The organism is Arthrobacter sulfonylureivorans (assembly GCF_047607445.1).
Taxonomy (GTDB): Bacteria; Actinomycetota; Actinomycetes; order Actinomycetales; family Micrococcaceae; genus Crystallibacter; species Crystallibacter sulfonylureivorans_A.
This window is the reverse complement of the sequence record NZ_JBLKRT010000025.1, coordinates 1-57,671: the sequence shown is the minus strand read 5'-3', so window position 1 is coordinate 57,671 and position 57,671 is coordinate 1. Positions and strand designations below refer to the sequence as shown.

General features: G+C 65.0%; 49 protein-coding genes and 1 tRNA gene (1 of these 50 running past the window's edge). 18 read left to right on the top strand and 32 right to left on the bottom strand.

Annotated features, from left to right (window positions below):
• From typA to ACMX2H_RS12850, 4 genes are all read right to left on the bottom strand, one after another.
• A protein-coding gene (gene typA / locus ACMX2H_RS12865; RefSeq protein ID WP_414960879.1) for a translational GTPase TypA crosses the window boundary here: on the bottom strand, positions 1-1,106 show its 5' portion. Its footprint begins 817 nt before the window's first position; only the first 1,106 of its 1,923 coding nucleotides appear in the window; it begins with the start codon at positions 1,104-1,106; its stop codon lies off the left edge, out of view.
• Positions 1,107-1,247: 141 nt separating this feature from the next.
• Positions 1,248-2,594 carry a dipeptidase gene (locus ACMX2H_RS12860; RefSeq protein ID WP_414960878.1) on the bottom strand — a complete coding sequence of 449 codons (1,347 nt, stop codon included), beginning with the start codon at positions 2,592-2,594 and terminating at the stop codon, positions 1,248-1,250.
• Between the two features lie 2 nt (positions 2,595-2,596).
• On the bottom strand, positions 2,597-3,046 hold the full coding sequence (locus ACMX2H_RS12855) for a hypothetical protein (protein WP_414960877.1): 450 nt from the start codon (positions 3,044-3,046) through the stop codon (positions 2,597-2,599).
• Positions 3,043-4,515, bottom strand: coding sequence for an APC family permease (locus ACMX2H_RS12850; RefSeq protein ID WP_414960876.1), 1,473 nt, complete (start codon positions 4,513-4,515; stop codon positions 3,043-3,045). Before ACMX2H_RS12850 ends, ACMX2H_RS12855 begins: the two co-directional genes overlap by 4 nt.
• Before the next feature lie 539 nt (positions 4,516-5,054).
• On the opposite strand from ACMX2H_RS12850, the gene ACMX2H_RS12845 reads away from it, so the two are divergent.
• Positions 5,055-6,392, top strand: coding sequence for an APC family permease (locus tag ACMX2H_RS12845; RefSeq protein WP_414960875.1), 1,338 nt, complete (start codon positions 5,055-5,057; stop codon positions 6,390-6,392).
• 12 nt (positions 6,393-6,404) lie between these two features.
• Here the strand turns inward: ACMX2H_RS12845 and ACMX2H_RS12840 are convergent, their stop codons facing one another.
• Positions 6,405-6,941 carry a hypothetical protein gene (locus ACMX2H_RS12840; protein ID WP_414960874.1) on the bottom strand — a complete coding sequence of 179 codons (537 nt, stop codon included), beginning with the start codon at positions 6,939-6,941 and terminating at the stop codon, positions 6,405-6,407.
• Between the two features lie 133 nt (positions 6,942-7,074).
• Entirely contained in the window at positions 7,075-8,895 is a 1,821-nt protein-coding gene (locus tag ACMX2H_RS12835; protein WP_414960873.1) for an ABC transporter ATP-binding protein, read from the bottom strand.
• A gap of 80 nt (positions 8,896-8,975) precedes the next feature.
• On the opposite strand from ACMX2H_RS12835, the gene ACMX2H_RS12830 reads away from it, so the two are divergent.
• Positions 8,976-9,599, top strand: coding sequence for a PH domain-containing protein (locus tag ACMX2H_RS12830; RefSeq protein ID WP_414960872.1), 624 nt, complete (start codon positions 8,976-8,978; stop codon positions 9,597-9,599).
• Positions 9,600-9,639: 40 nt separating this feature from the next.
• Here the strand turns inward: ACMX2H_RS12830 and ACMX2H_RS12825 are convergent, their stop codons facing one another.
• The 6 genes from ACMX2H_RS12825 to ACMX2H_RS12800 form a co-directional block, all read right to left on the bottom strand.
• Entirely contained in the window at positions 9,640-10,668 is a 1,029-nt protein-coding gene (locus tag ACMX2H_RS12825) for an ABC transporter permease (protein WP_414960871.1), read from the bottom strand.
• Positions 10,665-12,206 (bottom strand): ABC transporter permease, encoded by a 1,542-nt coding sequence (locus ACMX2H_RS12820; protein ID WP_414960870.1) that lies wholly within the window; start codon positions 12,204-12,206, stop codon positions 10,665-10,667. The genes ACMX2H_RS12825 and ACMX2H_RS12820 overlap by 4 nt, the downstream gene beginning before the upstream one ends.
• Before the next feature lie 209 nt (positions 12,207-12,415).
• The gene (locus ACMX2H_RS12815) at positions 12,416-14,224 is read right to left on the bottom strand and encodes an ABC transporter family substrate-binding protein (protein WP_414960869.1); all 1,809 of its coding nucleotides are present in this window, start codon (positions 14,222-14,224) and stop codon (positions 12,416-12,418) included.
• A gap of 392 nt (positions 14,225-14,616) precedes the next feature.
• The gene (selB, locus tag ACMX2H_RS12810) at positions 14,617-16,416 is read right to left on the bottom strand and encodes a selenocysteine-specific translation elongation factor (RefSeq protein WP_414960868.1); all 1,800 of its coding nucleotides are present in this window, start codon (positions 16,414-16,416) and stop codon (positions 14,617-14,619) included.
• A 1-nt stretch (position 16,417) separates the two neighbouring features.
• Entirely contained in the window at positions 16,418-17,749 is a 1,332-nt protein-coding gene (gene selA / locus ACMX2H_RS12805; protein WP_414960867.1) for an L-seryl-tRNA(Sec) selenium transferase, read from the bottom strand.
• Between the two features lie 34 nt (positions 17,750-17,783).
• Positions 17,784-17,878: transfer RNA gene (locus ACMX2H_RS12800), tRNA-Sec, on the bottom strand.
• A 41-nt stretch (positions 17,879-17,919) separates the two neighbouring features.
• On the opposite strand from ACMX2H_RS12800, the gene selD reads away from it, so the two are divergent.
• Positions 17,920-18,933 carry a selenide, water dikinase SelD gene (gene selD, locus ACMX2H_RS12795; protein WP_414960866.1) on the top strand — a complete coding sequence of 338 codons (1,014 nt, stop codon included), beginning with the start codon at positions 17,920-17,922 and terminating at the stop codon, positions 18,931-18,933.
• Positions 18,934-18,966: 33 nt separating this feature from the next.
• Here selD and nrfD read toward each other — a convergent pair whose 3' ends face one another.
• The 4 genes from nrfD to ACMX2H_RS12775 all read right to left on the bottom strand — a co-directional run bounded on the left by nrfD (position 18,967) and on the right by ACMX2H_RS12775 (position 24,859).
• Complete coding sequence (gene nrfD / locus ACMX2H_RS12790) at positions 18,967-20,049, bottom strand: NrfD/PsrC family molybdoenzyme membrane anchor subunit (protein ID WP_414960865.1); 1,083 nt, start codon at positions 20,047-20,049, stop codon at positions 18,967-18,969.
• Positions 20,046-21,044 (bottom strand): 4Fe-4S dicluster domain-containing protein, encoded by a 999-nt coding sequence (locus ACMX2H_RS12785; RefSeq protein ID WP_414960864.1) that lies wholly within the window; start codon positions 21,042-21,044, stop codon positions 20,046-20,048. The genes nrfD and ACMX2H_RS12785 overlap by 4 nt, the downstream gene beginning before the upstream one ends.
• Positions 21,045-24,350 (bottom strand): formate dehydrogenase, encoded by a 3,306-nt coding sequence (gene fdh / locus ACMX2H_RS12780; protein WP_414960863.1) that lies wholly within the window; start codon positions 24,348-24,350, stop codon positions 21,045-21,047.
• Between the two features lie 140 nt (positions 24,351-24,490).
• Positions 24,491-24,859 (bottom strand): iron chaperone, encoded by a 369-nt coding sequence (locus ACMX2H_RS12775; protein WP_414960862.1) that lies wholly within the window; start codon positions 24,857-24,859, stop codon positions 24,491-24,493.
• 261 nt (positions 24,860-25,120) lie between these two features.
• On the opposite strand from ACMX2H_RS12775, the gene ACMX2H_RS12770 reads away from it, so the two are divergent.
• Together ACMX2H_RS12770 and ACMX2H_RS12765 are read left to right on the top strand one after the other, a co-directional pair.
• On the top strand, positions 25,121-26,563 hold the full coding sequence (locus ACMX2H_RS12770; RefSeq protein ID WP_414960861.1) for an amino acid permease: 1,443 nt from the start codon (positions 25,121-25,123) through the stop codon (positions 26,561-26,563).
• Positions 26,564-26,687: 124 nt separating this feature from the next.
• Positions 26,688-27,200: a cupin domain-containing protein gene (locus ACMX2H_RS12765; protein WP_414960860.1), complete on the top strand. Its 513-nt coding sequence runs from the start codon at positions 26,688-26,690 to the stop codon at positions 27,198-27,200.
• 86 nt (positions 27,201-27,286) lie between these two features.
• Here the strand turns inward: ACMX2H_RS12765 and ACMX2H_RS12760 are convergent, their stop codons facing one another.
• Positions 27,287-28,306: a HoxN/HupN/NixA family nickel/cobalt transporter gene (locus ACMX2H_RS12760; RefSeq protein ID WP_414960859.1), complete on the bottom strand. Its 1,020-nt coding sequence runs from the start codon at positions 28,304-28,306 to the stop codon at positions 27,287-27,289.
• Positions 28,307-28,637: 331 nt separating this feature from the next.
• Between ACMX2H_RS12760 and ACMX2H_RS12755 the strand changes: the two genes are divergently transcribed.
• A complete protein-coding gene (locus ACMX2H_RS12755; protein ID WP_414960858.1) occupies positions 28,638-29,282 on the top strand; it encodes a dihydrofolate reductase family protein in 645 nt (214 codons plus the stop codon).
• 536 nt (positions 29,283-29,818) lie between these two features.
• Here the strand turns inward: ACMX2H_RS12755 and ACMX2H_RS12750 are convergent.
• Positions 29,819-30,256, bottom strand: a complete 438-nt coding sequence (locus tag ACMX2H_RS12750) for a VOC family protein (protein ID WP_414960857.1) — start codon at positions 30,254-30,256, stop codon at positions 29,819-29,821.
• Between the two features lie 75 nt (positions 30,257-30,331).
• Here ACMX2H_RS12750 and arfB point away from each other — a divergent pair, with 75 nt between their 5' ends.
• The gene (arfB, locus tag ACMX2H_RS12745; RefSeq protein ID WP_414960856.1) at positions 30,332-30,772 is read left to right on the top strand and encodes an alternative ribosome rescue aminoacyl-tRNA hydrolase ArfB; all 441 of its coding nucleotides are present in this window, start codon (positions 30,332-30,334) and stop codon (positions 30,770-30,772) included.
• Between the two features lie 115 nt (positions 30,773-30,887).
• On the opposite strand, the gene ACMX2H_RS12740 is transcribed toward arfB, so the two are convergent.
• Both ACMX2H_RS12740 and ACMX2H_RS12735 read right to left on the bottom strand, forming a co-directional pair.
• The gene (locus ACMX2H_RS12740) at positions 30,888-31,931 is read right to left on the bottom strand and encodes a cytochrome d ubiquinol oxidase subunit II (protein WP_414960855.1); all 1,044 of its coding nucleotides are present in this window, start codon (positions 31,929-31,931) and stop codon (positions 30,888-30,890) included.
• 9 nt (positions 31,932-31,940) lie between these two features.
• A complete protein-coding gene (locus tag ACMX2H_RS12735) occupies positions 31,941-33,350 on the bottom strand; it encodes a cytochrome ubiquinol oxidase subunit I (protein WP_414960854.1) in 1,410 nt (469 codons plus the stop codon).
• A 289-nt stretch (positions 33,351-33,639) separates the two neighbouring features.
• Between ACMX2H_RS12735 and zwf the strand changes: the two genes are divergently transcribed.
• On the top strand, positions 33,640-35,073 hold the full coding sequence (gene zwf / locus ACMX2H_RS12730; RefSeq protein WP_414960853.1) for a glucose-6-phosphate dehydrogenase: 1,434 nt from the start codon (positions 33,640-33,642) through the stop codon (positions 35,071-35,073).
• A 21-nt stretch (positions 35,074-35,094) separates the two neighbouring features.
• Positions 35,095-36,144, top strand: coding sequence for a cytochrome bc1 complex Rieske iron-sulfur subunit (gene qcrA / locus ACMX2H_RS12725; RefSeq protein ID WP_414960852.1), 1,050 nt, complete (start codon positions 35,095-35,097; stop codon positions 36,142-36,144).
• 82 nt (positions 36,145-36,226) lie between these two features.
• Here the strand turns inward: qcrA and ACMX2H_RS12720 are convergent, their stop codons facing one another.
• Complete coding sequence (locus tag ACMX2H_RS12720) at positions 36,227-36,499, bottom strand: hypothetical protein (protein WP_414960851.1); 273 nt, start codon at positions 36,497-36,499, stop codon at positions 36,227-36,229.
• A 242-nt stretch (positions 36,500-36,741) separates the two neighbouring features.
• Here ACMX2H_RS12720 and ACMX2H_RS12715 point away from each other — a divergent pair, with 242 nt between their 5' ends.
• The 4 genes from ACMX2H_RS12715 to ACMX2H_RS12700 all read left to right on the top strand — a co-directional run bounded on the left by ACMX2H_RS12715 (position 36,742) and on the right by ACMX2H_RS12700 (position 39,554).
• Positions 36,742-37,374 carry a LysE family translocator gene (locus tag ACMX2H_RS12715; RefSeq protein ID WP_414960850.1) on the top strand — a complete coding sequence of 211 codons (633 nt, stop codon included), beginning with the start codon at positions 36,742-36,744 and terminating at the stop codon, positions 37,372-37,374.
• A 147-nt stretch (positions 37,375-37,521) separates the two neighbouring features.
• Entirely contained in the window at positions 37,522-38,214 is a 693-nt protein-coding gene (locus ACMX2H_RS12710; protein WP_414960849.1) for an MSMEG_4193 family putative phosphomutase, read from the top strand.
• Positions 38,215-38,238: 24 nt separating this feature from the next.
• Positions 38,239-38,787 (top strand): DUF3090 domain-containing protein, encoded by a 549-nt coding sequence (locus ACMX2H_RS12705; RefSeq protein WP_414960848.1) that lies wholly within the window; start codon positions 38,239-38,241, stop codon positions 38,785-38,787.
• Positions 38,787-39,554, top strand: a complete 768-nt coding sequence (locus tag ACMX2H_RS12700) for an SCO1664 family protein (protein ID WP_414960847.1) — start codon at positions 38,787-38,789, stop codon at positions 39,552-39,554. Before ACMX2H_RS12705 ends, ACMX2H_RS12700 begins: the two co-directional genes overlap by 1 nt.
• A gap of 106 nt (positions 39,555-39,660) precedes the next feature.
• Here ACMX2H_RS12700 and ACMX2H_RS12695 read toward each other — a convergent pair whose 3' ends face one another.
• From ACMX2H_RS12695 to ACMX2H_RS12655, 9 genes are all read right to left on the bottom strand, one after another.
• On the bottom strand, positions 39,661-41,535 hold the full coding sequence (locus ACMX2H_RS12695) for a Na+/H+ antiporter (RefSeq protein ID WP_414960846.1): 1,875 nt from the start codon (positions 41,533-41,535) through the stop codon (positions 39,661-39,663).
• Positions 41,536-41,716: 181 nt separating this feature from the next.
• Positions 41,717-41,839, bottom strand: coding sequence for a phosphotransferase-like protein (locus ACMX2H_RS12690; protein ID WP_414960845.1), 123 nt, complete (start codon positions 41,837-41,839; stop codon positions 41,717-41,719).
• A 333-nt stretch (positions 41,840-42,172) separates the two neighbouring features.
• Complete coding sequence (locus tag ACMX2H_RS12685; RefSeq protein WP_414960844.1) at positions 42,173-43,060, bottom strand: F510_1955 family glycosylhydrolase; 888 nt, start codon at positions 43,058-43,060, stop codon at positions 42,173-42,175.
• A 95-nt stretch (positions 43,061-43,155) separates the two neighbouring features.
• Positions 43,156-43,800: a DUF305 domain-containing protein gene (locus ACMX2H_RS12680; protein WP_414960843.1), complete on the bottom strand. Its 645-nt coding sequence runs from the start codon at positions 43,798-43,800 to the stop codon at positions 43,156-43,158.
• Between the two features lie 116 nt (positions 43,801-43,916).
• Positions 43,917-44,390 carry a DUF6153 family protein gene (locus ACMX2H_RS12675; protein WP_414960842.1) on the bottom strand — a complete coding sequence of 158 codons (474 nt, stop codon included), beginning with the start codon at positions 44,388-44,390 and terminating at the stop codon, positions 43,917-43,919.
• Between the two features lie 15 nt (positions 44,391-44,405).
• A complete protein-coding gene (locus ACMX2H_RS12670) occupies positions 44,406-46,568 on the bottom strand; it encodes a heavy metal translocating P-type ATPase (protein ID WP_414960841.1) in 2,163 nt (720 codons plus the stop codon).
• Positions 46,569-46,637: 69 nt separating this feature from the next.
• A complete protein-coding gene (locus ACMX2H_RS12665; RefSeq protein ID WP_414960840.1) occupies positions 46,638-46,994 on the bottom strand; it encodes a heavy-metal-associated domain-containing protein in 357 nt (118 codons plus the stop codon).
• Between the two features lie 438 nt (positions 46,995-47,432).
• Complete coding sequence (locus ACMX2H_RS12660; protein ID WP_414960839.1) at positions 47,433-47,846, bottom strand: VOC family protein; 414 nt, start codon at positions 47,844-47,846, stop codon at positions 47,433-47,435.
• 523 nt (positions 47,847-48,369) lie between these two features.
• Positions 48,370-48,846, bottom strand: coding sequence for an FCD domain-containing protein (locus ACMX2H_RS12655; protein WP_414960838.1), 477 nt, complete (start codon positions 48,844-48,846; stop codon positions 48,370-48,372).
• A gap of 435 nt (positions 48,847-49,281) precedes the next feature.
• On the opposite strand from ACMX2H_RS12655, the gene ACMX2H_RS12650 reads away from it, so the two are divergent.
• The 4 genes from ACMX2H_RS12650 to ACMX2H_RS12635 all read left to right on the top strand — a co-directional run bounded on the left by ACMX2H_RS12650 (position 49,282) and on the right by ACMX2H_RS12635 (position 54,362).
• On the top strand, positions 49,282-50,133 hold the full coding sequence (locus ACMX2H_RS12650; RefSeq protein WP_414960837.1) for an alpha/beta fold hydrolase: 852 nt from the start codon (positions 49,282-49,284) through the stop codon (positions 50,131-50,133).
• A gap of 31 nt (positions 50,134-50,164) precedes the next feature.
• The gene (locus ACMX2H_RS12645; protein WP_414960836.1) at positions 50,165-51,703 is read left to right on the top strand and encodes a flavin-containing monooxygenase; all 1,539 of its coding nucleotides are present in this window, start codon (positions 50,165-50,167) and stop codon (positions 51,701-51,703) included.
• Between the two features lie 122 nt (positions 51,704-51,825).
• A complete protein-coding gene (locus ACMX2H_RS12640) occupies positions 51,826-53,409 on the top strand; it encodes a GMC family oxidoreductase (protein ID WP_414960835.1) in 1,584 nt (527 codons plus the stop codon).
• A gap of 104 nt (positions 53,410-53,513) precedes the next feature.
• A complete protein-coding gene (locus tag ACMX2H_RS12635) occupies positions 53,514-54,362 on the top strand; it encodes a 3-hydroxyacyl-CoA dehydrogenase (RefSeq protein WP_414960834.1) in 849 nt (282 codons plus the stop codon).
• A gap of 503 nt (positions 54,363-54,865) precedes the next feature.
• Here the strand turns inward: ACMX2H_RS12635 and ACMX2H_RS12630 are convergent.
• Positions 54,866-55,258 (bottom strand): zinc ribbon domain-containing protein YjdM, encoded by a 393-nt coding sequence (locus ACMX2H_RS12630; RefSeq protein ID WP_414960833.1) that lies wholly within the window; start codon positions 55,256-55,258, stop codon positions 54,866-54,868.
• The gene (ychF, locus tag ACMX2H_RS12625; protein ID WP_414960832.1) at positions 55,251-56,336 is read right to left on the bottom strand and encodes a redox-regulated ATPase YchF; all 1,086 of its coding nucleotides are present in this window, start codon (positions 56,334-56,336) and stop codon (positions 55,251-55,253) included. The genes ACMX2H_RS12630 and ychF overlap by 8 nt, the downstream gene beginning before the upstream one ends.
• Positions 56,337-56,414: 78 nt before the next feature.
• Between ychF and ACMX2H_RS12620 the strand changes: the two genes are divergently transcribed.
• Complete coding sequence (locus ACMX2H_RS12620; protein ID WP_414960831.1) at positions 56,415-57,626, top strand: DNA recombination protein RmuC; 1,212 nt, start codon at positions 56,415-56,417, stop codon at positions 57,624-57,626.
• The last annotated feature ends 45 nt before the right edge of the window (positions 57,627-57,671 follow it).

The following is a 57,671-nucleotide window of genomic DNA, read 5'->3' as shown; positions in this document are numbered from 1 at the left end:
AGCCGGTCCTTGACCTGGCGCGCCGTGACCTTGGCGCCCTTGACCTTGCCGGCCAGCGGCGAGGTGTTGATGCCGATGGTCATCGAGATAGCCGGATCGTCCACGGTGATGAGCGGCAGCGGCTGCGGGTCCTCGGCATCGGTCAGGGTTTCACCGATGGTGATGTCCTCGATGCCGGCGACGGCGACAATCTCGCCCGGGCCGGCCGATTCCGCCGGAACCCGCGACAGGCCCTTGGTGGCCAGCAGTTCGGAGATCCGCACATTCTTCAGCTGGCCGTCCTGGCGGGCCCAAGCCACGGTCTGGCCCTTCTGCAGGGTGCCGTTGTAGATGCGCAGCAGGGCCAGGCGGCCCAGGAACGGGGATGCGTCAAGGTTGGTCACGTGGGCCTGCAGCACGCCGTCCGGATTGTAGGACGGGGCAGGGACGTGCTCCATGATGGTGGCGAACAACGGCTCCAGGTCCTCGTCCTCCGGCAGGGTGCCGTCGGCAGGCTGGGTCAGCGACGCGCGGCCGGCTTTGCCGGAGGCGTAGACCACGGGGACGTTGAGGACGGCGTCCAGGTCCAGGTCCGGAACTTCGTCCGCCAAGTCGGAGGCCAAGCCCAGCAGCAGGTCCATCGCCTCGGCAACGACGGCGTCGATGCGTGCGTCCGGGCGGTCGGTCTTGTTGACCACCAGCACCACCGGCAGCTTGGCTGCCAGGGCCTTGCGCAGCACGAAGCGGGTCTGCGGCAGCGGACCCTCCGAAGCGTCGACCAGCAGGACCACGCCGTCCACCATGGACAGGCCGCGCTCCACCTCGCCACCGAAATCGGCGTGGCCCGGGGTGTCGATCACGTTGATGGTGATGGTCTCGCCCTGGGCGGACGGGCCGGAGTAGAACACGGTGGTGTTCTTGGCCAGGATGGTGATGCCCTTTTCGCGTTCCAGCTCCCCGGAGTCCATCACGCGCTCTTCGGTCTCGCCGTGGCTGGAGAAGGCACCGGTGTGCCTCAACATGGCGTCCACGAGCGTGGTCTTACCGTGGTCGACGTGGGCTACGATGGCGACGTTGCGAAGGTCGCTGCGAACGGCGCTCTGCGTCGATGTGGTGGTTTCAGACATGCGGGATTACTCTTCCGTGGATTACATGGAACCTGGGCCTAATATCGGACAGCCAGCGCCGTGCCCGGATGCGGGTAGGCACTCCATTGTAAAACGCCGTGCCACTGATGGCCTAACGGAGACCGGAGCCGGTGCGGCGGCCTACCGGACTTCGGGGCCGTAACCGCGCAGGAACAACGCCAAGCTCAGCGCGAGGTGCTCGATTTCGGCCGGGTCAACGCTTTCGTTCGGTGCATGAATGAGTGCGAGCGGCTCCTCCACACCCATCAGGATAATCTCCGCCTCCGGATACGTGTCTGCGAGCACGTTGCACAACGGGATGGACCCACCTTGGCCGAGCATGGTCATTGCCGTACCGTACGCGTCCTGCATCGCAGCGCCCATCGCCCGGAACCCCGGCCCGTCGGTGGAGGCCTCGAATGGCGAGCCGACCGCTTCGGTCCGCACATCGACGGTCACTCCCCAAGGGACGGTACCCCGCAACTGCGCGATCAGCGCGTCGTGGGCCTGGTTGGCATCGGTGCCCGGCGGTATTCGGAGATTAAGCCGGGCGGCGGCGCGCGGCACGATCGCGGCTGACGAGCCCGTGACGGGAGGGCAGTCGATGCCCAGCACGGTCACGGCCGGCCGGGCCCACAGCATGTCCGAAACCGTTCCGTCTCCGAGCAACTCCACTCCCTCGAGCACGCCGGCGTCGGTGCGGAATTGCTCGGCCGGATACGGCTCGCCGTGCCAAGTCCGGGTTGCGTCAAGTCCCTCGATCGTCGTGTTCCCTTTCTCATCGCGGAGCCCGGCGAGCGTTTCGATCAGGGCGGCCAGGGCGTCGGGGGCCGGTCCACCAAACATCCCCGAGTGGACTTCGGACGCGAGTGCCTGCACGGTGACAACCACGTTCACCATGCCCCGCAGGCTGACGGTCGCGGCGGGCCGACCGACCGCTGCGTTGCCGGTGTCGCAGACCAGGATCGTGTCCGCCCGCAGCACATCCGGGTTGGCTTCCACGAAAGACTCCAGGCCGCCCGTGCCCTGCTCCTCCGAACCCTCGACGACGAGTTTCAGGTGCACGGGAATGTCGTCGCCGAGCGCCCGCAGCGCGAGCAGATGCATGACGATGTTGCCTTTGCAGTCCGCTGCCCCACGCCCATACCACCGACCGTCAACCTCGGTGAGCTCGAACGGCGGCGTACGCCACGCAGACTCGTCCAGTGGCGGCTGAACATCGTAATGCGCATACAGCAAGACCGTGGGGGCATCCGGATCGGCGGCGATACGCTGCCCGACCACTGCCCGGCTCCCGTCCGGGGTCAGTTCAAGACGGGCGTCGGCGAAACCGAGTTCGGTGAACTTGTCGCGTACCCACTCGGCAGCCCGGGTGCATTCCTCGGGCGGAAACTGGCGCGGGTCGGCCACCGACTTCATGGCCACGAGTTCCTCGAGCTCCGCTTGTACGGTGGCCATCAGTTCGCTGATCCGAGCATGCAAGTCCACGGTCATCCGTTCGCCGAGCCTGTCGTGGCGAGGCTGTCGACGACCTGCTGGAATTCATCCAGCTCATCGGGGCAATACACCTTGATGATCGCCAACTGACCCCGGAAGACGGCGTTGTCCACCAAGACCGGGCGGATGCCCGGCCCACTCGCACCGTTCGTGAGCAGTCCGTACAGCGTTGCGCGGCTGAGTGCCCTGTTGGGGTCAGCGCACACTGCGCCTCCGTCGTCGCCCAGCACACGGGCCACGACTTCCGGCGCGGGCGTAGCGGTCGCGCCTGCTTCGTGGAGCACCTGAACAAGTTCGGTGGCTTTTTCCTCAGCCCGTTGGCTCTCGCGTGCGCTGCTGAACGCGATCACCGCCCACACGGCCAGGATCACCAGGACTATCGCCACCACCACGTAGAGCACCGATCGCTGGCGGGGGCTCTGCTGCTCGGCTCCCGTACTCATGTCGCCGCTCCCTCCGACTCACTGGCGGCATCCGGCAGCTTCCACGACGGCTTTCGGAGCCGGTAGAACAGCCACGGTATGAGCAGCCCGAGGCCGAGCGCCCCGCCGCCGACGATCACCAAGTAGATCAACGGATTGCCACCACCAAACTGCGACGGCGGAATGAAACCGACGAGGAGGGCGGCCAGCGAGGCCGCGAACCCGACGCCGCAGAGGCTGACAAGCATGGGGGCCCGGTACCCCCGTGGGTGGTCCGGGTGGCTGCGGCGCAACCGCACGGCCGCCACGAACATCAGCAGGTACATGATCAGGTACACCTGGGTGGTGATCACCGAGAAGATCCAGTATGCGCTCGACACGCTGGGGATGAGCGCATAGCCGAGGGCGATCACTGTGGTGATGATGCCCTGCGTCACCAGCAGGTTCTGTTGCACGCCGTTCTTGTTCAGCTTCTGCAGGAACGGGGGAAGGTACCCTTCCTGCCGCGAGATGAGCAACAGGCCCTTCGATGGCCCGGCCAGCCAGGTCAGCATGCCGCCAAGCGACGCGGATACCAGCGCGATGCCGATGATCGGGGTGAGCCATTGCCAGTTGAACACCGCGAGCACCGCGTCGAACGCCTGCATGACGCCCGCCGTAAGCGAGAGCTGATCGGCCGGCACGATCCAGCTGATGGCCAGTGCGGGCAGGATGAAGATCAGCAGCACCAAGCCCATCGCAAGGAAGATCGCTTTCGGGAACTCCTTGTCCGGCCGGCGCAACGACGACACATGGACCGCATTCATCTCCATGCCGCTGTAGGACAGGAAATTGTTGACAATCAGCACCAGACTCGCGAGGCCGGCCCACTCCGGGAAGAAGTTCGCTGCGGTCATGGGGGCGGCGGACGGATTTCCTTGGCCGAGGAAGATGGCGCCGAGCAGCACCAACAGGGTGCCGGGAATAAGAGTTCCGATGATTAGGCCGGCGCCGGCAAGGCCGGCGACACCCTTGGTGCCTCGAGACGAGATGAGCACGCCAGACCAGTAGCAGACCATGATCACCAGCGCAGTCCAAGGCCCACTGCTCGCGAGGTCGGGGTTGATCACGTAGGCGAGTGTGGATGCGACAAACCCAAGCAGGGTCGGATAGTAGAAGATGGTCATCGCGAACTGGCACCACACGGCGAGGAAGCCCATGGGCTTCGAGATGCCGGTGGCCACCCAGTTGTAGACGCCGCCCTTCCACCCCGATGCCAGCTCCGCCGATACCAGCGAGGTCGGCAGCAGGAAGACAATTGCCGGCACAAGGTACAGGAAGACCGCTGCCAGTCCGTAGACCGCCATGGTCGGTGAAGGCCTCAGGCTGGCTACCGAAGCCGTGGTCATGAGCGCCAGCGCGACCCACGAGATGTAGGCGGCGGCGGGAGGCTTGGCCGCGGGCAGACCCGAAGCGCTGGCGCGGCCGTCTGAAGAATCGGCGGCACTCATCAGGGCCTCCTTGGCCCGGGCATCGCTGCCCGCAGCCCTGCGGACCCGTGAGGATCCGAACTCAACCGCATGTCCACGGTGTCCACCTCCAGGTAATCGCCCCGACGTTGCCCCCCTCACGGCACCCAATGTTCTGACCCGTGGCGTCGAGTTACCGATCTGATGCTAGGGATCGTCGCAGAACCTGGGCTCGTCCGGCATCGCCCGAGCAGGATGATCTTTGCCGCAGGCCAGACCAGCGGAAGAGCGCCTGTGGCTTCGTCCGATCCGCCCGGAGGGCCTCCGCCATGCAGGGATTGGCTTCTGGCGGCTCTTCGCGGGCGCCGATGCCGACGAAGAGCCGCCAAGGGTCTATGCAGCGGGCCACCAGCTACGCATCAGCTGCCAGCCAGCCCGGGCTTCTCACCCACTGTGGATGATGCGTCCACCAGGCGCACGTGGTCGACTCAGTGGAGACAGTCCGCTCGGGAGCTAAGGCGCACGCTACAGCGGTTGAAGGGAGTGGCCATGCGCGTGGAGGAAACACCTGCGACACAGCCATGAACGGCAAGGAGCAGGTGGCGGCCGATCAACCGAAGAAGCAGATGACGATACTCCAGGCGTCCTTTATCGGTGTGGGCGCCATGGTCGGTGCGGGGATTTTCGCGCTGCTCAGCGCGGCCGGTGCCGTGGCGGGCTCGGCCGTATGGCTCTCGTTCCTCATTGCCGGCGCGATCTGTGCGATGCAGGGGTACTCCTTCGCCAAGCTCGGTTCCCGATACCCCACCGCAGGAGGGATGCTCACCTATCTGGCGAAGGGGTTTGGCGAGGGCCACATCACCGGCATCGTGTCGTGGCTGTTCTATATGACCGGCGCAATCGTCGCGGCGATGGTGGCCACATCTTTCGGAGGATACGCGAGCGCCGTCGTGGCGGATGATGACCGTGGCTGGGCCATCGTCTTCGCGGTCGGACTCGTCGTCGTCATGACGCTGCTCAACATAGTCGGCTCCACCGCGGTGGCGAGAGTGCAATCGCTCATCGTCAAGGTCGTGTTGGCGATTCTCAGCCTGTTTGCGATCGTGACGATCATGTACTGGGACCCCGCCTTGCTGAACCCCGCCGGTTACCCCAGCCTCCGCGAGATCGTTTCGAGCGTCGCCTTGACCTTCTTCGCGTTCCTCGGCTTCGGTGTCATCACTTTCACGGCCAAGGATCTCCCCCGGCCCGGCCGGCAGCTCCCGCGGGCCATCTATCTCGCCGTGGCGATTGCCACCACCATTTATGTGGCGGTATCGCTCGGCGTGTTCGGGACACTCACCCCGGACCAGGTCGTCGAGTACGGCACAACCGCGCTGGCGGAGGCAGCCAAGCCAACGCTAGGCCAGGCGGGTTATGTACTGATGGTGATTACGGCGTTGTTCTCCACGGCCGGCGCGGTGAATGCGAGCCTCTACCCGGCGGCCGGGATGACTCGCCACCTCGCCGCGGCCGGGCAGTTTCCCCCTGCTTTCGGCCGCCAGATCGGCCGGCGCGCGCCGGTAGGCCTGGTGGTCATGGCCCTGATCACGATCTTCATGGTTGTCGCGCTCGATCTGAACAGCATCGCCTCGCTTGGCGGTGCCGTTGCACTGCTGATCTTCTCGTCGATCACGGCCGCCCACTTCAGGACTTACCGGGAGACGCACGCGAGCTTGGTTGTGCTCGTCGTCGCGCTGGTCGCGACCGCTGGCACACTCGTCGTCTTCGCGATGACCACGCTGGTGGACGAGCCGATGACCGCCATCGCCTTCGTGGTCATCCTGGCTGCAGCGCTCCTGCTGGATCTCATCTGGAAGGGCGTCCGGGACCGCGGGAGTCCACGCTCCGCTCCACGCGACCAGCCAGGTTCCGCTTAGACCAGGCTCCCGTTAGGCCAGTTCGCCGAGTTTGGCCTTCCAGAACGCGCGCCAGTGATCGAGCTGCTCGACCGACTCCAGCCGCTCATGCTGTAGGCCGACAGACGCTTTGCCTGCCGCCTTCTCGTAGATGTGGACATTGACCCGGGAGCCGTCGGCCAGGCCGCAGCGCCAGTAGCGCCATTTTGCCGTGTCGCTCAGCTCGGGTCCGCGGGTCACCGCAATGCCGGAGAACTCCGCCGCGTCACCCACCATGGCCACCCACTTGTCCCGTGCCTGGTCCATGCTGCCCTGTACGGTCTTGCTCACCGAAGTCTGGAACTCGCCGTCGCAGTCCTGGCCCGGCTGGCGCCGGCCGATCTGCTGCTCGAAGGCCACTGTTGCTGACTGCGCCCACCAGCCTTCGGCCAGGCCGGACTCATTCAACGCACTGGCAATCTCCTTATGGCTGAGCGTTGCGGCGTCGATGCCGGTCAGGAAATCTTCGACCTTGGACCAGCTGACGCCGGTGCCTTTTTCGATCGCCTCGATGTTGATGCTGCGAACCACTGACACTCCTGACGTGACAATAGCCCGGCCGGTGTGGTCAACTGACCGCAGCGGCCAGGTTTGCTGGCCCCCGCCCGTCACCGCAACATGGGCAGGGGCGCAGCACTATGGATGGCGGAATTCCAGATTGGACTCAGTCTCCGGCGGCCAGCAGCAGAGCCCGTAGCTCGCGGCGTTCGCGCTGCTTCTCCGGATCGGGCAACGGCACTGCCGCAAGCAGCCGCTGCGTATACAGCTCCTGCGGGTTGCGCAGGATCTCGTCCCGGGTGCCCTGCTCAACGATCCGGCCATGCCGCATCACGCAGATGCGGTCGGCCAACACGTCAATGACAGCCAGGTCGTGTGTCACGAACAGGCAGGCGAAGCCCAGTTCCTGCTGCAGGTTCTGGAACAGCTCCAGCACCGTGGCCTGGACCGACACGTCCAGTGCGGACGTGGGCTCGTCGGCCACCATCAGCTTGGGCTCCAGCGAGAGTGCCCGGGCGATGCCCACGCGCTGCTTCTGGCCGCCGGAAAGTTCGTGCGGATAGCGGTTCCGGTACGCCCGCGGCAGCTCCACCTGGTCCAGCAGCGCCTCGATTCTCCGCTGCAGGGCGGCACCCTTGGCAACGCCGGCCAGGTACATGGGTTCGCCGATGCTCTCGCCAATCGGCAGCCGGGGGTTCAGCGAGGAGGACGGGTCTTGGAACACCATACCCACCTGGCGGCGCAACGCATGCAGCTGCTTGGGGCGCGCTCCGGCGATTTCCTGCCCGACCACGCGCAGCGAGCCCTCCGCGACGGGCAGCAGCCCGACGGCGGCGCGTCCGATGGTAGTTTTGCCCGAGCCGGACTCCCCCACCAGGCCAACCACCTGCCCGGGGTAGATGGACAGGTTGGCGCCTTCCACCGCGCGGAAGGCCGGGACGCGTCCCTGCTTGGGGTATTCGATGGCCACATTGGCCAGCTCCAGCACTGCTTCGCCCCTCTTCACGTCGTGGGCCGACTGTGCCAGGGCTTCGGCGTTCTCGCGTTCGCGCCGTTCCAGTTCGGTCTCGTTGATGCTGAGCGAGGCGCCGGTCGCAGCGGCCAAAGCGGCCGTGATGTCCACTTCGGCGTCGTCGGCCGAGCCCCCGCCCAAGTGCGGCACGGCGGCCAGCAACGCCTGGGTGTATTCATGCTGCGGATTGTTGAAAATCTCCATCGCGGTTCCGGTTTCCACGATCCGGCCGCGCCGCATCACGGCGATCTTGTCCGCCAGATCCGCCACCACGCCCATGTCGTGCGTGATCAGCACGATGGCGCTGTCCAGCTTGTTGCGCAGATTGCGCATCAAGTCCAGGATTTCGGCCTGAACGGTGACGTCCAGCGCAGTGGTGGGTTCGTCGGCGATCAGCAGCTTGGGGTCACAGGACAGTGACTGGGCGATCATGGCGCGCTGCCGCTGGCCGCCGGAGAGTTGGTGCGGATAGGACCGGAAGGCCTTTTCCGGGTCGGGCAGCTCGACCAGTTCCAGCATCCGCAGCGCCCGCTGCTTGGCTTCGTCCGGCGAGATGGCGTTGTGCAGTCGCAGCGTTTCCACAATCTGGAACCCGATGGTGTACACGGGGTTCATTGCGGTCATGGGCTCCTGGAAGATCACGGCGACGTCGTTGCCGCGGACTTGCCGGAGTTTGGCGCTGCTCAGGCCCAGAATCTCCCGGCCGTTGAGCTTGACGCTCCCGGTGGCGCGGCTGTTGGACGGCAGCAGGCCCAGCAGCGCCATGGAGCTGGCACTCTTGCCGGAACCGGATTCGCCCACGATGGCCAGGACCTCGCCGGCCTTGACGTCGTAGGTGAGGTTGATCGCTGCAGGGACCCACTCCTTCTCCACGCCGAAGTCCACACTGAGGTTGGTGACTTCCAGGACGGGCGCGGAAGCGCGAGTCGTCTCCACGCTTCCTACCGGCAGCGTCGGATCAATGATTTCGGTCATAGCTGGTGTTTCCCTTCCAACCTGTCGCAGTTGGTTGATGCTAGTGGAGAACTGGTGGCCAGTCCTGAAACTATGGGGGCATGACAACGTCTGCTGCTGCCAGCTCCACGGTCTTCCGTCCACGCTCCGCGATCTGGTTCACGGGAGTCGTCTGGGCGATGGTGGCAGTCAGCCTGGTGTCCTCCGTGCTGACCCACGGGCCGGACAGCCTGCTTGGTTCCTGGCCGCTGCTGACCATCGCGTACGTGACGTGGTGGCTGGCCTGGTACCCCGTGGTCGTCATCGGCGAGCGCGGGGTGGTACTGCGCAACCCGGTCCGGACGATTACCGTGCCGTGGAGCGCCTTGGTGACCGTGGACACCAAGTACGCCCTGACGCTGATTACCCCGCGCGGGAAGTACAGCTCGTGGGCTGCGCCCGCTCCCGGGATGTTCGGAGTCCACCGCGCCCGCACGGATCATGTCCAGGGGCTTCCTGAGACGACCTACGGCCCGGCCCAGTCGATCCGCCCGGGCGATCTCACGAATTCCGATTCCGGAGCGGCGGCCTTCCACATCCGGAAACGCTGGGCGGAACTTCTGGCCGCGGACAGCATCAGCATCGGTGAGGCGGACAGCGTCCCGGTCAGCCGGACACCAAATTGGGCCGTGCTTGCTGCCGGACTCGCGCTGATGGTCCTCAGCGTCATGACGCTGGCCCGCTGAGCCAGACCGCGGGTCGCCGGAGAGGCGCGGGATACGCATCTCAGACGCCCGACGTCTGGGTGGGTCCGGTCTCGGGGTGGGCGGAAACCGCAGCCGCCTTTGCCTTCTTGGCATTGAACTTCTTTTGCCGCGGGTCGAAGGCGTCGCGCAGTCCGTCGCCGATGAAGTTGATGCACAGGCAGATCGCCACGATGAACAGGCCCGGCCACCAGAACAGCCACGGACGGGTTTGGAACGCTTCCTGGTTTTGGCTGATCAGCGAGCCCAGCGACACGTCCGGCGCCTTCACGCCCATCCCGATGTAGGACAGGCTGGTCTCCAGCAGGATCGCCGCGGACATGCTCAGCGTCACCGAGACGATGATGACGCCCACGGCGTTCGGCAGGATGTGCTTGAAGATGATGCGGGCGTTGGACGCGCCGGCAATCCGGGCGGCATCGACGAATTCCCGCTCCCGCAGGGAGAGGAATTCGGCGCGCACCAGCCGGGCCAGTCCGGTCCAGACGACGGCGCCCACGAACAGGCCCAGGAAGTATGGCTGGACGTCGGCGCCTACCGCGCGGCCTGCCACCTGGCCCATAACCGCCGCGATGATGATCAGCGGAATCACGATCACGACGTCGGTCAGCCGCATCAGCACGGTTTCAACCCAGCCGCGGAAGTAGCCGGACAGCGCACCGATCACGACGCCGATGGCCCCGCCAACCAGGCCGATGAGGAACATGACCGCCACCGAAATCTGGACTCCGCGCATGGTCTGGGCGAAGGTGTCGCGACCCAGCCGGTCCTGGCCGAACGGATGCTCGCCCAGGCTCATGGGGAAAAGTTGCAGCGTGGGGCGCCCGCCGTCGACCAGGTCGTTGACGCCATTGTGCGTGTACTTCCACCAGCCTGGCAGGCCGAACATGCCGCTCGACGAATAGGCGATCAGCAGGATCAGGGCGAAAACCACCAAGCTGATCACGGCGGCGGTATTGCCAAGGAAGCGCCGGCGGACGATTTGGCCTTGGCTCAGGCCCGCCTTGTTCTCATCGGTCGCGGCAACGGGTTTCGTTGACGTGGTGCTCATGCCTTTACCCTCACTCGCGGATCAAGCGCGGAGTAAACCAGGTCCGCGACTAGGTTGAAGACCAGTGCCAGGATGCCGGTGATCAGGAAAACGCCCATCACCGGATTGGGATCGACCCGTTCCAGGGACTGGACGAAGAGCTGACCCATGCCGGCGAAAGCGAACACTCGCTCGGTAATCACGGCACCGCCGATCAAACCGCCGATGTCGAAGGCGACGATCGTGGCAATCGGGATCAGGGCGTTGCGGAAGGCGTGGCGCATGACCACTGTCCTCTCGTTCAATCCCTTTGCCCTCGCCGTGCGGATGTAGTCCATGTTCATGATTTCCAGCATGGAGGAGCGGGCATAGCGGCTGTAGGACGCCAGCGAGATCAGCAGCAAGGCTATGGTCGGCAACAGCAGGTGGGTGAAGGTATCCAGCCCGTGGACCCAGAAGTCTCCCTGCAGGTTCGGCGTCTCGGAGCCGATGGTGGCGATGGGCCGCCCGTTGATCCTGCCGTTGTTGAAGTACGCCGGCCAGGCCTGCATGTACCGGTCCAGCAGGATGAGACCGCCGACCAGGAACGCCGTCATCGCGGCGGCGTTCATGTTCTGGCGGCGGTCGTAGCCGCCCATCAGCCACCCGACGGCCAACCCCACCAGGATGGTGGCGATGGCCAGCAAGAAGATCATCAGTCCGGTGGCTTGGGCCAGGAGAGGTTGGATGGGGAAGTAAATGAGGGCACCGATGCCCACCGTGATCAGGGCCGCATAGAGGGCCTTGCGGTTCTTCAAACCGGCGGCCAGCAGCGTGATGCCGAAAGCAATCCCCACAGAACAAATGACGATGACGACCAGGCCCAGACCCGGGGTCTTGAACCATTGCGTCGCGGAAAGCCCCCACATCACCGCGGCGGCCAGCAGGAAGCCGATCCCTGCCATGCCCAGTTTCCGCCGGAATGTTCCTTTGGCGCAGACGAACCAGACGGCGCCGCTGACTACGCCGATGATCAGAATCGATGACATCGGAATGTGCGGATCCCGGAGGAAATTGTTGAATCCAATGGCTCCGAATTCCTTCAACAACACGGCCACCCAAAACACCGGAAGCGAAAAGAAGAGGAACGCCATGAAGGTGACACTGTAGTCCAGACCGCTGTACTGCCGGAGTGCGGTCACAATTCCGAGCGAAACGCCGATGACGATGGCCAGCACCGCCGCTGCAGTCACCAGCAGAATGGTCATTCCCATGGCCCGGCCCAAGGCCTCGGTGACCGGTTGGCCGTTCAGCGCATAGCCCAAATCGCACTGTCCGACAAAGGGAACGACGCACTTGGCTGCGCCGGCCAACCAGCCGAAGTACCGAATCGGTGCCGGTGTGCCGAGGTCCAGCAGCGCGATCCGCTGCTCAATAAGCTGATCTTTGTTTGGCGAATTGCTGGCACGAAGGTCATGCAGGGGGTCACCTGACAATGCTGTCAATTGGTAGACCAGGAAGGAGGCACCCAGGAGAATCAGTACGGCAGTAAAAAGCCGCCGCACAATGTAGGTCACCATAGCGTTTTTCAACCTCGCTGAAGTGGTTCTGGAAGTCTGGTAGGTCCCTCGGTGTCACAAATGAGCGTAGTGCAGTCGCACGCTGTGGACTATTGGGAAAACCCAACTACTTGTGGCAGGAAATGGACCGTAAAAGCTGCAAGACGTCGGGACCGAGGTGTTCAGGGTCCCGACGCCTTGCATGCTTTGCCTAGGATCAGGCGTGGAGTTTACTTAACCTTCCACTCCCAGAAGTTCCAGAAGACGCCCGTCTGGTTCGGCTGGTACTTCACGCCCTCAATGCGGTCACTGTTGTAGGCATCAAGGCCAACCGACTGGAACAGCGGGAGTCCGTAGAAGGAATCCCAGACGTGCTTGTCGATCTGCGTGACGAGCTTGTCCTGTTCAGCCGAGTCGGTGGTGACGATCAGCTGGTCCATCAGCTTGTCGGCTTCCGGCTCCGAGAAGCCGTTGAAGTTGGAACCGGCGTCGGTCTTGAAGATCTGCGGAACGCCCGAGACGCCCACACCAGGTGAGGTCCAGCCGAAGATCGTCGCGTCGTAGGTTCCGTTGCCCAGTGCAGCACCCCAGTCGGAGGCACCCAGGCCGCCGTCGACAATCTTGAAACCGGCCTTCTCGGCGGATTCCTGGATCAGCGCGTAGGCGTCTGCACGGTTGGGGTTGTCCTTGTTGTACATGATCCGGACTTCCGGAGTAGCGCCGGCGAGAAGCTCCTTGGCGCCCTCGATGTCCGCTTCCTTGTAGTTCCCGGAGCCGTTGCTGGCCGCGGATGCCTCATAGGCCTCCTGAGCCGGGACGAAGAACTGCGAATCCAGCGGAGCAGCGTCCTCCTTGAGCGGCTTCACGATCCGGTCAACGATCGCCTGGCGCGGAACGACCTTCATGAAGGCCTCGCGGACGTTGGCATCCTTGAACACACCGGTGTAGTTCAGGTCGATGTGGTCGTAGGCAAGCTGATCCTCGACGTCAACGGTGACGCCGGGGATGCCCTGCAGCAGTTCGACGGTGTCGGCCGACGGCTGCGGGGCGATGATGTCCACCTCGCCGTTCTTCAGGGCGCTGACCTGGTCCGGCGCGGCACCGATGAAGCGGATGGTCACTTCATCAACGGCCGGCTGCGGCCCGAAGGTGTAGGACTCGTTGCGCACCAGCGTGATCGACTGGTCCGGAGTGATCGAATCGACGACGAACGGCCCGCTGGAGAGGTACAGGGACTCATCGGTCGGCAGCGACTTCGTGTCGAAGCCCGTGTTCCAGAAGTCCGCGACGGCCTTCAGGTCCTTGTTCTCCTTGGCCGGCTCATCGGGGTTGCCGCGCTTCAAGCCCTGGATGAGGTCGACGAGTGCCTGCTCATCGGCCAGACCGGCCTTTTCGGCGAGCACGTGGGCCGGCAGGCCAATGCCGCCGTCGTTGAGGCCGCCGAAGGCGATCTCCCAGTCAGCGAACGGCTCGGCGTACGTCAGCGTGATCGAACGGCCATCGTCGCCGACCTCGGGCATCTCAGTCAGGCCCAGCCCGCTGGTATCGCCGGCGAAGTCGAAGTAGCTCGTCCCGCTGGTGACGTTGCCTTCCTCGTCCGTCTTGGCATCGTTGGCGTAGCCCGATTCGACGAGCCAGTTCAGCAGCAGGTCGCCGGCGTCAACCGGGTTGCCGTCGGACCACTTCGCGCCTTCATTCACGGTGTACTTCACCACGAGCGGGTCATCCGAGACCTTCTCGTACGTTCCGAACTCTTCGTTCCGGACCACATTGAGCTGGTTGTCAACGTAGTAGAAACCGCCATGCGTCATGTAGGCGATTTTGCCGTTGATGTCGACATTGCCCGTGGCGGAATCCGAGTTGAATGAGCTAAAAGCGTTGGTCTCAGCGACGCTGATTGATCCGCCGGCTCCGGCCGCGGTGGACTCGCCCGAGCCTTCGGGGGAAGAATCTCCGCCGCCCGAAGTCGCGCAGGCGCTCAGGGCCAGGGCTGCAACAGCCGCGACACCGATAGCTTTGGAAGTACGTCCGAAACGCATTCCGCCTCCTTGTTTCTGTCTCTGAAAGGCCCCCGGCAGTGCTGCCGGGGACGGACATACACCCCGTCGCCTGAAGTTCAACGAGCTTCCCGCCGAACGTGGCATGTCTCACACGCATAAGAGCGTAAACCGGAACCTCGCGAGTTGGGTATAAAAACTTCGCTTCAGATCCGGTTGTTACCGAGATGCAACCTTAATGCCACGGTCCGTCTCCGTTGGAAACAAGGCCGTCACGGCAACGCTACAACGGAAATAGCCCGGAAACACGGGCCACGCCGCGAACCGCTCTGGGGAATGGAGCCGGAGAGAAGGTTGCCTGAGACAAACTTTAGTTATCGGCTGCTAACTGAACTTCATCCGCTGCTGTCCCCCCTTGGATCGCTGCGCGCGGCTTATTTGACCATGCCGACGACGGCGCGGTGGCCCGAGTCGAGCCGCCGGGTCCATCCCAGCACGTCCAGGTGTTCCAGCAGCGGGACAGCAACCCGCCTGGTAGTGGCCAACGTCTGGCGAGCCTCACTGGTGGTGAAGGGCTGCGGCAGGCGGGCCAATTCGCGCATCGCCATCGCCGGTGCTTGCGGCAGCAGGACCACCCCACCGGCCAGACGCAGCAGGCGTCCGCTTCGCTCCGCGGCGGCAAGCTCGCGGTCGCCCAGCCCGAGATTCTTCAGGTCATAAGCCTCCGGCGCGGCGAAAGGTGCAGCCCTCAGCCCGCGCTCCACCTCGCTCACAGCCGCCTCTGCAGGCCCCAGGCCGTTGCGCGTTCCCGGAAGGCGGATGAAACCGCCGTCGTACTCCAGACCCGCCTCTCGCACCACCGCGTCCAGCAAAGCGTCGGCTTCGGGCCCCAGCAGCTCCCGGGCAGCACCCCGGGACAGGCCCGCCGACAGCGGGTCCTTCGTGGCGAGATCCTGGACCGAGTCCCGCAGCCGCCGCTGCCAGGTATCGAAGACCGGCCGGTGCACCCACCAGTCGCCGAATGCCAAAGCCTGGTCGGGGACCTTGCCGAGGGAAGCGACCCCCATGCGCCGCAACTGGCCCACGCGGACCACGCCACGGCGGGTGACTTCGGTCAGCGCGTCGCCCTCGGGGGACATGGCTGCAAGGCTATGCGCCCGCTTCGTGCTGTCCCCGCGGCGTGTCAGGGCCGGCGGGTCGACGTCAAGGACTTGCGCCCCAGCCATGACCGACCGGCTGCCTGTTGTCCGAAGCACCAGCCGGTCCCCGAGCTCAAGCGGCAGTTGCCGGTCAAGCGAGAGCCGTGCGTGGTCGCCGTCGAAGGAACGCAGCCGGCAGGAAACGGCGGCGGTGCCAATATGGGCGATCAGCTCACGCGGAACGTCGCCGAACGGCGTGCCCATGGTCCGGCGGACGTCGATCGTGTCCACCACCGGCCAACTGCCCTCGGCCAGCAGGACGTCCCCGCGGTGCACGGCATCAGCCGGCACGCCCGAGCGCAGGTTGACGGCCACCCGGCTGGTTGGACCGAGCGAGGGTACCGCGTGGTTTTGACTGTGCAGGGCCCGGACCGACACCGTCCTGCCGTCGCCTTGGCCGTACAGCCGCAGCCGGTCCCCCTGCGTCAGGGTGCCCGCCGTCAGGGTCCCGGTGACTACGGTGCCCGCACCACTGATGCTGAATGAACGGTCGATCCACAAGCGCACCCGGGCCGCGGGATTGGGAGGCGGCACCACGTCCAAGGTCCTGTCCAGGACCCGGCGCAGGTCATCCAGCCCGGTTCCGGCAAGCGCGGACACCGTGACGGCCGGGGCATCCTGCAGTCCGGTGCCGGCCAGCTCAGCCCGTACCTGCGCAAGAACCTCCTCGGCCCGATCCGGTGCGCGGTCGCTGCGGGTCAGCACCACCACCCCATGCTTAATGCCAAACGCGGCGATGGCGTCGCGGTGGTCGCTGGATTGTGGCTGCCAGCCCTCGTCGGCGGCGACGGCGAAACACACCACCGGGACGGGCCCGAGCCCGGCCAGCATATTTCCGAGGAAACGTTCGTGGCCGGGCACATCCACGAACGCGACATCCCTGCCCGACGGCAGCCGCGTCCAGGCGAAACCCAAATCGATGGTCAGCCCCCGGCGCCTCTCTTCAGCCCAGCGGTCGGGCTCCATTCCGGTCAGCGCGCGGACAAGGGTACTTTTGCCGTGGTCCACGTGCCCGGCGGTGGCCACCACGAACATTTCAGGAGCCTTCGCCGCTCGGCCGGTCATGGAGCCGCGCAAGTGCCGAGCGCACCGCGGCAGCCAGCCGTTCGTCGTCGGCTTCGGGCACGCAGCGCAGGTCAACAAGGCAGGCACCGCCGTGGACCCGCGGCAGTACAACCGGGTCCCCGGTGCGCAGCCGCCGGGCAGCCGGTTCGGGCAGCTCGACTGCCCACCCCGGCAGCGGAACCCCGGGCGCTCCCCCGCCGCCGACCCGTCCGTCGTGTTCGACCATCCGGCCTCCGGTGGCAGCCGCCAAGCGCTCGGTGCGCTCGCGCAGCCGAACCGGATCGGCGTGCAGGGCGGCCGCCACCGGCGTCTGCCCGCCGACGACGGTGGCTTCCATCGCCGCCAGTGTCAGTTTGTCCGCCCGCACCGCCCGCGCCAGCGGATGGCGGGCCAAGCGGGCCATCACGTCGGCGCGGCCCAAAACCAGTCCTGCTTGCGGGCCGCCCAGGAGTTTGTCCCCGCTGGCGATGACGACGTCGGCACCGGCGGCCAGCGCACCGGTCATGTCCGGTTCCCCTGGCAGCGTCGGGTCCGGCGCCAGCAGGCCGCTGCCGAGATCCACGACCAGCGGCACCTGATGTTCGTCGGCTAGGGCGCGCAGCTCGCCGATGCCGACGTCGGAGGTAAAGCCGCTGACCCGGAAATTGCTGGGGTGGACCTTGAGCAGGCAACCGGTCTCCGTGTTGATCGCCGCAGCGTAATCGGCCAGGTGCGTCCGGTTGGTGGTCCCTACTTCGCGCAAGCGGGCACCGGTGGATTCAATCAGCTCCGGCAGCCTGAAACCGGCGCCGATCTCCACGAGCTCACCGCGGCTGATCACGACTTCACCGGTGCCGGCGAGCGCGGTGGTGGCCAGCACCAGGGCCGCAGCGCCGTTGTTCACCACCAGGGCTTCTTCGGCAGCCGGACAGGCGGCCAGCAGGGCCCGTCGCGCACCCGCTCCGCGCCGGGACCGCGCGCCGGTGGGCAAGTCCATTTCCACGTCAACATAGCCTGCCGCGTCGAGCAACGCGTCACAGGCGGGACCGGAGAGCGGGGCGCGTCCCAGGTTCGTATGGACGATAACGCCCGTGGCATTGAGGACGGGCCGCAGCGAGGAGGCTGTACGGGACGCTACCGCGGCCAGGACGCTCGCCTCGACGTCTCCCGGGGCAAGATCGCCGCGGCGGGCCTGTTCCTGCACGTCCCGAACAGTAGAACGGATCACGTCGTCGCCGAGCCGGCCGCGCGCGTGGCGAAGCCCTGGATGCGCCAGCAGCTGATCGGTGCGCGGAATATGCCGGCGCGGGTCGTTCTGGCCCACGGCCCCTCCTTCGGCGCGTCAGCGAGCTGCTTGGTGGCGGAAGCGGACGGGAATCGAACCCGCCAGACCGAGGTACTCGGTCTCACCGGTTTTGAAGACCGGGGGGCCCACCAGGACCCGGACGCCTCCACGAGCATGCTAACACCGCCTTCGGCTCCTATGCTGGTGCCATGAACGCGACCACCGGCGTACTGGAAGAACCCGCGGAAGCCGTCCGGCTCACCGCCTTCGCGCACGGCGGAGGCTGCGCCTGCAAGATTCCGCCGGGCGAGCTCGAGGATGTTGTCCGCGGGTTAACGGGCCAGACCGACCCCGGCGTCCTGGTCGGGCTCGACGACGGCGACGATGCGTCAGCCGTCCAAGTGGGTGAGGATCTCGCGGTGCTCTCGACCGCGGACTTCTTCACGCCCGTGGTGGACGATGCGTATGACTGGGGCCGGATTGCGGCAGCGAACGCTCTCTCCGACATTTATGCCATGGGTGGGCGGCCGATCAGCGCGATCAACCTGGTCGGTTGGCCCCGCGGCGTGCTGCCGATGGAGCTGCTGACCGAGGTGCTGCGGGGTGGGCTGGATGTGGCTGCGGAGGCTGCATGCCCGGTGACCGGCGGGCACTCAGTCGACGACCCGGAACCGAAGTACGGGATGGCAGTGACCGGAATCGCCGAGCCCGGACGCTTGATGCGCAATGACGCGGCCCGGGCCGGACTCCCGATCACGCTGACCAAGCCGATTGGCCTGGGTCTGCTCAATAACCGGCACAAGCAGACCGGGGAGGTCTTCGACGAGGCGATCGCCGTGATGACTCAGCTGAACCGGGATGCGGCCGACGCGGCCGTGCGCAGTGGCGTCCGCGCGGCAACCGACGTTACCGGATTCGGTTTACTGGGCCACCTCTACAAGATGTGCCGCGCGTCCGGGGTGGGAGCGGTGATCGACCGCGCTGCGGTTCCCCTCGTCGGCGGCGCACGAGAGGCGCTTCGGGATGGCTACATCTCCGGCGGCACCCGGCGCAACCTGGAATGGGTGCGCCCGCATGTGCGGACGGGAGCAGGCATTACCGAGGATGATCTGCTGGTGCTGGCAGATGCACAGACCTCGGGCGGGCTGCTCGTGGTTGGAGAGCTGCCGGGGCACCCCGTCGTGGGAGAGATCGTGGCGGGCTCCGGGATCGAGGTGCGCTGACTCTCCCGGCCTATCCGGCAGTCGTGATCCCGCCTAGCCGGCGGTCGTGATCGAATCGTCGACGATGCCGGCTTTCCGGCGGGTCGCGAGCCGTCGCTTCTGCGGTTCAATCGTGTACCGGGGGTCTTCGGTCGAGCGGATGCCGGCCCGCAGAACTCCGAACCGAGTCAGTGCCGAGGCCGTCAGCAGGACCACGCCGCAGGCCGCCGCCACCGGCCGGTGCCTGCCGCCGGCCATGACTCCGATGCCGCCGGCGGCAGCCAGCCACTGACTCCACGCGAGCATGCGTCCGGGCGCACCCTCGCGGAGAGGTTCGGCCGCGACCGGGTCCATTCGGTGTTCCATGGCCCGGGTGGCGATCAGATCGCCGGCAACGCCCAGGACCGCCAGCACGCGGGCCGGGCCTGCTTGCTGGACCGGCGTGGTGATCATCGCCAGACCGGCTGCGGCCAGGCTGGCAGAACTGACGAAGACGAAGGGCAGGTCTTCGCGCGCTGCGTTCCACGTCGGGTTGGCAGTATCCGACAACAACACCGCGGTGTAGGCGGAGAGCGGGGTGGCGAACAAAGCCGCCTCGACGCCCGCCGGCCCCTCGATCGTGCGCAGCACTTTGCGCAGCGGCCCCAGCGGGAGCCGCGATCCGGTCATGCGGTCGATCTCGGAAGCTGCGGAGATACCGACGCCGGCGCTAAACGCCGCCAGGATCCAGGAGCCCAAACTCATCGGTGACGTGGGTTTGATGGTCCGCAGCATATTGAGGAAACGCTCCGGCCGGCCCAGATCGGCAACCAGCGCCGCAGCACCAATTCCCACCGATGCAAGGGCTGCAAGCCTGCTGTTCCGGCACAGTACCGGCCTGCCCGTGAGCTGTCCGCCGAGTCCAAGCAGCGCGGAACCGCCCGCCACGCCCCCCAAAAAGAGGTAAGCACTGATCGGGTCGCCCCACGGCGGTGGTTTGACCACCGGCCGGCCGTAGTAGGAGGTGAACTCCGCCTCCGGCACCATCGGCGTCTCGCCCGGCCCCTCCCCCGCCCCGGCGCGCCTCCGCTTGCCTCCACGCTTGGAGCGGCGAGGCGGTTCGGGCGGCCGGTAGTCGTCGAAGTCGGAGACGGTCAAGGGCGGCCTCCCACCAGAAAGGCCGCAGCGGCCGCGGCCAGCATGCCGGCAGCGGCAAGGCCGGCCCGCTTGAACATTCGTGGCAGGTCGGCGGTGGGCACGCGCGGATCCGGCGGCAGACCGTACACCTCCGGTTCATCCAGCAGCAGGAACACCGAACCGGTGCCTCCCACACCGTCGGCGTCGTTGGCCCCGTAGAGGCGCGCCTCGGTCAGCCCCTGCGCGTGCAGTTCGGCAACGCGCTCTTTCGCGGTGCTCACCATCTGCTCGCGCTCACCGTACTTGATCGACGTCGTCGGGCAGGCCTGGGCACAGGCGGGAGTCTGGCCATCAACCATCCGGTCGTAGCACAGCGTGCATTTCTGCGCGACGCCTACGTTGCGGGTCGGCGCCTGCTCCCCCGGGGTGAAATCGCGCTGTCCCTTCACTCCGGCAGTGCCATCGCTGCGCCGCTCGATCACTCCGAACGGGCATCCCGCGACGCAGGTTCCGCAGCCATTACAGACATCGTCCTGCACCACAACCGTGCCGTGTTCGGTCCGGAACAGGGCACCGGTCGGGCAGACGTCGAGGCACCCGGCATTGGTGCAGTGCTTGCACACGTCCGAAGACATCAGCCACCGGAAATCGGGCGTGTCCGGCGGCGTCGTGTCCACGTCGGGTGAACTGCCCGCAGCTGCGGGGGCGCCCGGCGGTCCGATGCCGGGCATGCCGAGGCTGACCAGCGCCCGCCCCGATTCGCGTGCCTTGTCGATATGCTCACGGTCCTGCTCAATGAAGGCAACATGCCGCCAGGTGTCGGCTCCCAACGAGCCGGTGTTGTCATACGAGGACTCGAGCAGCTCGAACTCCGAGTCGTGGGGATTGCGGTTCCACTCCTTGCAGGCCACTTCGCAGGCTTTGCACCCGATGCAGATCGACGTGTCGGTGAAAAAGCCCTTTCGAGGGTGTCCCGTGTGCGGGATGTGTCCGGGGGCTTCGGTCAGCTTGTTCATTTAGCCTTCCCTCGTCGCGTCGTCGCCCGACACCCGGTTGGGGCCGGTGACCTTGTCGCTGCCGGTCTCGGGCGTCACACCGGCGCGGGCCTGATAGGCGGCCACCAAGGACAGGAGTTCGGGCCCCTGCGGCCGACGACCCGGGATGATGTCGCACGATCCGGCTTTCGATTCCTGGATCTGCACGTTCGGGTCAAGTGTCACTCCGAGCAGATCGTTGGCCGCATCGCCGCTGACGACGGCGTCACCGCCGACTCCCCAGTGGTAGGGCAGCCCGATCTGGTGCATCGTGCGCCCGCCGACCACCAACGGTCTCACCCGGTCGGTGACGAGTACCTTAGCCTCGATGGCGGCCCGTGTTGAGATGATGGTTGCCCAGCCGTAGGGTTCCAATCCGCGTTCGGCCGCCAGTTCCGGGGATACTTCGCAGAACATCTCCGGCTGAAGCTCGGAGAGGTACGGCAGCCATCGGCTCATGCCGCCGGCCGTGTGGTGTTCGGTCAACCGGTACGTGGTGAAGACGTACGGGTAGATGTCCGCCCCCGGCGTGCCCGCACTGGGGGCGCTGAGGTTGTCTTCGCGCGGATAGATCAGCCGGGCCGGGTTCTGCTGCTGCCGGTAGAGCGGGTTGGCCACCGGGGACTCCTGCGGCTCATAGTGAGTCGGCAGCGGACCGTCCACCATGCCTTTCGGCGCGAACAGCCATCCTTTGCCGTCGGCTTGCATGATGAAGGGATCGTCCCCGGCCAGCGCGGCTGCGCCGCCAAGGGATATATCAGGACGGCTTCCCGGAGCTCGATCTGCTGGGAAGTCGGGGACGTCCTCGCCGGTCCACCGGTTTTGCTTCTGGTCCCACCAGATGTACTTCTTGCGTTCGCTCCACGGCTTTCCCTCGGGGTCCGCCGAGGCGCGGTTGTAGAGAATGCGGCGATTGGCAGGCCAGGCCCAGCCCCATTCGGAGGCGACTGGCCCTTGTTCCTGGCCGGGCTTTCGGTCTGCGGCGTGGTTAATGCCGTCCGCGTAAACGCCGGTGTAGATCCAGCATCCGCCATCCGTCGAGCCGTCGGGGCGCATCTCGGTGTACGACGAGAGAGGCTGGCCGGCCTTGGGGCCACTGAGGTGGCGGCCGTTGATTTCAGCCAGCACCGCCTCGCCGTCAGGCTCGCCGTTTTCATCGGTGGGATAGTCCCAGGTTAAATCCAGCAGCGGCCGGTCCCGTTCATCGGTCGAGTCCGCAAGCTTGGCCCGGATGCGCTTGCCCAGCTCATAGAAGAACTGCAGTTCGCTCTGGCAGTCGCCCGGCGGCCGGACAGCCTGATGCCGCCATTGCAGCAGTCGCTGGGTCTGTGTGAAGGAGCCTGCCTTTTCCACATGGGTCGCCGCCGGCAAGAAGAAGACCTCGGTGCCGATGTCCTCAGTGCGCAGCTCGCCCGAAGCGATCTCCGGACCGTCCTTCCACCACGTGGCCGACTCGATCAGGTTGAGATCGCGCACCACCAGCCATTTCAGATGGGACATACCAAGGCGCTGCATCCGGCCATTGGCGGACCCGATGGCCGGATTCTGGCCAAAGATGAAGTAGCCGTCTACCTCATCGGCAAGCATGTTCATCACCGTCTGGTAGGTCCCGTGCGGACCGTCAATCCGGGGCAGGTACCCATAGGCCCAGTCCGAGTCTTCGTTGGCGGCGTCGCCCCACCAGGCTTTGAGCAAGCTGATGGTGTAGGCGTCCGCGTCTGCCCAGAAGCCCTTCTGCTCCTTGGACGCGATGGCGTCGCAGTATTCGCTCAGCGTCTCAATGCCGGCCTTCGGCATGGGGAGGTATCCGGGCAACAGGTTGAACAGCGTGGGGATGTCGGTGGAGCCCTGGATGCTGGCATGGCCGCGCAGCGCCATGATGCCGCCGCCAGGCCGCCCCACGTTGCCCAGCAAAAGCTGCAGGATCGCCGCGGTCCGGATGAACTGCGCACCCACGGTGTGCTGGGTCCAGCCGACGGCATACGCAAAGCAGGTGGTCCGGTCGCGGCCGGAGTTCTCCGTGACGGCCCGCGCCAGGTAGTCAAAATCCGCCAGCGAGATGCCGCAGGCATCCCGGACCATTTCCGGGGTATAGCGCGAGTAGTGGCGCTTCAGGATCTGGAACACCGTCCGTGGGTGCTCGAGGGTCGGGTCCTGCACAAAATCAGGGCGCCCCATCGGCGGACCACCGCTGCCATACTGATCCCCGGCGGCCCGGGCGGCGGTATCGGCGCCGTGTTCGTGTCCGTGTTCTACCGACTCTTCTGTCTCTGACTTCCGCTCATAAGCCCAGGACGCCAGATTGTAGTGGCCCGTCTCAGGCTCAAATCCGGAGAACAGCCCGTCCAGGTCTTCGGTGTCACGGAACTCTTCGTTCACCAGCGTTGCCGCGTTCGTGTAGGCAAGGACATATTCCTTGAACCACAGATCGTTGCTGATCACGTGGTTGATCAGCGCACCCAGCAGCACGATGTCCGAGCCGGCGCGGATCGGGACGTGCTTGTCGGCCACCGCGCTGGTGCGGGTGAAGCGCGGATCCACATGGATGACCTTCGCGCCGCGTGCCTTGGCCTCCGTCACCCACTGGTAACCGACGGGATGGCACTCGGCCATGTTTGAACCCTGAATCACAATGCAGTCAGCATTGGCCATGTCCTGAAGCGATTGCGTCGCTCCGCCGCGTCCAAAGGAGGTTCCCAGACTGGGAACCGTGGCGGAGTGTCAAATGCGTGCTTGGTTTTCCAGTTGGATGGCGCCCGCTGCGGTGAAGAGTTTCTTGATCAGATAGTTCTCTTCATTGTCCAGCGTGGCCCCGCCCAACCCCGCGATCCCCATGGTCCTCCGAAGCCGACGACCATGCTCATCGTTTTCCTGCCAGTTGTTCCGGCGCGCTTCGAGGAACCTCTCGGCCACCATCTCGACGGCGGTGTCCAGGTCCAGGTGCTGCCAGTCCTTGGCATGGGGTGCCCGATACAGCACCTGCGTCTGCCGGCTCGGCGCATTGACCAGCTGCTCGCTCGCTGACCCCTTGGGGCAGAGCCGACCCCGGGAAATCGGCGAATCCGGGTCGCCTTCGATCTGGACGACCTTCTCATCCTTGACGAAAACGCGCTGGCCGCACCCCACCGCGCAATAGGGACACACGCTTTGCACCACGCGGTCCGCGGTGGACGTTCGCGGAGCGATATCGCGGGTTCGGGGCGAGGTGACGGCCCCGCTCCGCCCCAGTGAATCACTCGTCCGGAACTGCCGTACCACCGGCCACTCCAGATAGCTGAACCGCGACATGCGCCCACCCTAACCCAAACCATGCACGGGCAACAGGGGCGCGACGGCGCCGCTGCGGGCAGCCCTCAAAGTCCAGTCCGCCGAACCGGCGGCTCATCCGTTCAAGGGAACCTCAGGACGCTGCGGATTACACCGCACACCTACATCCAAAGGACACCGTCTTCCCGGAATTCCCGGATGCGGTGGGCCATCATTCGGCCCAGCAGCTCAGCGGGAACCGGCCCCGAATACGGCAGTTTGATGGAGCCTTTGCCGGTCTGGAAACCGGCAAGTTCGGCGCTGAACGCATCCAAGGTGCTGGGTGTGAAAACAAAATTCGCGTGCTGTTGGTAGCCGGCGAAAATAAACATGATGGTTCCGTCCAGGGAGTAGGCCGGATTACCCCACTTCAGCCCTTCGTCGGCCTGCGGAACATGGGTGCGGCTCAGCTGGCGGAGTTCGGCCAGCCGCCGAGCGGCCTCTTCCGGGAACGATTCGAGGTATTCGTCAACGGTCTGCGGCTTGTTCACGCTCTCAACGTACCTCTTCCCGGACAACCGGCATCGGTTCGACGGCGTCCCGGTGCATCGCTGCCGCGTCCGCTCCCCCGCCCGATACGGGCAGCCCGGCCCACCACCGACGGGCCTGCATTTCGATGCGGGGACCGGCAAGATATTCACAGCAGGCGTCGTGCGGTCCATACTCGAACACGTACAGGGCATCCGCACGGCGGAGCCGCCCCTGGCACAGGGCTCCGGCGGCAGATGCAGGCGCGAACATCGGAGTCCGGCATGTCCATTTGGAGCGGTTCCCAATCCATCCTGAGGCGCAAACCGATTACCGAGATGGTGGAGGAAAGCGGGGAAAGCCATCTTTCCAAAAGCCTCGGCCTGTGGCAGCTGACCGCGATCGGCGTTGGCGGCATCATCGGCATCGGCATCTTTACGCTCGCCGGGCTGGTGGCCAACGGCGGCGGCGAGGCTCCGCCGGTCGGTCCGGCGGTCCTCATTTCCTTCCTCATCGCCGGCCTGGCCAGCGCCGCGGCTGCACTATCGTACTCAGAGTTCGCCGGCATGATCCCGTTTGCCGGCTCCGCCTATACCTACGGCTATGTGGCGCTCGGGGAACTGATCGGCTGGTTCATCGGCTGGGACCTGCTGCTGGAATACACGGCCATCGTCGCCGTCGTCGCCATTGGCATTTCGGGCTATTTCAGCGCCTTCATGGAGGGCATCGGCGTCCAGATACCGGCTTGGATGGAGGGCACGGGCGACACGGTCGAGGGCGGCGTGATCAATGTGCCGGCCATTGTGGTGTGCTTGCTGATCGCTTGGATCCTCAGCCGCGGGACCCGCACCTTCGGCCGGTTCGAGCTGATAGCGGTGGGGCTGAAGATCGCGCTGATCCTCTTCATCATTGGGCTGGGCTTCTTCTTTGTGGACCCGGGAAATTACACCCCGTTCATGCCCTCGGGGTTTGGTCCGGTGCTGGCCGGGGCTGCCACCGTCTTCTTCGCGGTCTTCGGTTATGACGCCATGAGCACGGCGGCGGAGGAATCCGTGGACGGCAAGAAGTACATGCCGAAGGCGATCCTGCTGTCATTGGGTATCGCGATGACGTTGTACGTGCTGGCCACCCTGGTGTTGACCGGCATGCAGAACTACACAGACATCAATCCGACCGCAGGGTTTGCGTCCGCCTTTGAGTCTGTCGGGCTGCCGGCGGTGGCCACGATCATTTCCGCCTTTGCCGTGGTATCGATCCTGACCGTGATGCTCACCTTCCTGCTCGGCGTGACCCGCGTCTGGTTCTCGATGAGCCGCGACGGACTGCTGCCGGCCTGGTTCTCCGCCACAGACCGGCGCGGCACTCCGCAGCGGGTGACCTGGATCGCCGGCATCGCGGCAGCGCTGCTGGCCGGGGTGTTCCCCATCCGGGCCGTGGCGGACCTGACGAACATCGGCATCCTGGCCGCCTTCGTGGTAGTCAGTATCGCCGTCATCGTGCTGCGGCGTACCCGGCCGGATGTGCCGCGCAGCTTCCGGCTGCCGCTGATGCCCGTAGTCCCTGCCTTCGGCGTCCTCGCCTCCTTGTTCCTGATGTTCCAGTTGCACTGGGAAACCTGGCTGCGCTTTGCGGTCTGGCTGATCATCGGTCTGGTCATCTACATCTTCTACAGCCGCAAGCACTCGCTGATGAACCCGAACAGTCCCCGCCACAGGGCCGTGCAGTGAGCTGACGGCCCGGACCTGTATGGCGGCTTGGTCACCGCACGCTCAGGGCGTTCGGAGAGAGGCCCCGGACAGGTCAGCTGAAGAAACGGAATAAGAATACGGAGTGAGAAAGGGGTGGCCCGTCATGGGCGCTGAGGAGGCTCCACGGCTCACCGTCGTGCAGCCAGGGGAAGGACGCCATGGCAATCTCGGAAGCATTGGGGTTGTTTTCAAACTGTTCGGCGAACATACCAACGAGCAGGTCTCGATCGTTGAGCACCCGTTCCCGGTCGGGGCCTTGGTTCCGCCGCACATGCATACCCGCGAGGATGAGTATTCGATCGTCCTTGAAGGCGAAATCGGCTTCCGCTCCGGTGAGCGGGAGGCCGTGCTGGGCGCAGGTGGCTACATCACCAAGCCGCGCGGAGAACTGCACACCATGTGGAACGCAGGGAAGGTTCCGGCGAGGATGATCGAAGTGATCAGCCCCGCCGGATTCGAGCACTTCTTCTGGGCAGTGGCCGATCAACTCGAAACCGGCGAACCAACTGATCCGGACGCCATCGGCAAACTGGCAGCCGAGTACGGCCTCCAGTTCGGCGAGGCGCCCTGGTTGCCCGGCATCATAGCCCGGTACGGCCTGACTCCTCCGATGTGATGCGACGGTCCGCAGACACACCGGATTTCAGTAGATCCCCAGAGCAGCCAAGAGCATCGCGGCATGCACCAACCAACGGCTGCCGCTCATCGGTCCGGCAGCGAATAGCGGGCCTCGATTCGGCCGATTTTCCAGTACGCGACCGCGGCCAGCCATGTTGCCGCGAACAGCGCGCAGATCAGGAAGCCAAAGTTCTCCAAGTTCACGGACGCGACCCAGGCCACGGGACCGCTGTCTACCTTCATCCTCTCGGCCACCAGTCCCATTAGTCCGACTCCGCCGACGAGGAAAGCCAGCAGGACGGACGACCCGGTGACCATGAGGTTGTAGTACACCTTCCGGACCGGGCGTGCGTAGGCCCACTGGTAGGCCCGGTGCATAAAGATGCCATCGAGCGTGTCGAACAACGTCATGCCGGCGGTGAACAAGACCGGCAGAACGAGAGCCACATACCAGGGTGCGGTGAGGGCGGCACTGCCGCCGATGACAAACAGGCCAATCGTCGTTGCCGTATCGAACCCCAGCCCGAACAACACACCAATGGGGTACATCTTCCAGGGCCGGTCGATCTGTCGAGCAAGCGGTGCCAACACCCGGTTAAGGAGCCCGCGGTTTTGCAGCAGGTCCTCGACTTCAGCTTCGTTGTATTCGCCGCTCCTGAGCTGGCGGAAGACGCGGGCGATCCCGATGAATGAATACAGGTTCAATGTACCGATCAGCAGCAGGAACAGCCCGGAAACGATGACACCCCAAACTCCGGTGACGGAAGCCAGCAGCGAATCGCCGTCGGAGATCTGGCCGGCCAGGCTATGCAGCCCGGCGGCCAGCAGCGAGACAGCAACGATCACGACGGTCGAATGCCCCAAGGCGAACCAAAAGCCTACGGACACCGGCCGGCTACCCTCCCCCACCAGCTTGCGCGTTGTGTTGTCCACCGCTGCAATATGGTCGGCATCAAACGCGTGGCGCGCCCCCAAAATGAAAGCAGTAAAGGCCAGTCCGAGACCGAAGGGCGCCCGATCTGCCACTTCGGAGTGCCCAGGTAAGACGACGGCGAAGAACATGCCCCACCCGGTGACCAGCAGGAACGCAATCACCGAGGCCATGCCCAAGACACTTTTCCGGCTGCCAGCTGCCTGTCTTTGGGGGTGACGTTTCACGATTTCCTGCCACTCTGGCCGCATGACTGCTTCGCCTGTGGGATATCAATGGAGCACCTCCGCCCAGAATGCAGAGCACACATTGCCCTGTCAAGCGGCCGCGTTGTCTCGTCAAAGATGCGCTTTCACCCCGCTGCGCTTCACCGCCCACCCGGTCCCCAAAGCGGCAACTGCATCGAACCATCAACCGGCCCGGGGCCTCGGAATCCTTCTTGACGCATTCGGAGCCTCCAGTATCGTGATGGCAATCGACAAGCACTGACGACTTGGAGTACCGATGGCCGTTCGCGTTGACCTCAACATCTCGCTCGACGGGTTCGCCACCACGACGGATCAAACCCCGGAGAACCCCTTCGGCGACGACTGGCCCCGCTTGGTCGACGCGTATGCCGCGACCAGAACCTTCCGCGAGCGCGTCCTGCACGACGCCTCGGGCCAGGGCACGACTGGCGTCGACGACAAGTATGCGGAGGCGTACTTCGCTGACACCGGGGCGGAGATCATGGGTGCCGGGATGTTCGGCCTGCACAACTTTCCTGACGACCCGGACTGGCGAGGATGGTGGGGCGACGAGCCCCCATTCCGGATCCCGGTTTTCGTGCTCACGCACCGCGCCCCACGGCCCTCGATCGAGATGACCGGCGGCACCATTTTCCATTTCCTCTCCGCAACGCCACAGGAAGCGCTCGACCGGGCACTGGAAGCCGCCGGCGGCAAGGACGTCCGTGTTGGCGGCGGAGCGACCGTCGTGCGCGACTTCCTGAAGGCCGGGCTCGTCGATCAACTCCACGTGGCGATCGCGCCGATCATTCTCGGCCGCGGCATCCGCCTCTGGGACGACCTGCGCGGCTTGGAAACCGGCTACGACGTGACCGCCGAAACGGCAGAGAGCGGCACGGTCCACCTGACATTCCGTCGCTAGGCCGCTCCTCATCTGCGGCTGCAAGTAGAGCTACCGCTGACGAAGCGTTGGCATTATTGTCGAGTCCCGGCATTGCTCGGAGTCGCTGAGAGGTTCCTACTGGTGGGAGGAGCCCGAACTACCCATATGGCTTGCCGCCAGGCTGTCTCCACCCTCGAAATGGCGCCAGTGATAAGGCAGCGGGCAGCGGGGCTCCAGCCGCATAGCGATTGGAGGAATTATGTTCGCTCGTGTCAGCACTTATCGAGGCAGCCAGGATCCGTCCAGCGGACCCGCGGAGGATATCGTCAAGCGGGTGCTGCAGCTCCCCGGTTGCCGGGGCTTCTATTTCATGAATGGGAGGGAGAACGGCAAATCGTTCTCCATCGCGCTATATGACACGGAGGAAAACCTCGCGGCAAGCAAGGAGATGGCTAACAGACTTCGCTCTGAGGCAAGCACCTCCCTCACGCTGGAGGTCCTTGAGGTCGACGAGTACGAAGTAGCCACCGCCGAGCTCAGCGACTGAGCGCAGGCGTTCAGCGGCCGATCAGCCGTCAGCTCTTCTTCAGTTCCTCAGCGAGCATCACGATGATGCCGCTGGGACCGCGGACGTAGGTGAGCTTATAGACGTCCTCATAGGTGGCCACACCGCGAAGCGGACGGCAGCCGTGCTTCGCGGCTATCTCCAGGGCCTTGTCCAAGTCATCGACCGAGAAAGCGACCCTGTGCATGCCAATTTCGTTGGGCCGCGTGGGCGCCGTCTCGATCGCATCGGGGTGGATGTACTCGAAGAGCTCGAGCCGGCCGTGGCCGTCCGGGGTCTGCAGCATCGCGATCTTGGCATGGTTGCCATCAAGCCCGACGGCGGTGTCGGTCCACTCACCGCTGACCGTGTCACGGCCGATAACCGAAAGACCCAGGTCGGTGAAAAAAGCGATCGTTGCCTCGAGGTCCCGGACTGCGATCGCGACGTTCTCAAGTTTGATGGCCATGCGCGTCATGTTAGCCAGCCGAGAGCGCACCCGTGAAGGCCCTGCTTCGCGCCGGTGCTGCGGGACAATAAAGGCGTGGACGACCTGTATGTACCCCCGGGACCCGGCGTGCCCGGCGGACTCCGGATACCAGCATCAGAGCTGCTGGAGCAGTTCTCCCGAGCCTCCGGACCCGGCGGCCAGAGCGTGAATACAGCGGACTCGCGCGTGCAACTGAGTCTCGACCTAGGCTCCACAACAGCGCTGAGCGACGTCCAGCGTGAACGCGCCCTCGACCGGCTCTCGGAGCGGATCTCCGGCACGGTGCTCACCATCAGCGCCTCCGAGCACCGCTCCCAGCGGCTCAACCGGACCGCCGCCAGGCAACGCCTCGTCGCAGTCCTCCGCGACGCATTGGCTCCCACCATTGTGCGGCGACCGAGCCGACCCACCCGTGGCTCACAGCGACGTCGGCTCGCAGGAAAACGGTTGCGCTCCGAAACCAAGCGCAACCGCCGGCGCCCAGAGCCCGAGTAACCTTCTTTGTTAGCGAGATCGTTGGGCAGTCAGTTTGGTGATCCGAGATGCCCTGGCCCACCCTCCAGTCAATACCCTGTCAACCGCTCGCTTGCTGGCCACCTCGCCAGTGCAGTCAGGGACCCACGATCCCGGGGCCCCGATCGGACTCGTCTTCGCCGCCTTCTTCGGGAAGCAGTCCGCGCTGGTCGAGCACGTACAACAAAATGAAGGCCGGCACGATCAGCAGCACGGCGAGACCGGCCGCGACCAGCACGGCGGTGATCGTGCCCGACGGCGCAGCCGCCGCGGAGACCGTGAGCGTTTCCGGCAGCAGGTAGTCCCACTGTGCGACGCCCCAGGCCAGCACGAGGGCACCGGCCGCGGCGATCGCGGCCAACCGCCCTCCGCGGCGCGGGCGACCCCGGAGCAGGACCAGCGCACCGAGCCCGGCGACCACCGAGATGATCACCAGCGGCAGGGCCCGTGAGGTGAGTCCTTCGAAGACGTAGCCAGCTTCGCTGCGTACGACGAAGAGACCAACCAAGGCGACGGCCCCAGCCGCGGCGCCGGCTGCCACGGCGCGGACGCGGAAGTAGCCGACCATCGCCTCGTCGGAGAGGCGACCGGCATCCCAGGTGAGCAGTACCGCGGCGACGTAGGCCGTCACGGATACGGCCAGCAGCCCCATGACAATCGACGTCGGGTTGACCCAACTGTGCAGCGCATCGCCCGCCCGGCCGCCGGCCGGAACCTGGCCGGATGCGATGCCGCCCGCGATGGCGCCGAAGCAGTAGGGCACCAGCACCGAGGAGACGGCGAAGATGACGCCGAAGCTGCGGCGGGCTGGCTGCCGAAACACCGCCTTACCGAAGGCGAAGCCGGCACCGCGCAGGACTATGCCAAGGGCCGCCAGGGTGAGGGGCACGAACATGGTCAAGGTGATCGATGCGTAGGCCTCGGAGAAACACGTCCAGAGCACGACGAAGATGAAGATCAGCCACACGTGGTTCGCTTCCCACACGGGTCCGATCGAGTGGTCGATGACCTCGCGCGGCCGCTCGCCACGCTTCGCGCCGCCAGCGGTCAAGTCCCAAAAGCCGGCACCGAAGTCAGCGCCGCCGAAGATCGCGTAAATGGTGATGGCAGCGAACAAGAGCAGGGCCGCGGCGGTGTCCACTGGTGATCCCTAGGTCTCTTCCACCTGCTGGCGCGGACCATACGGGGAATCTGCCTCCTCGAACCGCTGTGCCTCACGGTAGCGACGACTCATCCCACGCAGGACGAGGATTGTGGTGATGCCCAGCCCGATGTAGAGAATCGTGACCGCGATGAAAGTTATCCAAACTCCGGTGTTGGTGGTCGCGGCGTCCTCCACCCGCATCTTGTTGTAGACGATCCAGGGCTGGCGTCCGACCTCGCTCACCGTCCAGCCTGCCTCCAGCGCCAGGACGGCCAGCGGCCCGGCTGTGACGGCGCAGCGCAGGAACCACTTGCTGCGCGGCATGTCTCGTCGGAAGATCCACGATGCCCAGTACCACAGCGTCAGCAAGAACAGGGCAGTTCCGACGCCGACCATGACGTCCCACGCGAGATGGACGACGTTCACCTGGCGGTTCGTCGGCCGCTCGTCCGCGGGTACGCTGTCGAGCCCCTGCACGACGGTCGCCCGGCCAGTGCTAGGGTCGGACAACCACGAGGCCAGCCCGGGGATGGGGACACCGCCCACCACCTCTCCTTCCGCGTTGAGATGGCCAAGCAGCGTCTCGGGCACGTCGCTGCCGGTGGTCGGCACCATCTCGATGGCGGCGAACTTTACCGGCTGGTTGCTGTAGACCCAGCGGGCCAGGCCGTCACCGACTCCCATCTGCACCGGGACGGCGCCGGCGGCCACGGTGAAGGCGATGAGGAAACCGAGCCTGTGGTAGTGGTCCCGCCGCCCGCGCAGCATCGCCGTAGCGTAGACCATGGCCACCAGGAAGCCGCCGACCAGATAGGCCGCAATCACCATGTGAGCCGCCATCAGCGGCATGGCCCGGTTGAAGATCACCCCGAGCGGATCCACCGCCACGACGTTCCCGGCGGTGTCCAGCGTGACCCCTTCGGGGGAGTTCATCCACGCGTTGGCGGCCACCACCGAAATGCTGCCGAAGATGCCGGCGACGGCGATGGGGACGCCGGTCCAGAAGTGGGTCCAGGGTTTGAGTCGCCGCCAGCCGAAGATGTAGATCGAGATGAATACGGCCTCGAGAAAGAAGAACAGACCCTCGAACGCGAAAGGCACGCCGAACGCCTCGCCCCAGTGCCCCATGAACTGAGGCCAGAGCAGGCCGAACTCAAAGGAGAGAACCGTTCCGGTGACGGCGCCGACTGCGAAGGTGACCGCCATGTACTTCGACCAGCGCTGTGCCAGCCGGATGGCGACAGCGTCCGCCCGACGGATGCCTCGGTAGTTGGCGATCAGCGCCATCACCGACCAGGACACGCCGAGTGGCACCAGGACGATGTGGAAGGCCAGCGTGAACGCCATCTGTGCACGGGCCCACGGAACCGGGTTCACCTCCATGGTGGGGATGAGGACGTCAGCGAACAGCGTCATGTCGCACCCCTTCCGGCGTCATTGACAGCTGCCATGGGGGTCCCGGGGATAGTCAAGGCCGGAGCCTCCTGGAGCGAGTTCTCGGATCTACCGTTGCTGCCTCTAGGCACTGATCCTGAACCCCGGGGCGGACGGCGTCATCACGCAAAATGGGTGATGACGGGGACCGGGAGGCAGTGGTTGGCTCTGATAGATGCCGGTTTCAGGTCCGCTCCGGCACGGAGGCCGCCAGCACGTTCATTTTCTGGTTGAGCGCCGATCACGTTGAGGAGATGCCATGACAGCACCCATGGACGACCGAAGCGCGGCTGGCCGTGGCCAGCCGGTTAGCGCAGGTCAGGGTTCCGCCGACGCGTTCGTGGTGTTCGGGATCACCGGAGACCTGGCCAGGGTAATGACGTTCAGGTCGCTGTACCGGCTGGAGCAGCGGGGTCTGTTGCAGTGTCCGATCATCGGGGTGGCCGTCGATGATTGGACGGTTGATCAGTTGGTGGAACGGGCCCGGGCGTCGATCAAGGGCACTGGAGAGGTGATCGACGCCGCCGTCTTCGACCGCTTCGCGGCCCGTCTGTCCTATGTGCAGGGCGATTTCGGCGACGCGGCGACCTATGGCCGGGTCGCCGAGGCGATTAAGGGCGCCGACAGCCCTGTGTTCTACCTCGAAATCCCGCCCTTCTTGTTCGGCACAGTCGTCAAGGGCTTGGCCCGGGCCGGCCTGACCGCGACGGCGCGGGTAGTGGTAGAAAAGCCGTTCGGGCATGACCGAGCTTCGGCTCGCGCCCTGGCCGAGGAGTTGCACCAGTTCATCGACGAGTCGCAGTTGTACCGGATCGACCACTATCTGGGGAAGATGGGCCTGGAGGAGATCATCTACCTGCGGTTCGCCAACACGATGCTTGAACCGATCTGGAACCGAAACTACGTCGAGTGCGTCCAGATCACGATGGCCGAAAATTTCGGCGTCGAGGACCGTGGCCACTTCTACGATCCCGTCGGTGCGCTGCGCGACGTGGTGGTCAATCACCTTATGCAGGTCGTCTCCGCGGCTGCTATGGAGCCGCCGTCTGGGGGTAATCCGCAAACGCTCAAGGACTCGCAGGTCGCTTTGTTCCGCTCGGTCTCCGAGGCCGATCCCGTCCACTACGTTCGCGGGCAGTATGAGGGTTACCAGAGCATCAACGGAGTGGCGGCGGATTCGACGACGGAGACCTACGCCGCGCTGCGCCTCGACATCGATAATTGGCGCTGGTCGGGGGTGCCGTTCTTCATTCGGGCCGGCAAGAAGCTTCCGGTCACTCAAACCGAGCTTCGGCTGGTGTTCAAGCAGCCGCCCCGGCTCGGTTTCAACTTCGGATCCGACCGCTTACCAGAGCCCAACCAGATCCTCATCAGGCTTGATCCGTCGACCGGTGCCATGCTCAAAGTTGAGGCTCTCCGCGCGGACACGGTGGGGCCCGGCGCCATCGACCTCGACATGGAGTTTGCTGAAGAAGGGGGCGAGGGGCCGACTCCGTATGAAGTCTTGCTCCACGCGGCGATGGTCGGAAACAGTACACGTTTCACCCGCCAAGACGGGGTCGAGGAGACGTGGCGGATCATGCAGCCACTCCTGGATGCGCCGCCACCGGTGCACAGCTACAAGCCCGGGTCTTGGGGGCCGGCAGCCGCAGATGAACTGACTGCCGATTACGCCGGTTGGCACTGGCCTTGGCTGGCGACATGAGTCTTAAGGATAGGAGGGATCATGGCTGACCAGAGTCACGACGACCCGAACGCTCCGGACATCGCTGCTACCGCCGGCCAGGGTCAGGTAGAAAAGTTCCAGGATCCTGGACTACCTCCCCACCGCCCGCGCCGTGCCGATAAGGATTCCCGGGCCGCAAAGCGCGCCGAGCGGCAGGTTGCAATTCTCTTTGCCATATCCATGATCGGTACCCTGCTTTTCTTCGTCGGGTATTTTGCCATCCCGTTACCGACTGCGATTTCCACGCTGCGACTGCAAAACCTGCTGCTGGGCATGGGCACGGCCTTCGCGATGCTCGGCATCGGCGTCGGCATCGTGCACTGGGCGAAGACCCTGATGCCGGACCATGAAGTGGCCGAGGAACGCCACGAGGTCCGCACCGAAGAGGACCGCCGGGACGCGGAGCAGATCATGGGCCAAGTCCTTGACGAGTCCGGCATCAAGCGCCGGCCGCTGATCCGCAACACCCTCATTGCCGCCGGGGCGCTGGCCATCCTGCCGGCCATCGGCATCTTCCGGGACCTGTCCAAGAACCTCGACCCGAAGGTCCTGGGACAGACGCTGTGGAAGGAGGGCACGCGTCTGGCACGCGACCCCGAAGGAACACCGATCAAAGCCTCGGACGTGACTTTCGGCGCTATCTTCCATGTCGTCCCTGAAGGCCTGAACGAACTCTCCGTTGGCAGGCTCGTCGAAAAAGCCAAGTCAGTAGTCCTGCTCGTCCGTCTGGACCCGGCGGATCTGCATCCCAGTCCAGGCCGGGAGGACTGGGCCTACAACGGCATCGTTGCCTATTCCAAAATCTGTACGCACGTCGGCTGCCCGGTGGCCCTGTACGAGCAGCACACCCACCACCTGCTCTGCCCCTGCCACCAGTCCACCTTCGACGTGACCCATCAATGCGAGGTCATCTTCGGCCCGGCATTCCGACCGCTGCCGCAGCTGCCGATCACCGTGAACAGCGAGGGCTATCTGGTCGCCCGGAGCGACTTCCATGAACCTGTCGGCCCGAGCTTCTGGGAACGTGCCCTGCTGGAATCCGGCGGCTAGATCTGCTCGGACGCGGCCGACAACTTCCCGGACGCTGCCGACCTGCGGTCCAGCTGAAGTCCCGCCGGTTCAGGCTGGCTCGTCAGCGGGGGCGCTCGGGTTCGACCAGCACCAGGATCGTGTCGGGGCGTACGCCGTCGAACTTCATGGCGTCGGCAGCGGCTTCGGACTCCATCATGCGCTGGAACGTGTCCGGGTCCTGGACTTCGACGATCAGACCGACGCGGTTGGTTTTGTCCGGATCCACAAAGGTCCGAACGGTCATGCCCAACGGTCCGAAGAGTTCTTGACGCCGCGGCGAGCTGAGCCAGTGATCAACGTCGTCAACCTCGTGAAAGATCAATAGGGTTGCCATCGTCGCCTCTGCTTTCGAAAGGCGGTATTAGGAGCCCGGATCGGGAGGCAATCGCGTGAGGAACTCCTAACCCATGCAGAAAGTACCACAGCCTGCTCCTCTTCGATAGACACCCGGAAAACCGCCAAGATCGGGCGCAGTGTCCGGGCGGCCGGAACCAGCCGACCATCGGCGGGCGGCCGGTTGATGTGGCCTTTCAAATTCCGGGCGCGGCTGGAACAAACCGGGAGTATGGTTCAGTCATGCCTCCCTTGGAGAATTTCGTCGCCTTCGCCGTCACGGCGGCGGTCATCATCGTGATTCCCGGTCCCAGCGTGCTCTTCACCATCGGACGGTCCATCGCCTTCGGCCGCAGGGCGGGCATCCTCAGCGTCGCTGGCAACTCACTCGGGATCATCCCCGCCATCTTTGCTGTCGCCTTCGGCGTAGGCGCGATCGTGGCGACCTCCGTCCTCGCGTTCACCGCCCTCAAAATCGCCGGTGGCATTTACCTCGTATGGCTCGGTATCCAGGCCATTCGACACCGCCGGGCCCACACAACCGGAACACGCCGCCACCCGTCATCCTCCTGGAAGCTGCTGCGCCAAGGCTTCATCGTGGGTTTCACCAATCCCAAGACCCTCGCCTTCTTCCTCGCCGTGCTGCCGCAATTCGTCGACCCCGCCGCGGGCGCAGTGTGGGCGCAGTTACTTCTCCTCGGGCTGACTTTCCAGGCCATCGCGCTGGTCTGCGACAGCGCATGGGCTCTGGCCGCCGGCACCGCCCGGGCGTGGTTCGCCAAATCCCCACGCAGGCTCTCCACCCTTTCAGGGGCCGGCGGCGCGATGATGATCGGCCTTGGCGGCACGCTCGCACTGACCGGCTCCAAGAGCTGAAGGCCGGGTTTCAACGGCAGAAGTGAAACTGGGCGGCCTTGAATGCGGCGGCCTGCTTGAAGGGTCCCCCCTTTGGTCTATCTGTCTGTTCGACGCCCGACGCTGCGCGCTTCACGCCGCCGTCGAGCAAGTCGTTAGGCTGGGTGGATGGCGACAGTCATTCTTGTGCGGCACGGCCGCACCACAGCCAACGCCGCTGGACAGCTCGCAGGTCGGGCCGCGGGCGTCTCGCTGGACCAGATCGGGCGCGACCAGGCGGCCCTGACCGGAGACCGGCTCGCGGCCGTGCCCGTCGTCGGGGTGGTGTCGAGCCCTCTGGAGCGTTGTCGGCAGACCGCCCAGTTCATCCTCGATCGCCAGGCTGGCGCGCCGGACGCGCCGATCGATCCAGATCTCACCGAGTGCGATTACGGCGAGTGGCAGGGCCGCACGATCAGTGATCTCGAGACCGAGGATTTGTGGCCGGTTGTGCAGTCGCAACCGTCCGCCGCCGTCTTTCCCGGCGGCGAATCGCTGGCCGCGATGCAGGCCCGGTCGGTGGCAGCGATTCGACGCCACGATGCAGCCTTCGAGTCGGCGCACGGGCCAGGGGCCGTGTGGGTAGCGGTGAGTCACGGCGACGTCATCAAGTCAATCCTTGCCGACGCGCTTGGCATGCACCTTGACCTGTTCCAGCGCATCAACGTGGGCCCAGGGTCCGTGTCGATCGTGAGCTACGGCGTTAGTCGGCCAAGCGTCTACGCCACCAATACCGACGCCGGTGATCTGTCATGGCTGTCAAAGGGCATCCGCTCTGCCGATGCGCCGGTGGGCGGAGGTACAGGGAAGCAAGCGCCCTGAACCTCATGGGCCTAAAATACTGACATGCCTACACGTGTTCACGAGTTCGCCTGGCCTGATCGCGTCGTCGTTGGCACCATTGGCCTTCCGGGGGCGCGGACGTTCTATCTGCAGGTGCGGGCAGGGACGCAGATCGTGAGCATTGCCCTGGAGAAGCAGCAGTCGGCTCTGCTCGCGGAAAAGATCGACGAAATTCTCGACCAGCTCATCGCCGTCGAGGGTAACCCCTTCAGCGTCCCTACGAGCACTCCGATTGAACTTGTCGACAACGACCAACTCGAGACTGTTCAGGAGCAGTTTCGCACCGGTTCCATGACCTTAGGTTGGGACCCGACGACGGCGCAGCTCGTGATCGAGGCCTACGCCATCCCCGATGTCGATGCCGACGACGAGGCGCTTGACGAGGACGGGGCTGACGCGGCCGAGATGCTGGTGGTGCGAATGCCGGTCGGCACCGCCCGCGCTTTCGCGAAGCGCACCCGTGAGGTCGTGGACGCCGGACGCCCAACGTGCCCGCTTTGCGGTGACCCCATAGACGCCGACGGGCACATCTGCACCCTTCCCGAGGCCTGATGCCGGCGCTGGACCTGGTGACCGCCGAGCTGACGCTCACTGGCCGCATCACGACGGCTTCAAACGCAACATTTCTGGGCAGTATCGGCGACGTGGTGGTCGTTTATAAGCCGATAGCAGGGGAAAGTCCGTTGTGGGATTTTCCCCATGGCACCCTGGCCCACCGGGAGGTGGCGGCCTACCTGGTCTCGCAGGCCTTCGGCTGGGACGTCGTACCGCAGACCTGGCTGCGCGATGGTCCGCTGGGCGAAGGCATGGTGCAGCTCTGGCAGGAGCAAGACCCCGCCCAACGCGCCGTGGACCTGGTCGCGGCCGACCAGGTTCCGGAGACGGGCTGGAAACACGTTCTCAAGGGTCGAGATGAGAACGGACGCATGGTCGCCCTCGTTCACGAAGACTCGCCGGCGCTCAGACGCATGGCGGTGTTCGACGTCGTCGTCAACAACGCCGACCGCAAGGGCGACCACATTCTTGCCATGACGGACGGACACCGGCACGGCGTGGACCATGGGCTGACCTTTCACCGTGACCACAAGCTGCGCACGGTCCTGTGGGGATGGCTGGGAGACGCTCTCACCGCTGAGGAACGTGACGGCATAGACCGAGTCAGCGAAGGACTGCACGGCGAGCTGGGCAAAAACCTGGCGGACTTGCTCAGTGCCGAAGAGATCGCATCGATCGCCGCTCGCTGTGACCGGCTTCGCCTGGCCGGGCGCTTTCCGCCGCCGAGCGGTGAGATGTCTGCGGTGCCCTGGCCACTGTTCTGATTCGACCGGCATCGTTTCGACTCGGCAACCGACTGTTGGCCGAATCGGCGAGCGGGCACAGTAGTGGACGACCAACTACTACTAGGCAAACGCCCGGCGGTACGCCTCAGCCCAGGACTTCGTCGACATAGCACCAGCGCCACGACTCACCCGGTTCGACGCTGCGCATGACCGGGTGTCCCGTGGTGCTGTGGTGGCGGGCCGCATGCAGGCCGGGGGACGAATCGCAGCACCCGACGTTGCCGCATTCCAGGCACAAGCGCAGGTGGACCGGAGTGGTTCCTTCGGCGTGGCAGTCGAGGCACTGAGGGTCGACCGGAACCGGCCGGTCCGGTGCCCGGCCCATGTGCCCGCAGCCGGCCGCCACCTCCTGGGGTACGGCCAAGAACGCCCCGTGACGGGTCCCGCAGTCGTCCATGGCGGCGTCGAGCATCGATTCTTCAATGTCCAACCGCTCCAGCACCTCATCCACCACCTCGGAAGGGTAGGCACCCGTCCCGCGAAGTTCCAGGACTTTGGCCCGTTCGGCGTCCAGCATGGCTACCCGCAGCTGCGCATAGCGGTGGCTGGGGGTGCGGATTTCGGTTTCCGGCCGGCCCAGCCGCTCCCAGGCTGCCAAGCCGCGCTCCTCGGTCCGCCGCTGCAGCATATCCAGGACTTCCGGCGGGTCCTCAGGCACAGCGGCTGTGCGCAGCCTTTCCAATCCGGCTGCCACGGTCTGCTGGAGCATCGAGGCCTGGGTCAGCGCGTCTTGCGCAGGATCCGGACCATGCAGTCCCAGCCTGCGCACCAGCCAGGGCAGGCTGAATCCCTGCAGCACCAAGGTTCCGCCCACTACCGACAATGCGGCGAGGACGAGGACCTGGCGGTGGGGTATGTCCTGTGGCAGGACCAAGGCCGCGGCCAGGGTCACCACACCACGCATCCCGGCCCACGAGACAACGGCGGGTACCTGCCAGCCCGACGCCGGGTCCGATCGCCTGATCCGCGGGACCAGGCGCGGGAGGTACATGGTGGCAAATACCCAGACCGGGCGCAGGACCAGTACCGCCAACAGCACCACCGCGCAGGTCCACCAGACGCGTCCGAGGCCGAGCGGGTCAGCGTTCGCGGCATCGATGATCGACCGCACCTGCAACCCGATCAGCAGGAAGACGGAATTTTCCAGCAGGAACTGTACTGTGGCCCAGTTGCTGCGCTGGCTCAACCGGGATGCACCGCCGGGCATCGCCGGACTTCGGGTGCCGATGATCAGTCCGGCGACGACGACCGCCAGGACGCCGGAGGCATGGATTTTCTCGGCCGGGATGAACGCCACGAAGGGAGCGGCCAGCGACATTGAGGTATTGATGGCTACATTGCGAACCCTCCTACGGATCTGCAGCAGCAGCCAGGCAGCAGCCGCTCCGGCCGCTGCTCCGCCGGCCACAGCGAGCAGGAACTCCAGTCCGATCTCCAGCAGGGTGAAACTGCCGGCTATTGCTGCGATCGAGGCCCGGAGTAGGACCAGAGCTGTTGCATCGTTGACTAGCGACTCGCCCTCAAGGATGTTCACGATCCGCCGCGGCATGCCCACCCGCCGGGCGATGGACGTAGCGGCCACGGCGTCGGGTGGTGCGACCACCGCGCCGAGGGCAAACGCGGCCGGCAGCGGGACGTCGGGCAGTAACCACCAGACCACCAGTCCGACCGTGACGGTACCGAAGATCACATAACCGACCGAGAGCATTCCGATCGACCGCTTGTTGGCCTGGAACTCCACCACTGAGGTGCGCAGCGCTGCCGCATAGAGCAGCGGCGGCAGGATCCCGATCAGGACGATGTCCGGGATCAGGGCCACCGATGGGATGAAGGGCAGATAAGATCCCAAAACGCCGACCAGCACCAGCAGCAGCGGGACGGAGACCTTCAACCGGCGGCCGAGCGCGCTGACCGCACAAATCACCGCCACCAGCGCCAGCAGACCGACGGCGACGTCCATGCACCTATTCTGGCAGAATGCTCCGGTCAACGGTGGGTGCGTAGAAATTCCGCGGGCGGGTGCGACGGCGACGCTCCGCCGTCGTCGTCGGAGGGCTTGAGCCCTCGACAGCGCAGGAATGGTCGACGCCTTCCTGCCAGTCGAGAGCCGCGCGGGGCCGGCCTTCGCCCAGGCGTCTCCTCTATTCGTAGAACCCGAAGCGCGGCTCCGGGAGCATTTCCTGGAGAGCTCGAGTGATGGATGACTTCCCGGAACTCGAGCCCCCGTTCAACACCACTATGCGGGGACTTACATTGGAAGACATTCCGCGAGCCTAACCAAAGGTTCAGCTAGGGGCCAGTCCAATAAGGCAGTTCCCCACCGCTAAGAACACGTGATCCTAGCGCCTTCCGTAGCCGAATAAGGTCTTGACGAACAAGGAGGTACGCCAGCCTGCGATCTCTAGCCCGCGACCATATCGAGTCGAGTATCCCTGAGTCATACTGCGATGCCGATTCTGCCCAGTATGCTCGGCTCTTGGACCATCTCATACAAGCCCTCGCTGCGAATGGAGAAGCCGGAGAGTCCAAAGCTCTCCGGCTTCTATGCCGTCAACCGTCGACTTGGTGGTCAACGTACCTTCCAATAGCATCGCCCTTCAGCGCTCGACACTGCCGGTTGTGCGGATCGCGGTGTCAAATGCGGCCCCGCCGTCAGCGGAGTGCTCGACGCCGTTATCCGTGGTGACCCAGATGCGCAGCTCCCCTGCGTCGTCGACTGCGGCAGTGATTGCGGCGGCCGGCGCGGAAACCTTGCCAGTCTGTTCCCAGCTATTTCCGGCGTCCCGGCTGACGTGTACGGTGCTGTCGGGTGCAACGCCAACTGCTGTGCGAGGATCGGCGAAGGCGGTGAACATCAGCAGTGGTGCACCGTCCGGCAGTAACCAGGTGTTGCCGCCGTCGGTGGACCGTTGGACGCCGTCTTCTGTGGTCGCCAGGACGATGTCGCTTTCGGGCGAGCCGGCCAACGCCACCGGTTCGAGGGAGGTCTGGACGGTACTCCATTCCTGGCCATCGGCGCTGATCCGCAATTGGCCGTCGAAGCCGATGATGCCGTCTCGTGTGGTGGCCAGCGCGTGGAAGTCGGATTCGCCCGGTCTGGAAAGCGGTGTCCAGGTCTTCCCGCCGTCGTTGGAATGGATGAGACCGACAGGGTTCGGCAGGTCCGACCCTTCGCCGGGGTGGCCGGAGGCGTAGAAGTGGCCGGCGTCGGCCGTGGCGGCGAAGCCCATGAGATCGATGGTGGGACTGAGCTTTTCGGCCGGCTCTGTGCTGACATCGAACAGCCCATAGTGGGTGGCGAGCAGGACCTGTCCGGTGTCCGGGTCTGCGGCCATGCCGTGGACATGGCCGAACGGATTGCGATTGGCCGGGGGCGTGGAGTTCTGGGCTGCGCCACCGGGTGAGGTGCAGGCGGTTGCAAGCAGCGCGAGGGCAGCGACGCCGGTGAGCGCCTGGGCGGCGCGGGTCGAGATCATTCGGGGCATGGGTGTATTACTCCGGTCAGGAAAAGAGTTGAGGGTGGCGAGGCGGCAGCGGCGGCCGGGTGGCCGCCGCTGCCGCTTGGTGCTGCGGGGAGGGGTTAGAGGGCCTTGAGCAGGTCCTGCACCTCCTTGATTTCGCCTTCCTGGTCCGTGACGATGGTCCGGGCGAGTTTCACGGCCTGCGGGTTGGAGCCTTGCTCCACTTCCTGCTCGGCCATCTTTACGGCGCCTTCGTGGTGGGCGATCATTTGGGTCAGGAACAGCTTTGCGGCTTCGGTGCTCTGGGCAGACTCAAGCTGTGCCAGATCCTCGTCGGACATCATGCCTTCCATGCCAGCTTCCTCGGAAGCCATGCCAGGCAGCTCGTGACCGTCCATACCGGCGCTTTGCGAGGGCATCATGCTCGGTTGGCCCCAAGCCTCGAGCATTCCGGTCATCCGCTCGATTTCCGGTCCCTGGGCTTCCTTGATCTTCGTAGCCAGGCCGGTAATCTGCGGGTCAAGATTCTCCTTCGAGAGCATGATCTCGCTCATCTGCACGGCCTGCTGGTGGTGCGGGATCATCATCTGGGCAAACATCGTATCCGCGTCATTGTGTTCGGCGCTGACCTCGGCAGCGGACGTTGCGGAGGTGGCCGCCGGGGTCTGTTCCGGCGACTGGGTGCCGCTTTCGCCCGTTGCGCATCCGGCCAGGGCCAGGACGGTGGCGAGGGCGGCTGCCGAGACAGTCAGTTGACGTTTCATTGTGGTTCCTTCAATCTGTGGTTCTTCTGAGGTGTCGTCCATCGCCCCACGCTGCGCAAGAGCCCAAGCAGGGTGTAACGGACCGGTTTTTCCGCATAGCGGCGGTACCGGCCGGTTTATGTGCGGCTGATGGAGAGCTGAACCAGTGAAGGCGGCCGCAGATGCGGCGCGGTGCGGGGAAGGATGCGGGGCGGTCCGCGGAGTCCGGCGGCAGACACAACCAGGCCGGATTTCAGGCCCAGCAGGGCCGCCATTCCGGTCAGGAACAGGGCCAGGATGCACATGCCAGCGGCCATGTCGGTTTCCCCGCAGTTGGCACAGAGGGCCGCCGCGGTTCCGCCGCTGTCCTGGACCAATAGCGCCGATCCGGCCATCGGCGGGATGTGGACGGCGCCCTCCCCGATTGCGGCGACATGCTGTGTCCCTTGCCAGTCCGGGTTATGGTTCCCGGTCCAGGTGTGCATGCCGAGGATACCGACGATGATCGCTAGAAGCCCGAGCAGCAGGCCGATCGTACGGGCAGGCGAGGAGACGGTGTTCCGGGGAGTGTTCCCGGCCACTGTTCCTGACGCCTTGTTCCTGACAATCATTTGCACCAAGCCTAGCTACTGCTCTCCGGCGGAGCGGAATCCACTCGGGACCGCGGCCGTATCCCGCGCGGCGGGTCCGGCTTCGACCGGCTGGATTCGTTCCGGGTCCAGATCGATCCGGCGCAGCAGCTGGGCGTTGAGGGCAACCACGATGGTGGAAATAGACATCAGGATCGCGGCGACCGCCGGGGAGATCGCTACACCTGCAAAGGCGAGCACGCCGGCGGCGAGCGGGACGGCGACGATGTTGTAGCCGGTGGCCCAGAGCAGGTTCTGGATCATCTTGCGGTAACTGGCCCGGGACAGGTCGATCATCGACAGCACGGCCCGCGGGTCGTTGCCAGCCAGCACGACCCCGGCAGACTCCATCGCCACATCGGTGCCGGCGCCGATGGCAATTCCGACCTCGGCACGGGCCAGGGCCGGGGAGTCGTTGACACCGTCGCCAACCATCGCGACCTGCAGACCGCGCTCCTGCAGTTCTGTCACTTTTTTATCCTTGTCCTGTGGCAGCACTTCGGCGAAGACCTCGTCGATGCCCAGGTCCCGGCCGACAGCATCGGCCACCTGCCGGGCGTCGCCGGTGATCATGGCGACCTTCACCCCGCGCTCTTGCAACGCTGCCACGGCGGCCCGTGACTCGTCGCGGACCTTGTCTTCCAAGGCGACCGCGCCGATGATGTGCCCGTCGCGGACCACATGCAATACACCCGCGCCCCGCTCCATCCACGCGGCGGTCCGGGCGGCCAGCTCCTGAGGTTGTACCAGGCCGAGCTCGCGCAGCATGTTCGGTCCGCCCACTGCCATGTCGGCGCCGTCCACGACGGCGCGTACGCCGCGGCCGGTCATGGAACTGAAGTCGCGGCCGGGCAGCCGCATTGCGGAAGCCTGCGGGTCGGCGGCGGCCGCCGCGACGATCGCCCGGGCCACCGGGTGCTCGCTGTCGGACTCGACCGCGGCCGCGGCGGCCAGCAGTTCGGCCTCGCTGACGCCCTCGACCGCTGCGGTACCGGTGACGGCGTGCCGTCCTTCGGTCAGGGTGCCGGTCTTGTCGAACAGCACGACGTCGACGGTGCGCATGCGTTCAAGCGCCATCCGGTTTTTGATCAGCACGCCGGAGCGAGCCGCGCGTTCAGTGGAGATCGCGATAACCAGCGGGATGGCCAGTCCCAATGCGTGCGGGCAGGCGATCACCAGCACAGTGACCGTGCGGACCACGGCCTCGTCCGGGCTGCCCAAGGCGAGCCAGGCTGCGAAGGTGATGATGCCGGCGCCGAGAGCGAAGTAGAACAGCAGGGCGGCCGCGCGGTCTGCGAGGGCCTGGGCGCGGGAGGACGAGGCTTGGGCCTCGGCGACGAGGCGCTGGATGCCCGCCAGCGCGGTATCAGATCCTACAGCGGTGATTTCTACCCGCACGGCATTGTCGGTGGCGACGGTTCCGGCGACCACGGTGTCTCCGGAACCGCGGCCCACGGCCTTGGATTCACCGGTGATCATGGATTCGTCGAACTCGGCCTCGCCGTCGATGATGCGGCCGTCTGCGGGAACCCGAGCGCCCGAGCGCACCAGGACGATGTTGCCGGCAGTAAGGGTGCCGATCGGCACCGTGGTGACGCTGCCGTCGTCGTTCACCAAGTCGGCTTGGTCCGGCAGCAGGGCCGCCAGAGCGTCGAGGGCGCCCTGGGCCGAACCCAAGGCCCGCATCTCCATCCAGTGACCCAGCAGCATGATCACGATCAGCAGCGCCAATTCCCACCAGAAGTCCAGGTCGAACCCGCCGATGCCCAGGGTCGTGATCCAGGAGGCGGCGAAGGCCACGGTGATGGCCATGGCGATCAGCAGCATCATGCCCGGCTGGCGGGCCTTCAGCTCCGACAGCCCTCCCTTCAGGAACGGCAAGCCTCCGTAGAAGAAGATGACGGTGCCCAGCACCGGTGGAATCCACTCTGCGCCGGGGAACTCGGGAATGTCGTAACCCAAGAGCATGGCGAACATGGGGCTGAAGAGCACGACCGGGATTGAGAGAGCCAGCGATAGCCAGAACTTGTTTTTGAACATGGCGGTGCTGTGTCCTGCGTGCTGCCCATGGGTATGGACTGCGTGTTCTTCGTCCACTGCCACCTGGGCCTGCTCATGCCCGTGGTGATGATTCCGTTCGGGCGAACTCTGGGAGCTCATGACTCTCCGATCTTGATGAAAGTTGTCGAGAAATCTGCGGCGCTGTCATGTCAAAGGCGCGGTGTTCTTTTACGAAGTGGCTAGCTGGTAGCCAGCTTCGACTACTGCTTCACGCACTTCCGCCTCGGCTACAGGCTGGGCGGCCGTGATGCTGACGGAGGAAACGCCACCAGGGACGAGCACCACCTGCACATCCGTGACGCCGTCAAGACCAATCAGCGCGCCGGCGACAGTGGACGAGCAATGCCCGCAGGTCATTCCAGCCACTCGGTATTCGGCATGGAACGGGACGCCGGCGGACGCCCCCTTTAGCGCGGCAACGGATGTCGGCTCCTCGGCTTTTTCGGCGTCAACGGGCGCGCAGCAGGCGCAGCTGGGCGAGGACACATCTATCAGGGGAAGTTCGCGGTTCCCTGCTCCGCACATGGCGATCTCCTCACGCTCGTAGTCAAACTGCGGGGGCGAGATGCGTCATGCCTGAGCCGGAGGCCCAGAGGAGGTCGCAACCGCCCTGTCAGCGCGGGTGAGGACCTTCATTGCGTTGAGCACCTAAAGGGTGCGTGACGGCGATTTCCGGTATTCAAGAGATATACCCATGGGGGGTATATGTCAACGGACGGAGCAGAGACCGCCCTGTCCCGAGGGCGTTGAGGCTACTGCTTCAAGTGGTGGCCGGCGCCCGCGGTCGCAAGAAACACGTGAATGGGACACGATGGGCCGGCAAGAACACATGTTCTTACCGGCCCATCGCAGCCCCAGAGGTCAGGGACTAGACATTGAATCTGAACTCCACCACGTTCCGTCGCCGAATAGCCTCACTCGTAGACCAATCGCGGAACGACTGGGGCCGGGCTCCAGCGCGCCTCAGGCCGTGAGGCCTTGGGCCCGCATCCACGTTGGATCCGGCTCGACGGGCTGCACAAATTCCACTACGAGCCCTCCAGGCCCGGCGACTTGGAATCGGCGCTGCCCCCATGGTTCTGTCACCAGCGGCTTCAGCACCGAAACGCCGCCGTCCACAATCCGTTCGTGCTGGCTATCGACGTCCGCCACCAGCAGAGCGATCATCGCCCCAGAAACTCGTTCGGCAGGTTCGGTCCACGTGCCGTGGTCCGACTGGACGAAGTCCACGCGCAACTCTCCGTGGTCCGGGTGCTTCGTACTCACATACCAACCGAGGTCCATCAGCACCTGAAAGCCGAGGTGCTGAGAGAACCAAGCGCCGGCAGCGGTCGGGTCCGTGGCCGCGTATGCCGCACCGATCTGCATGACCTGCATGAAAATCCACTCCCTCCTACTGGTGTTCTGACTACGTGTGCCCTGACGGCCTGACCAGTCTTCCAGCCGAAGGCGTTACCGCGCCAGCAAGTCTGATGCCACCCCGGTTTTCCGACGGTCTCTCAGGCTCGCCAGGGAACGCGATGCCCCAAGCCGTCATGAAACCCACACCCGCCCGCACCTCGCCCTGCGGATTGTGGATCAGGCTCAGGCTCAGGCGTCGGAAGTAACCGGTGGACTTCCCTCACACCAGGTTGCCCGCAGCACCTTGCCGAAGGTAATCCGCGACTGCTTCGTGGCAGCCTGCCCATCCTCGACCGAGGCCCGCCTTGCCGCCCTTCAGATCTACAGTCTTAATGGTCTTCCATTGACTGTCAGGCTTGGCTTGGAACTTTGCCTTCTTGGTGACATATGGAGAGGCTTTCTCTGTAGCGTGTCCCCCACCGCGACAAAAACGAGCGAGAGATGATGCACTTGCGTGGATAGCCCCGAGCGCGGAGTTTCGCCCTGGTGTTCGCTGGGGTCAACTCTCGGCAATCAGATGCATAGACTCCAGGAACTCCTGCCACGGGTTCCACCCAATGGCTGACTCGTAGCCGATTCGATAGAGCTCTGCTGCGTTCCTGTCGCGAAGCGCCAGGTAGACGCGTTGGAAGTATTCCTTTCGGTTTGCCATCGCCTCCCTGGTCATGGGGCGCTCGTCTGCCGTAATGGGAATCACGCGCTTGTCCAGTTCGTCAATCAGGGTCGAGTAAATGGCCTTTAAGAGGTCATTGGAGACCAGCGAGGCGACGTACCTCTGGAAAGCGTTGCACTCAGCGAGGAATCCGGCGGGGTCAACGGCCCCAATCCTCTCGTCCAATCGTGTCAGCGACTGCTTCAAAGGGACGAGATCGTGCAGGGTGCAGTTCTCCAAGGCTTCGAGCCCCACGAGGACCTCTAGCGAGTTCCTCATCCTGAACAGCTCGGCGGTGGAGGGGTCGGAGATGTCGATCGTCAACAGATCCCGTCCCAGCTTGGCGGCTGCAGAGGGCCGCGTTGCGAACACCCCACCGGAGGTTCCCCTGCGCACAGTGACAGAACCTCTGTCGACAGCCAGGCGGATCCCTTCGTTCAGGGTGCTGTGAGAGACGCCAAGAGACTGTCGCAACTGGTCCTTGGTTCCCAGCAGGGCACCCGGAGGTGCCTGAGCCGCAAGCTCGGCCAATTGGTGGGCGACCTCGTCTGCCCGACCGACTGTCAGCATGCGCAATCCCTCCTGTTTCCTCTCGTGAACCTAAGACAAGTCTATTGACACCCAATAGAGCATTCGTTATTGTCCATTCATCATGTTCTTTATGGCTTAGATCACATACTAGCCTTCCCCTTGTAGTACGTCAGCCTCGGGAGACGCAAAGCCGTTGGCCCGTCCCACCCCTCTAACTAGGAGATGCCCTTGAAGCCCTTCCGCATTGACCCAGCAGGCCATTTGGAAGTCTCTGGCCGGAAAGTGACCTACTACGAGGGAGGCAAGGAACAAGCGGGCGCCGGCCAGCTTGTATTCGTCCACGGGACCTCGGGAACTTTCCCGGAGCACTTCGGTGAGATCGCGTCATTGCTGGCCCCCAAGGCCAAGGTGTACGGACTGGACATGGATTCCTCCACATCTGATGGGGCTGCGCTAGAACTCGCTGATCTTGTCCTTCAGGTGGAGACCCTCTTGGATGAGGTAGTCCCGTCAGGCCCGACCACATTGGTCGGGTACTCCCTCGGAGCTGTAGTGGCTGCCGCCGTCGCGGCCAGGCGGCCGGAGGCTGTGGATCAGCTCGTTCTCATCGCGGGCTGGGCCGCTACCGGTCAGCAACAGCGCCTGTTCAACCGGGTGTGGGCCGATCTTTGGTCCAGCGGGTCGCCTGCGCTGTCCACCTACATGTTCAACCACTTCTTCGGAGGTCCTTCGCAGGACAGCATGCCGCCCGGGATGGCGGATCAGATCATCCAGACGCTGACCATGACGGATGTGGTCGCTCGCCAGATGGACCTCAACGATCGCATCGACATCACCGACGAGCTGGCCCGGATACAGGCGCGCACGCTCGTCATCGGGTGCACGCACGACCAGCTCGTGCCTCTCCGCCAGACCAAGCTGCTCTTCGGCGGAATCCACGATGCCCGTTTCCAAGAGATCACCGCAGGGCATGCAGTGATCTATGAGCGCACCGCCGAGCTGGTGCGCAGCCTCGATCATTTCCACTCCGACCCGACCCGCCATCCGGCAGGGGTCACCATTCCCAACCTTGTGGCATGACCAGCCAATACACGATCCGAAGGAAGCCCTGATGCACCAGACAACACAGAACCCCGCCCCTGCTCACCGCCTCGACACCGAGGTCATGGAAGACGTCGATGTCTTGATATCCGGCGCCGGCCTCGCCGGTCTGGGCCTGGCTGTGCATCTGGCCCGGTCGGGAAAGCACTCTTTCCTCATGATCGACAGAGGCCACGACGTTGGAGGAACTTGGCGGGACAACACCTATCCAGGCATACATTGCGACGTCCCCTCCCACCTATACTCCTATTCCTTCCGCCCTAACCCGCACTGGTCCATGGTGCGGGCGCCCGGCGGCGAAATCTATGAGTACATGCGCCAGACCGCGCAGGAGGAAGGAGTCCTTCCCCATTGCCGCTTCAACACCGCTCTGGAGGACGCCAGCTGGAGCGAGGACCAGCAGCGCTGGATCATCCGAACATCCCAAGGAGTGTACCGCTCCCGCTTCTTCGTACCGGCCATGGGCCTACTCGTGAACGGCAAGACCCCGAACGTGCCCGGCATCGAAGACTTCCAGGGCGAGATGTTCCATTCAGCGGCTTGGCGCCACGATGTCCCACTGCAGGGCAAAAGAATCGGAGTTGTCGGCACTGGCGCCTCGGCAATCCAGATTATCCCGGAGATGGCAAAGGTCGCCTCGGAGCTCGTGGTCTTCCAACGCAGCGCAGCCTACGTGCTGCCACGCATGAACCGCCCCTACACCGATGCCGAGAAGGGCCTGTTCGCGCGGGACCCGGACGCATTGCAGGAACACCGCCAAGCGATCTATTGGCAGGCGGAAAACACCTATGCCGAGAAACGTGGCGTGGCCCCAGCAATGGAACGCGCCACCGCCGCCGCCACACAGTTCCGCGAATCCCAGATTGCCGACCCCGAACTGCGGGAAAAGCTCACCCCGGACTACGCCATCGGCTGCAAGCGCGTTCTTTTCTCCGACGACTACTTCGCAACCTTGAACCAGGACCATGTCCTCCTCGAGGACTCCGCTGTGGTCGGCGTCGAAGGCAACGCCGTGTCAGCGGCTTCCGGGGCGGCCTACGACCTAGACGTCCTGATTCTGGCGACCGGGTTCGACGCTTACAACCCGCCTTATGCCCGTCTGATCCACGGGCTAAACGGGACGTCCCTGGAAGACAAGTGGGCCGACGGGCTGCAGGCTTTCCAGACCATGACGGTCAATGGATACCCGAACATGTTCATTCTCTCGGCTCCAGCAGCGGCCACCGGGCACACCTCTGTGTTCTACACCGTCGAGGCGCAACTGGATCACGTCATGGAGGCACTGGACTGGTGCCAGGACCGGGACGTCAGCCGGCTCGAGGTGCAGAAAGCCGCCGAGGAGGAGTTCGGCCGAGAACTGCACGAACTGGGGCGGGGCACCGTTTGGTTGGACGGCGGCTGCAGCAGTTGGTACCTGGACCCGCGCAACGGCCGCCTTACCCTCGTCTGGCCAGACTTCTCGTACGCCTTTCGCGAGACCATGGAGCGCTTCCAGCCCGATGCCTACATGGTGCGGTTCCAGGAAGAGCTGATCACCAGCACTTCATAGGGACGCCACCTCGCCCTCACAAGGGCTCGACCGCGATGCCATTGCCTGGACAGCTACCGCGCCAGGAACCTTCCGCACTAACCCAGACGCTAGGCACGTCAGAAACCACGTTGGAGGAACATATGCAAAAGGAACATTCCACGGCAGCCCGCACCATCCCCGGTGAGGCCGCGGAGAGCCCCACCGATTTCCTGGTGATCGGCGCCGGATCGGCCGGCTGCGTGCTCACCCGCCGGCTGCTCGACGCCGGGCACTCAGTCACCCTCGTGGAGGCCGGCGACCACGACATCAACCCGGACATCGACGACGTCTCCCGGCTGGGGTTCCTGTGGGGCTCCGCTGTGGACTGGAACTACTACACCGAACCCCAGACCGAGCTGAACGGGCGCCGCGTGCACATCCCCCGCGGCAAAGTGCTCGGCGGCTCGCACGCCCTGAACGCGACCATCTGGGTCCGCGGCGACCGGAGGGACTTCGACTCCTGGGCGAAGAGCGGCTGCACGGGCTGGTCCTGGGACGAGGTCCTGCCCTACTTCAAGGCCATCGAGGCCTACCCCGACGGTGATGCGAAGACCCGCGGCTTTGACGGTCTCTTAGACGTCACTACTGAATACCCGCGCCACCCTGTCCAGCAAGCCATGTATGACGCAACCGTCCAGGAAGGCATTGCGGAGAATCCTGACTACAACTCCGGCTCGGTGGAGGGCGTGGGCTGGATGCAGTTGAACCTGCGGGACAACGTCCGGTTCAACACTTGGCGCGCGTACCTCAAGCCGGTCGCTGACCACCCGCGGCTCAGGCTCGTGACCGGCGCCCGCGCGCACCGGCTCGTCATCGACGACGGCACGGTCACCGGTGTCGAGTTGATCTGTGACGACCGGACAGTGACCTACTCTGCGCAGGAGGTCATCCTCACCGCCGGGGCCATCGGCTCGGCCGAGCTGCTGCTGCGCTCGGGCGTCGGACCGGCCGACCACCTTCGCGAGGTGGGCGTGGATCTGGCCTTGGACCTACCAGGTGTCGGGAGGAACCTGCACGACCACCTTCTGGTGCCCGTGGTTTGCACTACCGAGAAGCCGATGCCGGCGCCGGAGGTGGCCGCCGCGCAGGTGCACTACTGGGCCAAGTCCAGTCCGGACCAGGCGGTTCCGGATACCCAGCCGATCTTCTTTTCCGTACCGATGTATACGAACACCGCAGGGCAACTCATGGAGGGGCCGGACGAGGGGTTCTCCCTGCTCGCGGGCATGGTGCGGCCGGCCTCGCGCGGTTCTCTGACCCTGTCGGGGCCGGGTGCCGACGACCCGGTGAGAATTGACCTCGGCGCCTACACCGAACAGGCGGACCTTGAGGCAATGCTGTTCTCCCTGCGCCAGTGCCGGTCGATCGCCCGGCAGCCCGCGCTGGCCGAGTGGGGCGCCTCGGAAATCTTTCCCGGGCCCCAGGTGGGGGACTCCGACGACGAACTGGTCGAGTACATCCGGAACACGACCACCACCTACCACCACCAGGTAGGCACGTGCGCTATGGGGGTCGGGGAGAATGCCGTCGTGGATCCCGAATCCTTCCGCGTGCACGGCCTTCAGGGTATCCGCGTAGCTGACGCCTCAATCATGCCGCAGGTGACCTCCGGCAACACCAACGCCCCGGCCGTGTTGATCGGAGTGAAGGCCGCTGCATCGATCACCGGAAACACGCCCTTCTAAGGCGAACCCGGGGACGGACAGTGGCGAGGGCAGAAAGAGCCGCGCCACTGTCCGTCCTTCACAAAAAGTTTGATTCACGCCTCCAACAACCGTCAGGAGTCACCATGCAGAACATCACCGTGCTGGGCACCGGCGTACTCGGTTCCCAAATCGCTTTCCAAGCGGCTTATCACGGTAAGAGCGTCCTAGCCTATGACCTCAACGACCAGATCCTCTCGAAACTCGCCAGCCGCTGGGACTATCTCAAACCGCTGTACCTGCGTGACCTGCCCGACGCCACGCCAGAGAAACTGAGCGCCGCAGTCCGGCGTATCCGCCTTACCAGCGATCTGGCCGTGGCGCTGAAGGAGGCCGACCTCGTCGTCGAAGCGGTGCCTGAGGTCCTGGAGATCAAGCGCGCAATATGGGCGAAGGTCGGAACGCTGGCCCCGCCCAAGACCGTGTTCGCCACGAACTCGTCCACCCTGCTGCCCGGCAGCATCGCCGACGCCACCGACCGCCCGGAGAAGTTTCTGGCCCTGCACTTCGCCAACGAAGTCTGGCGCCAGAACACGGCGGAGGTCATGGGACACCCTGGCACCGACCCGCAATGCCTCGAAGCTGTTGCCGCGTTCGCCGAAGAGATCGGCATGGTGGCCATCCGACTCAAAAAAGAGCAGCCAGGCTACATCGTGAACTCACTGCTCATTCCAATGCTCGCCGAGGCCGCCAAACTCTACGTCCGGGACGTCGCCGACACAGCAACCATCGACCTCACCTGGCGCCAATCGACCGGAGCGCCCCTCGGCCCGTTCGAAATCTACGACATCATCGGCATGGAAACCCCGTACCAGTTCAACAGCCGCAGCCAAGACCCGGAACTGAAACGGTTCGCGGACATCCTTAAACGGGATTTCATCGACCAGGGCAGGCTGGGCCGCTCCGTTGGCAAAGGATTCTACGACTACGGCTGACCGCTTGATGAAAGACGGGATGACAAGCGCCACCCTAATGGCCGGGACCCCCAGGCGCGGCGCCCGCCGCCTCACCAGCGCCCTCGCCGTCGAGAGCATCCCTTACCTTATGGGGGTGAGGGCGTCAGATGAGGTCTTCCCGTTAGCGCGGCCCGGAGCCGTCGAAGAAAGATGTCCCTGGCTCCCCCACGCCTCGGAACGCAAGTCGACTCCGGGGCTTGCTGCTTGCCAAACGTCTCAACCAGAAACGCGAACCCAGAGTTTTCGCATCAAGGCCTGGCTGCGGCAGAATCCGACGGGGATGAGAAGGCCAATCAGATGTCGAGCCGTAGAGCTCGACCATTACGTCCCACCCGTCCTCGGTCGCAACGGTCCTCTGAAAGATGCTGTTTCACGCAAAGACCAGAATATTTGACTCGCCCTGTGCAATGGCAAACGTGGGCTTCCAGGTGTGGACAGGCTCGTCGACGATGAAACCCTTATGCATTGGGAATTGCCGCCGGTTAGAGGACCTTCTTCACCACGCTGGACTTCAGTTGCATCCGCCCAAAGCCGGGAACGGTCGCATCGATGTCGTGATCCCCCACGCCGTCCTCAATGAGTCGGATTCCACGCACCTTCGTGCCGACCTTCATCACACCGCCACCGGCACCCTTGACCTTGAGGTCCTTGACGATCGTGACTGTGTCACCGTCGGCGAGCACATTGCCAACGGCATCCTTGATCAGAGCGGTTTCGTGCGCGGCCTCGGGCGTGGTCTCGACAGTGGTCTCGACAGTGGTCTCGGCCGAGTCTTTTGGCCATTCGTGCCCGCACATCGGGCACACAAGCAAGGCACCCTGCTCGTAGGTGTACGCCTCATGGCACTCCGGGCAGGCCGGCAAAGCGTCAGACATTGAAGCGGAATTCGACCACGTCGCCGTCGGCCATCACGTATTCCTTGCCTTCAATCCGCACCTTGCCGCGGGACTTGGCTTCGGCCATGGACCCTGCGTCAACCAGGTCGGCGAATGAAACCACTTCGGCCTTAATAAAACCGCGCTGGAAGTCCGAGTGGATGACGCCGGCGGCCTGCGGCGCAGTATCGCCCCGGTTGATGGTCCAGGCGCGGGCTTCCTTCGGCCCCGCGGTCAAGTAGGTCTGCAGGCCCAGGGTGTGGAAGCCAACCCGTGCTAGCTGGTCCAGCCCGGATTCGTCCTGGCCGTTCATCTCCAGCATTTCGCGGGCTTCTTCCTCGTCCAGCTCCACGAGGTCCGCCTCCAGCTTGGCGTCCAGGAAGACACAGTCGGCCGGCTCCACGAGCGCGCGCAGTTCGGCCTGGCGCTCCGGGCTGGCGAGCACGGCGTCGTCCACGTTGAACACGTAGATGAACGGCTTGGCGGTGAGCAGGCTCAGTTCCTTGAGGTTCTCCACGTCCAGCTTGTCGCTCTCCACCGAGGCGAAGACGGTGTCGCCGCGCTCCAGCACCTTCTGCGCCGCCTGCATGGCGGCCAGCTCGGCGGCGTCGCGCTTCTTGATCTTGACTTCCTTCTCAACCCGCGGAATGGCCTTCTCCAGGGTCTGCAGGTCGGCCAGGATCAGCTCGGTGTTGATGGTCTCCATGTCCGAGCGCGGGTCCACCTTGCCGTCCACGTGCACCACGTCGGGGTCGTCGAAGACGCGGATGACCTGGGCAATGGCCTGTGCTTCGCGGATGTTGGCCAGGAACTGGTTGCCCAGCCCTTCACCTTCGGAGGCGCCCTTGACGATGCCGGCGATGTCCACGAAGGACACGGTTGCCGGCAGGATCCGCTGCGACCCGAAGATCCCGGCCAGCTGGTCCAGCCGGGGGTCCGGCAAGGAAACCACGCCGACGTTCGGCTCGATGGTGGCGAACGGATAGTTTGCCGCGAGCACGCTGTTGCGGGTCAGCGCGTTGAAGAGGGTTGATTTGCCGACGTTGGGCAGTCCGACGATGCCAATAGTTAGAGCCACGGTAGTCAAGGATACCGTGGCCGGGACACAACCACCGGCGTTCCCTGTTTTGTCCGAGGCAGCTGGCATCGTGAAGGCATGGATGCATCGCATGTACTTCTCGCACTTCTGGCCTTGTTCATTGGCGCCGCGGCCGGGGCCGTGGCCGTGGCTGTCCTTTTCCGCCGCCGCCTGGCGGATCTACAGGACGCTGCCAAGCACGACGGCGACCGGCTGGCGGAGCTCTCGGCCCGCCTCGCCGGGGTGGAGGCGGAGCGCCGCATGCTGTCCGAGCAGAACCGTCAGCTCTCCGCGCAGGACGAGCAGGAGAACACGGTGCTGCGCGCCCTGATCCCAGTTGGCGAGAAGCTCAAGCTGGTCCAGCAGCAGGTCAGCCTGCTGGAACGGGACCGGGTGGAGCAGTTCGGCCAGTTGGCCGAGCAGCTGCGCGCTGCCCAGCGCAGTGACGAGGCGCTGATGCGTTCCACCCAGACTCTCGCCTCCGCGTTGCAGTCCAATTCAGCGCGCGGCCAGTGGGGCGAGGTGCAGTTGCGCCGGGTCGTGGAGGCAGCCGGCATGCTGCCCCATGTGGATTTTGATGAGCAGGTCCACCTGGCCGGTGCGGACCGGACCGGCCGCCCGGACATGCTGATCCGGCTGCCCGGCGGGAAGTCCATCGTGGCGGACGCCAAGGTGCCGCTGCGCGCCTACCTGCAGGCCCAGGAGATTCCGGCCGCAGCATCGGCTGCCGAACAGCAGCAGCGGGCCGACCTGCTGGCCGCCCATGCCAAGGCTGTCCGCGGACACGTGGATGCGTTGGCGGGGCGGAAGTATTGGGAGAATCTGCAGGCCTCGCCGGAATTGGTGCTGTGTTTCCTGCCCTCGGAAGCGGTGCTGTCCGCCGCCCTGCATGCTGATCCCGGGCTGCTGGACCATGCCTTCGCCCGCAGCGTTGCCTTGGTCTCCCCCGTCTCGCTGCTGGCCACGCTCAAGTCGGTGGCGTTCACTTGGCGGCAGGAGGTCCTCAAGGACAATGCACGCGAGATCTTCGACCTGTCGCGGCAGCTCTATGAGCGGCTCGGAACGCTGGGCGAGCACGTCACACGGCTGGGCTCATCGCTGAAAAGCTCGGTCGAGCGGTACAATTCGTTCGTTGGGACCTTGGAGTCGAGGGTGCTGCCGACAGCGCGGAAGATCAACGCCTTCGACGCGACGGTGCTGGAGGAACCCGCGGCACCGGCAGCGTTAGAGAACACGCCCCGGCTGCTGTCGGCCCCGGAGCTGATCGAAAACAGGGATCCGGCAGCCTGAGGCTCCTCCTGCGCCGCGCATAGACTGATCGAGCCGCTCGGGTTG

Bases quoted from the DNA above. Each gene is read 5' to 3' on its own strand.
- ACMX2H_RS12855 (WP_414960877.1), bottom strand. From the start codon at position 3,046: ATGAGTACGGGAGCCGAGCAGCAGAGCCCCCGCCAGCGATCGGTGCTC.
- ACMX2H_RS12850 (WP_414960876.1), bottom strand. From the start codon at position 4,515: ATGAGTGCCGCCGATTCTTCAGACGGCCGCGCCAGCGCTTCGGGTCTG.
- ACMX2H_RS12845 (WP_414960875.1), top strand. From the start codon at position 5,055: ATGAACGGCAAGGAGCAGGTGGCGGCCGATCAACCGAAGAAGCAGATG.
- ACMX2H_RS12835 (WP_414960873.1), bottom strand. From the start codon at position 8,895: ATGACCGAAATCATTGATCCGACGCTGCCGGTAGGAAGCGTGGAGACG.
- ACMX2H_RS12830 (WP_414960872.1), top strand. From the start codon at position 8,976: ATGACAACGTCTGCTGCTGCCAGCTCCACGGTCTTCCGTCCACGCTCC.
- ACMX2H_RS12825 (WP_414960871.1), bottom strand. From the start codon at position 10,668: ATGAGCACCACGTCAACGAAACCCGTTGCCGCGACCGATGAGAACAAG.
- ACMX2H_RS12820 (WP_414960870.1), bottom strand. From the start codon at position 12,206: ATGGTGACCTACATTGTGCGGCGGCTTTTTACTGCCGTACTGATTCTC.
- ACMX2H_RS12815 (WP_414960869.1), bottom strand. From the start codon at position 14,224: ATGCGTTTCGGACGTACTTCCAAAGCTATCGGTGTCGCGGCTGTTGCA.
- selB (WP_414960868.1), bottom strand. From the start codon at position 16,416: ATGTTCGTGGTGGCCACCGCCGGGCACGTGGACCACGGCAAAAGTACC.
- selD (WP_414960866.1), top strand. From the start codon at position 17,920: ATGAACGCGACCACCGGCGTACTGGAAGAACCCGCGGAAGCCGTCCGG.
- ACMX2H_RS12785 (WP_414960864.1), bottom strand. From the start codon at position 21,044: ATGAACAAGCTGACCGAAGCCCCCGGACACATCCCGCACACGGGACAC.
- ACMX2H_RS12770 (WP_414960861.1), top strand. From the start codon at position 25,121: ATGTCCATTTGGAGCGGTTCCCAATCCATCCTGAGGCGCAAACCGATT.
- ACMX2H_RS12765 (WP_414960860.1), top strand. From the start codon at position 26,688: ATGGGCGCTGAGGAGGCTCCACGGCTCACCGTCGTGCAGCCAGGGGAA.
- ACMX2H_RS12760 (WP_414960859.1), bottom strand. From the start codon at position 28,306: ATGGCCTCGGTGATTGCGTTCCTGCTGGTCACCGGGTGGGGCATGTTC.
- ACMX2H_RS12755 (WP_414960858.1), top strand. From the start codon at position 28,638: ATGGCCGTTCGCGTTGACCTCAACATCTCGCTCGACGGGTTCGCCACC.
- ACMX2H_RS12750 (WP_414960857.1), bottom strand. From the start codon at position 30,256: ATGGCCATCAAACTTGAGAACGTCGCGATCGCAGTCCGGGACCTCGAG.
- ACMX2H_RS12735 (WP_414960854.1), bottom strand. From the start codon at position 33,350: ATGACGCTGTTCGCTGACGTCCTCATCCCCACCATGGAGGTGAACCCG.
- zwf (WP_414960853.1), top strand. From the start codon at position 33,640: ATGGACGACCGAAGCGCGGCTGGCCGTGGCCAGCCGGTTAGCGCAGGT.
- qcrA (WP_414960852.1), top strand. From the start codon at position 35,095: ATGGCTGACCAGAGTCACGACGACCCGAACGCTCCGGACATCGCTGCT.
- ACMX2H_RS12720 (WP_414960851.1), bottom strand. From the start codon at position 36,499: ATGGCAACCCTATTGATCTTTCACGAGGTTGACGACGTTGATCACTGG.
- ACMX2H_RS12715 (WP_414960850.1), top strand. From the start codon at position 36,742: ATGCCTCCCTTGGAGAATTTCGTCGCCTTCGCCGTCACGGCGGCGGTC.
- ACMX2H_RS12710 (WP_414960849.1), top strand. From the start codon at position 37,522: ATGGCGACAGTCATTCTTGTGCGGCACGGCCGCACCACAGCCAACGCC.
- ACMX2H_RS12705 (WP_414960848.1), top strand. From the start codon at position 38,239: ATGCCTACACGTGTTCACGAGTTCGCCTGGCCTGATCGCGTCGTCGTT.
- ACMX2H_RS12700 (WP_414960847.1), top strand. From the start codon at position 38,787: ATGCCGGCGCTGGACCTGGTGACCGCCGAGCTGACGCTCACTGGCCGC.
- ACMX2H_RS12695 (WP_414960846.1), bottom strand. From the start codon at position 41,535: ATGGACGTCGCCGTCGGTCTGCTGGCGCTGGTGGCGGTGATTTGTGCG.
- ACMX2H_RS12690 (WP_414960845.1), bottom strand. From the start codon at position 41,839: ATGTCTTCCAATGTAAGTCCCCGCATAGTGGTGTTGAACGGGGGCTCG.
- ACMX2H_RS12685 (WP_414960844.1), bottom strand. From the start codon at position 43,060: ATGCCCCGAATGATCTCGACCCGCGCCGCCCAGGCGCTCACCGGCGTC.
- ACMX2H_RS12680 (WP_414960843.1), bottom strand. From the start codon at position 43,800: ATGAAACGTCAACTGACTGTCTCGGCAGCCGCCCTCGCCACCGTCCTG.
- ACMX2H_RS12675 (WP_414960842.1), bottom strand. From the start codon at position 44,390: ATGATTGTCAGGAACAAGGCGTCAGGAACAGTGGCCGGGAACACTCCC.
- ACMX2H_RS12670 (WP_414960841.1), bottom strand. From the start codon at position 46,568: ATGAGCTCCCAGAGTTCGCCCGAACGGAATCATCACCACGGGCATGAG.
- ACMX2H_RS12665 (WP_414960840.1), bottom strand. From the start codon at position 46,994: ATGTGCGGAGCAGGGAACCGCGAACTTCCCCTGATAGATGTGTCCTCG.
- ACMX2H_RS12660 (WP_414960839.1), bottom strand. From the start codon at position 47,846: ATGCAGGTCATGCAGATCGGTGCGGCATACGCGGCCACGGACCCGACC.
- ACMX2H_RS12645 (WP_414960836.1), top strand. From the start codon at position 50,165: ATGCACCAGACAACACAGAACCCCGCCCCTGCTCACCGCCTCGACACC.
- ACMX2H_RS12640 (WP_414960835.1), top strand. From the start codon at position 51,826: ATGCAAAAGGAACATTCCACGGCAGCCCGCACCATCCCCGGTGAGGCC.
- ACMX2H_RS12635 (WP_414960834.1), top strand. From the start codon at position 53,514: ATGCAGAACATCACCGTGCTGGGCACCGGCGTACTCGGTTCCCAAATC.
- ACMX2H_RS12630 (WP_414960833.1), bottom strand. From the start codon at position 55,258: ATGTCTGACGCTTTGCCGGCCTGCCCGGAGTGCCATGAGGCGTACACC.
- ACMX2H_RS12620 (WP_414960831.1), top strand. From the start codon at position 56,415: ATGGATGCATCGCATGTACTTCTCGCACTTCTGGCCTTGTTCATTGGC.